Genomic DNA, 57,671 nt, shown 5'->3' on the forward strand with positions numbered 1-57,671 from the left:
TCTATTATAAAAGCTCAATGGAGTAGTGTACGTGGTAGCACAGTACATATCGATTCATACGCGTCTATCTCTGCGGTTATTCAGTGCAATCACTTGGTTTAATTAATTTCAATGATTAGATGCTGCGTCATACACAGTGTGTAGAATTAACTTAGAGTTAAGCCGCTACCGACATTTTATATTCATAAATGAAAAAATCAGTGGTGGCTTAGCCTCAGAAATATAATTTTTATCAATTCATAAAACAGTGATCAATTTTATTTTATATGATAGAATTTCAATTTTGTATATGTTTAAATGTGTCAATATATAATATAAATTTATATTAAAAATGACTATCTTTCCAGTAACCTATTAATTTATCCATATACTGGTTATTAAAATTTAGATTTTTCGAAATCCCCATTCAACGTATTAAATAAATTTTCAAAATAGTAGATCTCACTTGGAGGGAATTCAGTCCAATTTTTTCGATCTAATCAATTGCAAGAAATATAATTAAAATCAATACATTATTAAATATAAAATTATCAATCATCACCTTATATCGTCAGTTGATCCAAATGTATTAGGTAGTGATATCAATATAAAATGCCGTGGAGCATGTGGGATTAATAACACCGGTAAACACTGTTTCCAATTACCCCAAAGTATTCGATTTGGCCTGACCGCCTATGTAAATAGTGATGTTCATCAACAAACAATCAATGTCTATATCGACGACCGATTGGTCGATACCTTAACCGGTAAGGGAATAAGTCACATAACAGATGTTAAGACCTACACATCAGGTACAGGCAAAGTCTGCATCGAGATTATAGGAGAGGGTAAACCCTGCAAACTCCGTTATGCCTATAACACGCTCGAAACAAAACCAGGATCAGCCATTATCGGCGCTAACAATGGTTCCAATGACAATTATGATGATAGTGTGGTAGTGTTGAATTGGCCATTATCATGAGAAAAAATATATCGCTGTGATATCTGAAAATAGAAAATCGAGTAAACACATTAAAATGACATTCAAATTAACCATTATTAAGGATGTAAAAAATGAATTCAAAGACCTATCTATTTCTTAACTCAGAAAACATTAGATATAACGACTCAGACGATAAAGCAGACACTGACTATCCCCAATCTATCAGCAACGATTGGCCTGGTCTCCCTATCGAGTTTCAAAAAGATATTGACGATGTGATTAATTTAAATGGCTCATTATATTTTTTTAAAGGCTCTCAATACCTTAAATTCGATATAGCCAAAGCCTTGGTGATTGATGGGCCAAAACCCATCATTGACGAATGGCCGGGATTGAAAGGCACTGGATTTGAAAATGGTATAGATGCAGCCACAGAATGGGTGGATACAAAACAAGATGTTGTCTGTTTCTTTAAAGGCAAAGATTGCATCGATTACACCGTCAGTTCACACACAATCAATAAAAAAACTATTTCAGACCGATGGGGCACTACCGGGAAATATGCAGGATTTAGTGAAGACCTCGATGCTGTTATTTTATGGAAGAATACCGCCGGTTCTATTATTTACTTTTTCAAAGATAGTTATTACATCCAATACAATACAAAATCTCAGGTTATCGATAGTGGACCCTCCTTTATTCAAGCTTACTGGAACGGAGTCACCTTCAAAAAAATTCAAGCCGCCGTATCGGTTGATATCGATTCGTTAGGTAGTGAGTATAGAAGCTGTGGCGGAATATGTGGCAGTAATAACAAAGGTAAACACTGTTTCCAGTTACCTCACAATATAAAGCTTAGCCTGTCAGCCTATGGTAATACGGCTCATCAGCAGACAATAAAAGTGTATATTGACGATCAATTAGTCGATACATTAATCAACCAAAGTGTCAGTAGTGTGTTGGGCTTTAAAAGTTACTCATCAAGCACAGGAAAAGTCTGCATTGAAATTATAGGCGACGGCAAACCCTGCAAACTCCGTTACGCCTATAACACCCTTGACGAAAAGCCGGGAACAGCCATTATCGGCGCCAGCAATGGGGGCAATAATAATTACGATGACAGCATAGTCGTGTTAATTTGGTCACAAGCGTGAATCAAAAGCCAAAATATACCACTCTGGCAACACCTGTAGAGATAACATCTATCAGTAAATTAAAGCGGTAATATGCCGCTTTTTTCTGTATGCCACGGCAGATATATCGTAAAGGCGATACAGGCCTTATTGATATGGCACAAAGCTAAAAACAGATAAAACACGATTTCAATCTGCAAGTAACATAATAAACAGGCCAAACCAGACCATTATCAAAATAATCCCTATCCGATAAAAATTAATTTTTTGATCTTTTCTTTTCCTATCTCCCATTGCTATGAATATTCAACAGTGCAGGAATTCAACCCTATTTTAGGTCCACAAGGGATCAGATAAAAGGCGAGATAACCTGTTCATGACAATAACCTAACCCTGAAATAACGCCAGAAGTTATGCACTAATAGCATATAGCATAATCGGAGGGAAAGTCATTTCAGGGTAAATACCCGTTGTTTGAAAGGCAATATACCCTATGGATTTCAAGATGCATCGCGACGGCAAGGGAGTGAATCCCCGGGAGCATAGATAACTATGTGACCGGGGTGAGCGAGTGCAGCCAACAAAGAGGCAACTTGAAAGATGACGGGTATAACATATTTTCCGAGGAAATGATGGATAATGTACTTAAATATGGCGATACCGTGACAATATTAAACAGCTACAAGAACTGGAGCGGTGGGTATCTCAGTGTATTTGGCAACGGTAATAAACCCGGAACAAAATATGGCGTGGTCACTGTAGATGCTTCTTTAGCTATTTATGGCGGCGCCTGGAGAATTGAATCAGCAACAGGAAAATCTGTCGGAAGTGAAATAATCAATAATGATATTATTTTACTTCACAACCTGTATTACTGTGATGGCGGTTATTTACGATATTATGATGTGGTGGATCAAAATGAACAATTAACCGAAATACATCAAGTCTATACCTCAGATATCCGCAAAAGAGCGACATTAGAATGGGCTATTTATTGTGAAACCACATCACCAAATGAAAATATCAGAGAAGGCGATAGTATCTCCCTCTATAATCGATGGGGAAATAAAGGTTTTCTTGATACCCATAATCATGCCGGCGATACAGGCTCGTTATATCAAGTCTTCATGTCCAATAATACTGCCCGTAAAAGCCATACCGGTTTGTGGAAAATGGCAAAGGTGAATGATCCTTGCCCTCCCCCTGATGTGTTGACCAATATCATGCCATTGTGGCGTAAGATGCGGTAATAACAATTCACTTTATCGCTCAAGACAAATGCTCGCCCAATGCGGCATAAGTATCTACATAATTTTCATCAAAAATAGTATCGATATTCAGTATGCCTTCAACTTTTCTATCGCCGGGCTCGATGCCCGGCTGAGGGATGAAGAATACGATTCTATCGCGCTGCAACAGGCGGGAATACCGCGTTCGATAACTTCTTTAATCCGAAGTTGCGGGCGAAATGTCCAACGTTGTTACCCCATCGAGGCCAGCGTAAGACTTGTCATGCACGAGCTACTGCCTTTGAAGTGGGAAGCCTCTCCCGATAGGATGAGGAGCAGTCACCAAGATTAAACTTATTACCAACAAATAAGTGACCCACTGTCGCCAGGAAATAGCGACCACAACGACGCCCAAGGTGATAATCCCGACTAAGTGCTGGCAAACGGCTGCCTAATGCACTGGCAGTTAATGGTGCAGGCGGATAAATTTCAAAAATCTGCACATCATCAGGGGGATTTTCAATAAATTTCTGAGTGCGGTGGTAGCTTTTCGCATGTTGTTGTAGCATCCGTACCATCTTTTGCAGACCGCTATCTCCCAACCAACGTTCCATTCGTTGCATCCAATCAGGCGTGTAATAGAGCTGTGAAGGGACCGTACGAATCACCACGATGGTATCTGCACCACGCCGATACGCCTCCTCTACTGGAATAGCATCACTGATACCACCATCATAATAAACAACATCATTGATAGTCACACCATTGCGATAAAACCCAGGAATGGCGCTTGATGCCTTAATCACTTCCAGCCAGTTATTCTCATCAGGCTGGAAATAGGTAGGTTCAAAATTATCTGAACGACATGCGCACATATAAAACTCACATCCAGCCTCAAATTTGCGTAAAGCTGTCGGGATATCCAATGGCAGTTCCTGCGAAGCGGTCTGCACAAACCAATCTAAATCAACTAAATGACCGCCACGTACAAAACGCAAAGGGTTAAAGAAGGCTGGATTAGTTGTATATCGACTGATAGCTCGCCGGGCATATCCACGCTGTCCACAGATATAAGCTGAAAGGTTCTGAGCACCTGCCGAAGTGCCAAGCAGTAGATCAAATGGGTTGAATTCAACACGCATAAATTCATCCAGCACACCCGCAGTAAAAATGCCGCGTTGCCCCCCACCTTCACAAACAAGTGCAACCTTTCCAGATTTAATAGACGACTTATATTTATAGGATAATAGATCAATATTTCCCAACGTTATCGGTATACGTTTCCCCACACAGCCCCCAAGAAAATAAATGACGGATAGAGAGCATAACTTGGAAAGTTATTATCCGTCATTATATTATGGTGCTACGTAGTCAATATTTTGATAAAAGTACCCCTGGTGAGGGCGCATATCCGGTTAGTACAACGTAAAATTATCTGAATGGAAAAAAACCACTCATAACAAAATATATTATTTTTTTATGGTCAGACCGTTTTGGATCGACTTGACCCCTTTCACTTTAGAGATAATCTCTATAATTTCTCTGGATTGTTCCTCGCTTTTCACAAAACCAGAAATATAAACGACTCTCCTCTCTGTTTTTACCGAGATATCACTACTGTTGATCCCTTTTGCTGCCAACAACTCACTTTTAATCTTCGCTGTGGTAGCACTATCACCCATATAACCATCGATGTTTTTCATTGAATCATCGATTTTCTGACCAGCACTGTCGAGTGCTTGTGTCGCTTTATTTTTAAAAGACTCCTCCGCCAGTACACTATTGCTAACTACAGCAGTACCCAAGGCAACAGCCACCAACAAGTGAGCCAATTTAACATTCTTCATCCTATACCTTCCTTAATTGCCGGTTAGATTTCTGAATCTATAAAGCCATTCAAACCGTTTTTACACAAGGTGCTTTTACACAAGGCATTTTTACACAAGTGTTTTTACACAATGTACTGTACCTAAGTAGAATCGTAATCTAAGCAGAATCACAATCTACATTAGAATTAAAAACAGGTTATCACTCCCAATAGCTGAGAGGCTAAATCGGGAAATAAGCACATCAATACAGCAAAGACCAAGGAAATAGTAACAGGAAAATAAAGCAAAGCGCTATAAAATAAGATGGATCTTACCCGACTAAATTATAAATTATTCTTGTGTTACATATATTTTTGTAAAGAAAAAGGCTAACTTGTTGTTAGCCTTAAAAATATTAATGTTCCCGTGTTTTACGGAATTTGATGTCAGGATAACGTTCACTGGTCAAATTTAGGTTAACCATCGTTGGGGCAATATAGGTCAGATTATCACCACCATCGAGCGCTAGATTTTGCTCACTCTTACGCTTAAACTCTTCCAGCTTCTTAGCATCATGACACTCAACCCAACGCGCTGTTGAGACGTTCACCGGCTCATATAAAGCTTCAACGTTGTATTCACTTTTTAAACGGGCAACAACCACATCAAACTGGAGAATACCAACGGCTCCCACAATCAAATCGTTATTTGCCAGTGGACGAAATACCTGTACAGCACCTTCCTCAGATAATTGAACCAACCCTTTCAGGAGCTGTTTCTGTTTCAGAGGATCACGCAAGCGAATACGACGGAATAATTCCGGAGCAAAGTTAGGAATACCGGTAAATTTCAGATCTTCCCCCTGAGTAAAGGTATCACCAATCTGAATTGTCCCGTGGTTATGCAAACCGATAATATCTCCCGGATAGGCATGATCCACATGAGAGCGATCACCCGCCATAAATGTCAGCGCATCAGCAATCACCACATCTTTCTTAATTCTTACCTGATGCAGCTTCATGCCTTTTTCATATTTACCTGACACAACACGCAAGAAAGCCACACGGTCACGGTGTTTAGGGTCCATATTGGCCTGAATCTTAAAGATAAACCCGGTAAATTTATCTTCCTGAGCGGAGACTTCGCGAACATCTGTCTGACGCGGCATCGGCGCAGGCGCCCATTTAACCAAACCATCCAACATGTGATTAACGCCGAAGTTACCCAGTGCAGTACCGAAAAATACAGGTGTTAGTTCACCTTGCAGAAATGCCTGATGATCAAACTCATGAGAAGCCCCCTGCACCAGTTCCAGCTCCTGACGCAACTGTTCAACCAGATCTTCACCAATCGCGGCATCCAATTCAGGATTATTCAGCCCCTTAATTGCGCGGACTTCCTGAATAGTGTGCCCCTTTCCGGTCTGATACAGGTAAGTTTCATCAAGATAGAGGTGATAAACCCCTTTAAAAGACTTACCACACCCAATCGGCCAGGTGATCGGGCAACAAGCGATATTCAACTCATTTTCCACTTCATCCATCAGTTCCATCGGATCACGGATATCGCGGTCAAGCTTGTTCATGAATGTTAGAATCGGGGTATCGCGCAGACGGGTCACTTCCATCAATTTACGTGTCCGCTCCTCAACCCCTTTAGCGGCATCAATGACCATCAAGCAACAGTCAACCGCCGTCAATGTACGATAAGTATCTTCGGAGAAATCTTCATGCCCTGGTGTATCCAACAGATTAACCAGGCAATCTTGATAAGGAAACTGCATCACAGAAGTGGTAATGGAAATACCACGCTGTTTCTCCATTTCCATCCAGTCAGATTTCGCGTGCTGGTTTGAACCACGACCTTTCACCGTACCGGCTTTCTGAATCGCCTGCCCAAACAGCAATACTTTTTCAGTAATCGTCGTTTTCCCTGCATCAGGGTGAGAAATAATAGCAAAAGTTCGCCGTTTAGCGACTTCCTGCTGAAAAGGGGAATTTGACATCAATAACAATCTTCTGCTTTATATACGGGCTTGTACTCAACATCAGACGCGTCCCCGCAAGGAGAACCGTTGCCAAACCCGTAGGTGAATGAAAAATTGGCGCTCATTTTCGCTGAAATTGGTGTTATAAACAATCAATCAATTTTATAGCACTTATTTAGCAAAACAGTGGCAACGCCATGATGATGGCATCTTCTTTACCTGTCGCAGTAGGATAGTAATGCCGACGAACAGAGACTTGGTTAAACCCTGATTGTTCATACAACCTAATAGCAGAATGATTCGATTGTCTGACTTCAAGCCATAAGGTATGCACGCCTTTACCCGGCAAAATTGATATTAAATACGCTAATAATGCCTTACCATAACCTTTACCTTGGTAGTCAGGATGAATAGCAATATTAAATAGGGTTGCTTCATCTAATATCAATTGGGTTATTGCAAAACCAATAAATTGTTCATTAATCACTATCTTATAATTCAAATACCGCTCCCCCTGATTACCGAAAAATGTTTTTTCACTCCACGGGAACGCATGACTGGCTTTCTCAACCAGAAAAGCGGACGGGAGATCAGCGGGAGTTAATAGAGAAATGTTGTTCATGTTGAAAAATCTGTTGCCAGAGAGCACGTTTTGCCTGTCCATCACAATATAAATCATTTAATGCCGGGCTTCTCAAAGAAATTCCCGGCCATGATAGTGTAATATCCACACCTAACAACCAATATGGGCACTTAACCTGTTCCGGTAACATCGCAACATTATTTGTTGTAATGCAGTAAACAGAGGATTTATCCAACCCCATAGCGGTGAAAATATCCATTAATAATGAATTAGTTAAATCAATGTGGTCATTGGTAATAATCAGCAGACGGGTGGTATCAGGTAAGTGAACAGCTAATTCACCTTGCAAAACCGCTGGGTTACGTAAGGTCCATTGGGTAATCCCCAATTGAGCTAATAACCTGTCGCGCCGGGTTACCATATCTATTTACCTGCTGTAAAAAATAATCGGTAACATGTTATCAGAGGCCACGATCTGCGCCAATATTGGGTTGAGATTTATCACTATCTGATACTTGAGCACAGAACCATTGAAGGAGCTTATAGACAAATGTCTGCGTTAACCCCCGCCAGTGAAGTTATTTTACGTCACCGTGAGCAATTTAGCTCTCATCACCTGCTCTTCGCCGGCGATATTCAGGATACACTGGCAACCCAAATTGATGCGGCCAGTGTGCGAGTGCACACTAACCAATATCATCACTGGCAATCACTGATCCGCACTCTGGGTGATCATGCTTGGTTTGGCTTAGTAGCCGAGAAAGCATTTACCCAAGGCTGTGACACCTTGATCTACTACTGGCCTAAAAGTAAGCAGGAAGCTCGCTTTCAATTACGCAGCCTGTTCTCTGTTTTGCCAAAAGGCATCAATATTTTCATTGTCGGTGAAAACCGTAGCGGAGTACGTAGTGTAGACAAACTGATGGACGGCATGGCAACGTTTCGAAAAATCGATAGCGCCCGTCGTTGCAGCCTGTTCTACGGCCAGTTAGAACATGAAGTGCAGTTCGAACAAGATAACTGGTGGAACAGTTATCAGGTGGAAAACGTCATAGTGAATACGTTACCGGGGGTATTTAGCCAGGATGAACTAGATGTTGGTAGCCGTTTATTGCTTTCTACCTTTGACAAACCTCTCTCCGGCAATTTACTGGATATCGCATGCGGTGCGGGTGTTCTGGCAGCGGTACTGGGTAAGAAAAACCCTGAGTTAGCACTGACTCTCAGTGATGTTAATGCAGCAGCGATTGCCTCCAGTAAAGCAACCTTAAAAGCCAATAAACTGGAAGGTCATGTTGTTGTCAGTAACGTTTATTCCAATCTTGAAGATAAATTTGACTGGATTATCTCTAATCCTCCTTTCCATGAAGGATTAAAAACCAGTTTACTGGCAACCGATGATCTGATCCGCCAAGCGCCCAAGCACCTCAAACCTGGCGGAAAATTGCGGATTGTTGCCAATGCATTCCTACCTTATCCCGATTTACTGGATAAAACTTTTGGTACTCATGAAGTCATTGCTCAGACGGGGAAATTCAAGGTTTATCAGGCAACAAAAAAATTCTAATTGACTCAGCCTGTCCTTGATTCAAGGGCAGGCCATTTTTGATAACAAAATAATAGGATAACAAAATAATAGAATGATGATGATTTTTACGTCAATCATGCAACGCTCTACCCTATGGATTTCAAGATGCATCGCAACGGCAAGGGAAGTGAATCCCCGGGAGCATAGGTAACTATGTGACCGGGGTGAGCGAGTGCAGCCAACAAAGAGGCAACTTGAAAAATAACGGGTATATAATAAATAATGATTGACGTCTTCTACAAAATCTCTAGAATTCGCCTCCGTGCTATCAATCAACAGATTGATAGCGTCTGAATTTGCGAGGGTGGCGGAATTGGTAGACGCGCTAGCTTCAGGTGTTAGTGTTCTTACGGACGTGGGGGTTCAAGTCCCCCCCTTCGCACCAAATCAGACAGCCGCTGATTGAATTCGGCCAATATTAAATTAGGCAATAAAAAGTAAAATGACAGTACCTGCGAGGGTGGCGGAATTGGTAGACGCGCTAGCTTCAGGTGTTAGTGTCCTTACGGACGTGAGGGTTCAAGTCCCTCCTTTCGCACCAATCTGTCTATTCTCCTTATCGAACTTCTCTCCATTTATTCTGCTATAAAACGTCAAAAACAGCCAAACCGATGTAGCCCAGCCAATAAGGCACATAACACAGCAAACCCAGATGGTATTAATAGAAAATGGCGTGACTTCTGGTTTAGCAGCATAAATAGCGTCAGCAACATCGCGAATACTACCCCAATTCTGAATTGCTCAATTCCAGGATTGACGAGGACGAATAGCATGCCTGCTAAGCTAGATAAACCTATTCCCCACAAACTGGTGATACCCTGCCAGAAAAGCGATCTCTCTCTGTCTTTAATCCTGATCATAAGTTGCACCCAGTCAAATGATAATGATTACCAATATCATATACAAAAAAGTGTGAAGTACAAGTCAGTTGCAATTGCTAAGGCAAATTAAGGCCAGAGAATATCCGGCCTTAATTCTTTATTCCTCAACTATTCAAAACACCACCTGACTGAATTATTTTAACCTCATCGCATCACGTATCGTGAAGAATAGATCTGTCTGGTCAGTCAGACCTACAACATTGGCTGCCTGAGGGCCATAAGCAGCCACTCGTAGCTGAGTACCTGTATGCTCCTGTTCTTTGCCCTCAGAAGTACCATAGTTAACCGCCATCACCCCACCATCTTTCGTGATTAATGCCTGAGTCAGCCCCGGAGATTTTATATGAGCTTCAATAATCTGGCTGGAGTGAGCATGATCAGCGGTGACGATGACTAATGTATCACCGTGTTTACGTGCATATTTCAAGCCAACTTGCACCGCCTCATCTAATACAACGGTTTCTCCAATCTGCCCACAAGGATTAGCTTTGTGATCCTGCTTATCAATTGAAGCGCTCTCCACTTGTAAGAAGAAACCATTTTTATTCTCTTTTAACAGATCAATGGCTTTCTCCGTCATCTGTGCCAACGTCGGCGCATCAGGATTCCGTTTCGAATTGACTTTACAAGTCACCGGAGGATTATCAATATTACCGTGATAAACTGCTTTAGGTCCTTCCCAAGCAATGTCCATATTGTCTTCATGGAACAGGCCCAATAGCGGTTTTTTCTGATTCGCTCTAGTAACGGATGCCAGTGATTTAGCATCCCTGACCAACTGATAACCCTGTTCCTGTGCCTGCTGTTCCAGAGTTTTATCCTTACCAGCTCCGGCAACCGATTTCTGGGAGAAAATTTTGGCGCCTCCACCTAATGTGATATCAGCACGAGCCACCAATAATTGCTCGGTGATCGAACCACGCCCGCCATTTTCTAGCGCATCCGTTGGACATCCTTTTACCGTCTCTTGCGGGCCATAACACTTACGGTCAGTGATATGCGCATACTGTGCCGCTGGCGTGGCATCCTGCACTCTAGCCGTCGTTACGTTGCCTGTCGCTTTACCATTCGCTTTTGCCAGCTCAAGCAGAGTTTGGTGATCTTTACCAAATACATCAACACCCAACGCGCCATTATAGGTTTTTACACCAGAAGCCCAAGCGGTGGCAGAAGCCGCTGAGTCAGTCGCATAGTTGGGTTTACGACTCTTTTTATCCAGAGAATAGTGAGTGTATTGACCAGTAAATGGCAAAGCATCAATTCCTTTGAAAAACCCACCCGCGCCTTCCGCATAGTTACGAGCAATAGTAATCTCAGAATCCCCCATACCATCACCAATAAACAAAATAACGTTCTTAGCTTTATGGTTATTTATCGCTGCTTTTAATGCCTCAGTCTGGTTTTGAGTCATACGGCGAGCCCCACCAAATTCCGTAATATTACCTTTCACCGCCCGACCTTCCGCCATAATTTGATTAGCATTTTGATCATCAGTCGCCAATACCGGTAAGCTGACACCTGAAATTAAGGCTGAGACCATGACTACAACCAAACTTTTCGTATACTTGTTCGACATTAAGGTTTCCTTATTAAAACGCAATCGGAATAAAAATCATCGTTATCTGATAAAGGGATACTAAATAAACTATGTGACAATTATGTGAAGAAAATAGAATTAACTCACCATTTCGCCACCAATGATCGGGTTCCATGGTACAAGGTTTCACACCACGAAATATAATTGTGGCCACTAGAAACCTCACTGGATTCAACTGGATAACCTTTCTGTAATAATGTCTCTTTCATGCGGCGATTATTATATAAAATGCCCTCCAATTCCCCCACATGGGTTTCGAACAATCCCGCCTGTAAGTAAAAACGCAAGGGTTTTTTCTCTGCTTTGGCAAATTCACGGATTAACCATTCAGGCTTTTCTCCCTGAGGAGCCCACCAATATGAACCAGACATACTGAGAACATTGCCAAACAACTCAGGATGATTAAATGCCACCCATGCAGATGCTAATCCACCATAACTGGAACCTGAAATAATGGTGCGTTCTGCCGGCGCTTTAATACCCTGAGCCGCCAGCCACGGCATCAACTCACTCGCCATGAATTCAGCAAAATTAGGATTAGGTGGTAATTCCTGACCTCGACGTACACTATCCAAGCTATCAATAAACACCACATACATAGGCGGGATCTTGCCCTGTTCAATCAGGGAATCGAAAAATCTATCAATATAATACTGTTTGCGGTAAATCCGCCCATCAAATAGCACCAACATAGCAGGCTGTTTCATCGGAGTAACCGGTTGATAAATCGCAATTTCCCGACTATTACCTAAAATCCTGCTCTCAAGCTGATGAAGTTTAGTCGCTCCCTGAAAAGGTAATTGCTTGAATTGTGCGATATCACACAGAGTCGGCCTTAATGCCAGCAATGAATCATGATTAAACACATCTTCGGATACAACCGGTACTACATTTTTATTCAATGGATCGGCCTGTGCAGTAATCAAAATCGACCTACGCTGTTCGTCAGCCGAGCCTTCAATCCGCGGCAAATCCGGGGCCAATTTATATTGCATCAAGGTGTCTGACGGAACGATATAGCTACGAAACCAAACATCAGTACCTGCTAAATGTGACATCGGATCATGATCGCCACTCGGTGCACCCAGAATAAAGACATTCGCTTTTGCGCCGCGCCACAGGAAAGTGACGCGCTTATTTTTATCATCATAATCTTCAATCAACGGCGCACCCTTGCGAGTTATTTCCCGCCAGAAGGCATCGGGGCCTTTTCCTTGTGCAATTTCAGTTTGAAGTTGTTTCAGACGCAGGCTTTCTGGCTGCTGCCTATAATCATTATCCTTGGGAGTATAAGATGGAAATGACAATGTAAGCTGCCACGGTTCTCCTGCGTTGCCCCTAGCTGCCAACCGGTATTTTCCCGCCAGAGGAACAGTAAAGCCAATTGACTGACGAGCATCCACCGGGTTATCAGTGAAAAGCGTACGAATATGTTGTTGATTACCCTTCTGCGCGACTAACTTCCGCATACCCAATGCCGATCCACGTACATAATGTTCAGGCTGAATATTAAACTCAATACACGCTCCCCCTTGAGAATTAAAATTCCCGGTTATTATTTGCTGATCTTCCTGAAAGTTTATTTTGTGGCACTGAGAGGCAAAGACATTAAAGGAAGCCATAAGAGCACATATCATTATGTTTACTTTCATTTTATTCTCTTTTTTGACTGTTGATTGTTGGTATTCGATTTTTTGACGCGGCAAATCATGCACTAAATTTTTATTTAAGCATAAGAACAATTACTATTATTAATAGAATAATTTGTGTATTAACTTTCAAAAACAAGATATAAATATGTCAAAATATTTCAGCAAAATAACTCTCTAACAAGATGAAATAATTTATAGATGGACACATAAAAAATTTAATATTTCAATATGCTATCAATCAAGTCACCTCATCTTTTAAACGATTAAATAACAAAAAACGGGATATAATCTATCCCGCTTCTTCACATTCGATAAAAATAAAACTGATTAACTGAATTCGAATTAAATACAGAATTCAACTCACATCAATAGAGTCTAAAATCCCTCTGCTCATACTTTTAGCAAAATCCCAATCATATTTTTCATAAACACGAGACAAAGCAATAAAAGGCGCACCTGAATAAAACATTTCATATTGAGTATGACGTGATGCAAACTCAGAACCAATAGCATCCCACACTAATTTCAGTAATTTTACTCGTTCAATGGGTGCCAACAAAGTTGAATATTGCGTTTTTTCTATCAAGTCACGAATTTCTGGATTTGCTAAGTCAATATAGCTTGACGGTAACATAATCACACCACCCCCTGAGAGTTTTCTGATGTTTTCTATCACCTTTGGATAAGTTGATTGTAATAAGACCTGGCAAGCATATAGTTGTAATCGATTGGGAATATAGTACTCATCACGAACAATTATTCCTTGCGGTTTTTCTTCCAATACACCAAGAGTATAAAATACGTTTTTTACATGCTCACTGGGTGTTTTGGATCGATCACCTTGCGGATTGATTAATGTGAAAGCCAAATAAATATCGTTATCGCGGACATATGAATAGTAATTTTTTAACGCCTCAGCCCTGTCCTTGGAATATTCCTCAAATACTTCCAGATGAGTCATCATTCCAGTAATACCAGAAGAAACATGGTCAGAGCTTCTACCTAACATTTTTATTTTCCGCATAGTCAATATAGATTGAATAACAAAGATCCAATAAAAGATTTCAGTAAATTTGCCTGAGTATCTGTGATCTCTCTCTTAACCATCAACTCATTAAGGACCGGTCGCCGGCTCCGGTATTATAATCCCACGTTGCACGGCGGGCCTTAAGGCAATACGTTCATGCCATGCACTTAGATATTCATGGTGACTAAAATCAAAATCAATAATTCTGGCAATATGGGTCCAGCCAAAATTGGCAATATCAGCAATGGAATATTCATCTCCGGCCAAAAAGGGACGATCACTAAGCCGTTTATTCAGCGTAGAGAAAGCCTCTTCCGTTAAGCGACGATAGCGCTGTATAGCCGTATGATTTTTTTCAGTCGCGAATATTTCAAAATGAACCCGTTGTCCCAATATCGGCCCGACGCTGGAAGAATGAAACGTTAACCACATAATCGCCTCCCAACGGCTTTTAAATTCTTCCGGCAATAATTGGTTAGTTTTAGAAGCCAGATAAAGCAGAATCGCCGACGATTCAAAAAGCGTTACATCCGTACTTTCATCAACAAGTACAGGTATACGCCCGTGGGGATTTAACTGTAAAAACTCAGACTGTCTATTTTCACCCTGATCAATTCGCACATGCTTTAATACATATGGCAATCCCAATTCTTCCAAAGCAATTGTAATCTTATATCCATTTGGAGAACTATCAGTGTACAAGTAGATCATCTCGCTATATCTCCCCTCAAGACAAATGCTTAATAATTTAATTGCTAAAATATCACTCGCATTTAAAATATTGCCCTGTTATAGAGAATCAAAATTTAATTTCTCTCTATACTGATAAATAAATGAAAATATCATCAATTTTCAGAAATTTAAAATAAATATCACGGTGTCCCTTTCTACACGCATAAATAAATTTTATTGATTTATTGCGTTGTCGGTAAAGGAAGTGAACATCAAAGTACGCAAGAAAGCCATTGATCTTCTTGCGGTCAATTAATAGTAGAAAACCACAGTGACATATCACAACAATTCAAATTAGTTACAAGCCAATGAACATGGTTCCACGCAGTCATCAGACAGAGCAGACTGCTCGACAAGCCAATCAATAATATTAACAATTTCAGGTCGAAACAGGGTTTCTGGTAATGTCACCGCATAATAAGCAAATCGGGAAGGCCATTTCTTTTCTAGTGCTATTTTAAGCCGGCCGGAATGCAATTCCTCTTCAACGCAAAATTCGGGCACCAATGCTAAACCCTGACCGGTTAAAGCGGCGCGAGCCAGTAAAAAATCATCTTCGAAACTGGAGCCCTGTCTTGCTTTCGTCTCTTCGTTAATTCCGTGCACTTTTAACCACAAATGCCAATCAGATCGATCTGAATCCTGTAATAAAGGATAACTCAGACAATCTTCAACATTTTTTATCGGCGGCCCCGATTCTAAAAGTTCCGGCGTACCCACTGGAATTAATACCGGCGCAATTAATCTGGTAGAGATTAAACCTGGGTAATTACCAAGCCCATGCCGCACAGCAATATCAGTAGAACTTCTTTTCAGATCGACCAATTCATTAGAAGCTTCTATATTTACTTCAATATTAGGATATTTCTTATTGAAATCTCTTAATCTGGGAATAAGCCAGGATGCAGCGAATGACGAAGTCGTATTTATAGAAACTTTATGTTCGAACTGCATGGCCTTAAGAGACTTAATCGATTTATCGATATTGTCAAACGAAAGTAATAATGTCTCATAAACTCGACCGGCTTTAGCGGTAAGCTTTATCCCTTTAGCCGTTCTTAAAAACAGCGCAAAACCAATTCTATCTTCCAAAATACGAATCTGTTGGCTGACCGCCCCAGGTGATACACCCATTGCAGCCGCCGCAGCTTTAACGCTTCCCCGCCGACCAACTTCAGTAAAAGCCCTCAGAGCTAACAGAGGCAAAATAGAGCTCATATTTATTCTCCAGTGTGCACTGTATATCCTCTATATGACAAAGATACTACCATGCTAACTACAGATATCAATATATAAAACTGAACTTCAATCCCTTTGTGAAAAAATAGTAAATGTAAACAGAATAAGACACGCAAATTTAGAAAAACTACGGTAACCGTTTAAATAATATAGCTTTAATTCACTTACTTTTAATGCTAGTTTCTTGATAATTATTCATAACTGAAATAATTATTCAAGTTAGCTAAAAGTTAAAATAACATTGAGGATTTGTCATGTTCAATTATTCAAAGCATAAGACGTATACCAATTTGTTCAAAGAGAATAAAATCAGTATCGGCATGTTTTTACCTCTCAGAGCATTAAACCAAGAATCTGATATTACACCTGAAATCGATCTTATTCGTGAAATCGAACAACAAAATTTTTCCGCCATTTGGCTGAGAGATATTCCGCTGTTCGATCCCAATTTTGGCGACATCGGCCAAGGCTTCGATCCATTTATCTATGCCGCCTGGCTAGCCGCATTAACCAGTAAAATCGCCATCGGTTTCGGCAGCGCCATATTTACATTGCGACACCCCATTGATTTAGCTAAGAAAGCAACGTCTATTGATCAATTATCAAATGGCCGATTAATACTGGGTGTCGCCGCAGGAGACAGAATGTCAGAATTTCCTGCCTACAACATACCTTATAATGAAAAAGGGATGCGGTTTGTCGAATCAATCAATATGTTCAGAGCGCTGTTAGATAACAACCATCGCACCATTAACAGCCCATTAGGTTATATTGATGGGAATCTACGCCTAATACCCAAAGCGGTCAATGATTTTATCCCTCTGATAGTCACCGGGCGTGGGCAACAAGATATCAAATGGATCGCGGAAAATTCGGATGGATGGTTTACCTATCCTATTCAAACCCATAATAAAGAGGGCGTCGCCAGACTCGGTAAGAATATTAGCGAATTTAGACAAAATATCCCGGGAAATATGTTCAAACCGCACTTAACTAATGAATGGATTGATTTAGTTGAGGATAAACATTATCCCAGAACACCCACGAATGGCGGGTTTATCCTGAAAACCGGTCGACTGGGACTGATTGAATTGTTGGAAGAGTGGCAAGAAGTCGGGGTTAATCACGCGGCTCTTGGAATTCAATATGGCAAAAGGCCCTCTAAAGAGGTTATTCAAGAAATCGGCGAAGAAGTATTACCAGCTTTTGTTTAAAAAAATAAAAAAATTATTACTAATAAAAATTTAAATATTTAAGGAAGTTTACATGAACCAGGTGGAATACGATATTATAGGCGTAGGATTTGGGCCATCCAATATCTCATTAGCCATAACATTGGAGGAAGAATCACCCAACAAAAAAGTGTTGTTCTTTGAAAAAGAGCCATCATGCGAATGGCAAGCCGGGTTGTTATTAGCAAATTCTGATATTCAAAACCACCCCTTACGGGATCTTGCGACGCCAAGAAACCCGAAAAGTCACTATTCATTCATCAATTACCTGTTTGAAAATAACAGGTTATTTGAACATTTAAACTTAGGGTTATATTTTCCATATCGTTATGAATACCGTGATTATATCAAATGGGCGGCCAAACATTTTGATAAAGTCGTTCGCTATTCAACATCAATAACATCCGTTAAAATTATTGATAATTATCATGGAGAAAATAAAATCATTGAAGTCCAAACAAACGGAGGAGAAACCTATCAATGTAAAAATCTGGTCGTCGGAACAGGAAGAACACCTTATATTCCTTTATCTCTTCGACAACTTGGCCATGACCATTTAATTCATGGTGCAGAATTCAACAAAATTATCGGTAATATTTCCAGCGGAAAAATAAAAAGTATTGCTGTCGTCGGAGGCAGTCAATCTGCCATCGAAATAATGATATTTTTAGCAGAAAAATTTCCTCACCTTGAAATTCACGGTGTATCAAGGAAATTTGGTTACCGGCTTAAAGATACCTCTCCATTTACAGGCGAAGTTTATTTTCCTGAATTTGTAGATACATTTTTCAACAGTAAAGAGGAACATAAAGCGAGATTAAAAAGAGATCTAAATCTGACAAACTACTCTGCTTCCGATGGTGATGTTCTCGACGAACTTTATCGGACTATCTATAGAGATAAATATTTTGGTCAGCATAAGATAAAAATTCATAATTCAGCAGATATTGTTGAATCTAGCGTGAAAGATTCCATTGTTTCATTACAGATAGTAAAAAATCATGGGTTAGAAGAAACATATCAAATAGATGTCGATATGGTTGTCTCCGCCACAGGTTTTAAAGACATTGGCATAGAAGAATATCAGGAAATCTGTCCTCCTCTTCTTGCAGAACTCTATCCATTAATGAGTAAAAATAACCATAACGGAATCATAATAAATAGGGATTACAAGATAAATCTGATTCATTCTACCAATATAGGCATTTATCTAAACGGATTATGTGAATCTTCACACGGTTTAGGTGATGCTGGATCATTGAGCTTAGTTTCTATTAGATCTAAGCACATTATTGACTCTATTGAAAAAAATATAAAAACTCAAAAATCTATTCATAATAAAAATAAAATCGAGGCTTAAAATGAATAAAGTTAATATTCACACCACAATACCAGGCCCATTTTCAAAAGTCGCGTTGGAAAAACAATTAGAGCAAGAATCAAGCGCTGTGTCATACCCTAAAAGGATTCAGGTTTCATTAGAGAAAGGCGACGGCTGTTATGTTCAGGATATCGATGGCAATGTATTTATCGATTTTTTATCCGGCGCAGGCTCTTTACCATTGGGGCACTCTCATCCTGAATTAATTGCCGAAGTTAATGCGCAAGTATCAAAACTCTGCCTGGGCTTGGATTTCCCCACGCCCGCCAAAGAATTTTTTACCGAAGCGCATTTATGTATGTTACCTGAAAACCTGCGCAACAAATATAAAATACATTTTTGTGGACCAACAGGTGCGGATGCCATTGAAGCCGCCATTAAGCTGGCAAAAATATCCACCGGAGCTGAAGAAATTATTAGTTTCAGAGGCGGCTATCATGGATGTACTAATGGCGCCATTGCCGTTACTGGCAATAGAAGTATGAAGAAAAATATATTAGGAAGAATGCCTGGCGTCCATTTCTTTCCCTATGGTTCAGAATCTCAATCCTCAGAAAGTTGGGTACTCAATTCAGATCACATTGATGCCGGGTTATATCTTGAATCCGCCTTAAATGATGCAAATTCTGGATTAGGGAATATTGCCGCAATCATTCTGGAACTTATTCAAGGTGAAGGTGGCGTTTATCCCGCACAAAAATCATTCGTAGACAGTATTATCCGTGTCTCAAAAGCCCATTCTATTCCGGTTATTATTGACGAAATTCAAACTGGCTGCGGCAGGACCGGAACCTGGTATGCTTTTGAACAGTATAGTATTGAGCCTGATATATTTGTTACCTCAAAAGGCACCAGTGGAATCGGATTACCCTCTTCCCTGATGTTCTATAAGAAAGATTTCAATAACTGGACGCCGGGTATTCACATTGGCACCTTTAGAGGAAATCAACTGGCATTCGCCTCCGGTGCAAAAGCCATTGAAATAATAAAGCGTGATAATTTACTGGAGAACGTTAAGCAGAGATCAATACAAATCAAAAACCATCTTTCCGAATTGAAAAATGACTTTAATATCATTGGTGAAATTCGTGGCAAAGGCTTAATGCTCGGTGTTGAAATTCTTAACGCCAGAACAGGTAAAGCATGTGAAATAACAGCCAAACATATTCAAAAAATCGCTTTAAATAAAGGGCTAATAACAGAGTTAGGTGGAAGAAACGATACGGTATTACGCATTCTTCCGCCACTCAATGTTAGTAGTGATACCATTGAAGAAGCCACAGAGATTCTTCGAAATACATTTTTAGCCTATATGAATGAATTTCAACTGTTAGAGGAAGGTGTGCAATGACTATTATTCGAAAAATGGATTGGAATTCAATGGTTCATGAATATGATCTAGACGGTTCAAGGCTGTTGCCGTGGGAGGGGCTAAATGCGCCATTTGGTGGTGCATGGTGTATTGTACGACCAGAAACTAAAAGTTTCCACCATTCCCACAATGAATATGAATTATTTATTGTTATCCAAGGTAATGCCATTATAAGAATAAATGATGAAGACTTCCCGGTCGCCAAAGGGGATTTAATTCTTATTCCGTTAGACTCTGAACATCATGTAATAAATAACACTCAGGAAGATTTCCACTTTTATACCATATGGTGGGACAAGGAAAGTGCATTGAATTTTCTTACCAGGTTAAAGCAGGTTTAATAATGAATAAATATATTGTCACCATCACACCACCAACGCCAAATGGCGATCTGCATGTTGGGCATATAGCCGGACCATTTCTAAGTGCAGATATATTTACTCGCGCTCAACGTTTAAAAGGTGAAAAGTGTTACCTGATATCCTATTCAGATGATTATCAATCTTATTTACAACGCAAAGCGGAAGAAACAGGTACAAGCGCACCGGCTCTGGCGAAAGAGAATTCAGAAAAAATACAGGAATCATTAAGCTTAATTGATATAAAACTGGATCATTGGCTGGAGTCATACGGTAACCGCTATTTTGAAGATGCCGTCAAGATGCTTTATCACTCTTGTTTAGACCAAGGCATTATTGCACCAAAGGTGAGTTTAGAACCTTATTGTGAAAAGTGCGCAAAATGGGGCTATGAAGCCTTCGCCAGAGGTGGATGTAACCATTGTGGCGAAAGCTCAGATCCAAGTCAGTGTGAATCCTGTGCAATGGCGCCGGACGCATCTGAAATGACAAATTTGCGCTGCGTTTGGTGCAATGAAAAAGTCGTTTATAAGCATGTTGAGCGTCAATTTCTATTATTGCCGGCGATTGCCGAAAAACTGAAAGAGAAAATTCTTAGTTCTCCTATGAGGCCACAATTAACAGAATGGGTCGAGGAAGTTTTTGCGCATGGTATAAAAGAGTGGGGCGTGACTCGCCCCTATGAATCAGGGCTGAAGCTCCATTCTGATGAAAATCATCGTATTCATACCTGGTTTATGGGGTTAGCCGGATATTTAGCAACATTGAAAGAACTTTCCGGAAAAAATGCCGATGCGGATAATCCTTATAACCTTATTTATGATGATAATACTTGTATGGTCAATTTTTTAGGCATGGATTGTTCTTATAGCCACATTCTTGCGTACCCGGCCCAAATATTATTGAACGAGGAATTACGCTTTAAACATGCTTTCTATACCAACTTCTTCTTAAAACTGGATGGAAAAGATTTTTCAACCAGCCGCAATCATGCTATTTGGGTAAAAGATATCGTCAAAAATGCCTGTTCTGATAGTGTCAGGTTCTATATCTCTCTTATATCGCCAGAACAATCTTCTGAGAACTTTGTCGTAGAAGAGTTCTGGACATGGCGAAATCATATCTTTAATTATCTGCTGCCTAAAATAATTGATCATCTGGAAAAAATGGATTCGGATAATATCACCAACCCCATCGTATTATCAGAATCAGAAACAAAAATTATCGAAAGATGGCAAACCTATTCCAGATACGATAATTTTTCGATTAAGGAAATTGCGGCTGAATTAATGGAAATGTTAGATTTATTAAACGCAAAATTAAATTACAATATTTTGGACAAAAATCTTGCGGTTTTATTCACAATTTTGTCTGAACCGATAATACCAAAAACATCCCAAAAATTAAAAGAATATATTACTCACCATGATATTGAGGCTTTCTGTTCATTATTAAATTTGTCAAGACCAGGTGTTTGATTATGCAAGCAGATAAAACCACACAAATTATTGTCATAGGAGGGGGAATAGTTGGCGCAACAGTTGCTGCAAACTTGGCATTGAAAGGACTCAATGTCTCCCTCATTGAGCAAGAAACTATTGGCGGTAATGGGGCAACTAAATTCTCCGGTGCATTATTCCGCGTACATGATCCTGATCATGAAATTGCTAAGCTCACACGGAGAAGTGTCGAGCTAATGCAAGAGAGTCAGGTCGGAAAAATATTTAAAAAAACGTTCAAACAGACAGGAATTATTTATGCCGCCGAACTCAATCAGAAGAATATTGAATTAATCAAAACAAGTATCAGGGATTATAGCGATAGCCTCTATCCTTTAGAGCTGATATCCTCCGAGAAAGCTTTCGAATTAACCAATGGCTGTTATTCCAAACATAACAACCGAATTATCCTTTTTGAGCCAAAAGGCGGATTTGGCTATATTAGAAATACCGCCTCAAATTTAGCACAAATCGTTAGAGATACGAGGAATCTAGTATTAGAAAACACCAAAGTACACGCAATAACAACCGAAAATGGCAAAGCCATCGTTCAGCTTTCTCACTCAACCATTGAAGCGGACTATATTGTTTTAGCTATCGGCGCATGGACAAAAACACTGGCATATAAACTGCCAGTTAATGCTAAAAGTATTCCTCTGGCAAATATTCGTACCCCCTACAGTACCAATATGCCAATTATAGATACCGAAACCGGCACACACATCGTGCCACTTAATGAATATTACTATCAAGCAGGTTCTAAGATTAGAAATGCCGCCGAGATACCAGAAAACATAGAATACAATGATAATATTATTGAAAACGATATCAGCGAAAGGCTTATAAAATCTAATTTTAAACATCAACCTGAAAACATTCTCTCTATAATTAAAGGATATGATTCATATACTCCCGATGAACGACCTATTCTCGACTTTATAGATGAAGAAAAAAAATGTTTTGTGGCAACGGGCTTTTGTGGCATAGGATATAAAATTGCTTTAGCTGTATCTGAGATTATTACATCAAATTTATTGCCAACTGAGCTTTCGGCTAATTTTCTCAAACAGAAAAATCAGACTTTTTCCTATTCACGATTCACCAATTAAGATAAATAAAATGAATAGTAAGCTTATTTGTGGCATTTCCGCCATTTTAGATCCTAAGAGATCAATACATGCGTTAACTGTCATACGTGCTATTGAGATATTTAAAGATCTACATAACAATAGCACACTTGAATTTATCTTCAGCGAAGATTATGGCTCAATTGAAGGAGGCGCTAAAGCGGCACACTATAATATCGAGAACAATGTCGATATGGTCATCGGTCATTTCTCAAGTAACGCGGCAATAGGTGCGGCGGAAGTCTATTCACACCATAATATTCCAGTTATGTTACCTACTGCAACCGAAACTACTTTAACCATAAAAAATAGCAATATATTCAGACTTTGCTTTAATAATAAAAATATTGCCCATGCACTCGCTGCACTAATCAAAGAAGATGAAAATCGCTATTATGAGATAAAAACCGATGGCTCAAAATATAGTAATAATCTGGCAGAAAATATTCTCAGAATGTTGGGCAGAAATGACACCGAGATAAAATCCAATGACAATATCGATCAAGTTATTTTCATTGGCACCATCGATAAAAGTGAAAAATTTCTTCATAGCTATTTCTCTGAAAAGAGAGATGGAAAAATCATCCTTACTGATGATGCTGCATGCAAACAACTTCATTTGCCAGAAAATGTGGAAAATGGACAAATTACCGGTATCGGGTTTGCTCCCGTCGAATTCATTAACCCACTGGAATCCTGTATCCAACGCTATATCCAACAATACGATCAATTCCCTAATATCTTCTTTCTTGAAACTTTTGCCGCATTGGAGATTGCTCATCAATTAGCGACGTCCGATAACTTATTGCATCGTTTGCAAAGAGAAACATTTCAGACAACCCTCGGCCACATTAAGTTCATTAAAGGGGAGTGTTCAGCCGCTAAATTATGTTTATGGACGAATGAGAATTCCACGATGAAGCCACGCTATATTTTACCTATTAATTCGAGAGCTTAACAATGAATTCAAATAATAAAAAATTTATAGATGTACTCAGTATTGGCTTTGGCCCCGCCGGCCTCGCACTGGCTTGCGTATTTGATGAACATAAGACTGAACATCATTCTCAATGGCAACATAATTTCTTAGCGCTTGAAAAAGCAGATTCTTGCGCCTGGCATCCTAATTTATTATTACCAGGAACAGACATTAATCATCATGTTTATCGAGATTTAGTGACTCCCAGAAACCCACAAAGCCCTTATAGTTTTGCCATGTATTTGAAAGACAAAAATCGCTTGTTCAAATTTGGCTTATTAGGTCGTCCCGCAAGTCGCTTTGAATGGTCAGATTATATGATCTGGGTTGCACATAAAATGGAAAGTTATGTGCAATATAGAAAAAACGTGACTCATATATCCCCAGTTATCAATAATGGGTTACTGGATGGTTTTAGTGTCTCCGGGGAAAACTTTGAATATATTACCAATAAACTGATATTATCCAGTGGCTCAACGCCATTTACACCCAAAATGTTTGATAAATTCCTGAGTGATCATGTTTTTCATACCTCAGCATATTTAGAAAAAATAAATAATTTCCAGAGTAATATACCTAAAAGATGGATAGTTATTGGTTCTGGTCAAAGCGCCGGCGAAGTGATTGCTGATTTAATCAATAAAAAAGAGGATATTGAAATTCTCTCTCTGCATCGTTCAATCGGCTTTAAAATCGCACAACTAGGCCAATTTCCCAATCTGGTATTTTTACCGGAAAAAATTGAGTACTTTAAATCCTTAAGCCCAGAGAATAAAAAAGTATTCTTCGAACATATTAAAAGCACCAACTATTCAGGCATTGATGTTGATGAAAGCCAATCGCTATTTTCAATTATGTATGAAGATGAAGTGATTGGCAAAGAGCGTCTCCGCATGATGGTCAATTCAGAAATGATGACTATTAACTACTCTCACGGAGAATACCAGGTTGTTATTAAAGACATTTTTACTGGCGAAGAGACTACCCATATTTGTGATGCTATCGTACTAGGTACAGGATATTATCAGAATCCTCTGCCTGATCTACTGGCAAAATTCGATCAATTTTTAGTAAAAGATTTTGCAGATGGGCTTACCATCGATAATGACTATAAAGTGAAATTAAAAAATTGTGGTGACGCTCATCTTTATGTCAATGGCCTTTCAGAACGAACTCATGGCATTAGCGATGCTCAATCTTTTTCTGCGGTCGCGATAAGAGCAGAAAGAATATATGAGTCTATTAAAGCAAATACCAAAACAACTGATGATTACGCTATTTAATCTTTACAGGGGAGAATTAAATGATAGGTACAAATGACAAATGGGATATCAGCCAGGAAATCATCTCTACACTATTTCCTGATATGCATCAACGTAATGATATTATTGAATTTTTAAAGAATTCAATTAACAATCATATTACTGAATTACCAACAATGGCAGTTAATCCTTCACTTTCCAAAGTCGATATTTACCATGCTTTATCAAAATACACCTTTGATGGCAATTTTTCACCAACAGAGGTTTTAAATGATGTATTACACCTTATGGGAAAAGGTATTGTCCATGTCACCAGCCCACATTATTTTGGGCTATTTAATCCATCATCAACTTTCTGGGGCGTGATTTCAGATTTCATCACTGCGCTATATAATCCACAATTAGCGGTCTGGAGTCACGCCCCGGCCTGCGTTGAAATAGAGGAAAAGTTAATTAAATATTTTGGCGTGCTCGCCGGGTTTAATCCTGATAATAGTGGAGGGGCATTCACTACTGGCGGTGCAGAAGCAAATTGTACGGCACTTATTTGTGCCCTGACAAAACATTTTCCCGATTATGCCCAACAGGGTTTGCAGTCAATAAAGGGACAACCTGTTTTTTATATCTCTTCCGATAGCCATCTTGCCTGGTTAAAAATAGCATTACAATCTGGTTTAGGGCACAACGCGGTAAGATTAATCGCAGTCGATGATACAGGAAGAATAGATATTTCAGGTTTAACCGAAGCTATTGATAATGATATAGCGAATGGCAATAAACCTTTCATGATTGTTGGAACCGCCGGAACGACAAACGCTGGTATTATTGATCCGCTACCAGAACTTGCTGCTGTAGCAAATAAATATCAGCTATTCTTCCATATTGATGCAGCATGGGCTGGCGCAATCCTGTTAAGTGAGCAATATTCCCATCATCTCAAGGGTATTGAACACGCTGATTCTATTACCATTGATGCTCATAAATGGCTTTCCGCGCCAATGGGTACCGGCATGTTTATATGTGCAGATAAACAGATTCTGACAATACCTTTTGCTGTCTCCACCAATTATATGCCGATCAGTGATGATATTAATTCCGATCCTTACATCCATTCTATTCAGTGGTCACGACGTTTTAACGGCTTAAAATTATTTATGCCGCTGGCTATCCTGGGCCGAACTGGATTTAGCAATATGATCGATTACCAGATCAATCTTGCTGATTATTTAAGATCGCAACTGGCGAAAAACGATTGGCAGATATTAAATCCCTCTGCGTTACCTGTTATTTGCATCCGCGATAATGGGGATTTTGATGTTAATAAAATCTTAGAAAAAGTATTAGAGATGAACAAATGTTGGATCTCAATAACCACCTTTGCCAATACAAAAGCCCTGCGCCTTTGTATATCCAGCTTTAGATCCAGTAAGTCAGATATTGATCAGCTTATCGATACTTTAAATATGGCGAGAAATGCTGTGCCAATGTAAATGTCTATTACGCTCACATCACCACCGACTCTTGAATAAAGATCGGTGGTTTTTTTAAGTCTAATTTGCGATCCATAATAGCAATCTCTTTCCACTATAGAAACAGCACCGATACCTAGCACATCAGCAACATCTGCGAATAAACCTGATAAATCATCCATTTAATCGGCTGTTCCCCACCGATAGCACTCGTTTGAAACGGAGTGTGGTTTTGATTTGGATATAAGCGGGAATCTGTGTTGATTTACCGCCAGTATAAGCAGCAGAAGCTCCATCCAAACGGTATTTCACCTTTAAACGCTCTAGTGCTTCAAGAATAACCGCATCAGAACCTCCCGGAGAAGCAGGCATTATTTTCCCAGTAATACTGTTTTTCCGAGCCTTGGTGTAAACACCGTATCCTACTTTCAGCAATTGACCTTCTTTGACTAAATTACGCAGTATCCTTCCTACCTGATCGTAACCGGCAATATCTTTAAAGTCGTCACGGATGAACACATAACGTTTTGATCGCTTCAAACGCGCCTGAATACGTTCTTTAATAATCATGAGGGACTCTCCAGAAATCATGATCGATAAGCGTAGCAAACATACGACATTTTTACTAGCAAACAAACGACATCTCGCGCTGTAAAATATTAAATCTTTTCCATGAGTTGCTTAAACATCAGCAACGTACTGAGCAACAAATGGCGCTGCTCAGAAGTCAAACGTAAATAACGACGACTGGCCGGCAATCGACTAACAACCTCAGAAGCGGCAAAATGTTCCACCTCAAATTGCCATTGCCCCTGATGAATATTCAAAACGAGATCCCGAAAATCCAGTTCCGCTAACGTTTCGCCAATTAATGGATACTGATTAAGTAAATCAATAATCTGTTGCCCAAACTCTGCACCATGACAACAGTAATAAGTCACGGTTTTTCGCCGAAATATCCCCTTTACCTTGGCTTTAATAACGATTTTTTCCTTGAGTGACGTGATTCCCTGCAAACGAAAACAACAACTGACAATATAAGCCAGAAACAGCGTCTTCGGCTTTTCACAAACTTCAATCTGCAATCCATCAGGTAATGTCACTTGCAAACTTTCTGCTGATAAACGCTCACAACAATAAGGCGATAAATTCTGTTTCAACCGGCTTAGCGTTATACCTGCCTGATAGCCAGTAGGATAGCGGGGTTTATTTAACCGCCGCCAAATACCATCAATTAAGGGAACGAAGTGGCTCAAGTTGTACCTCCGGCAATTCACCCTTAGTGAAAGTATGTGAAAGTACCTGTTCAACGGGTACGGGTTTAAACGGATTCACCCGTTGCACACAGAGCGTCCAAAACAGGGCATAGCTGGCGGTCAAGCCCAACATGATGGCGAATGGAATATACACATCACCGGGATTCATTCCCGGAGGTGTAATGTGAATGATCGCCAAAATAATTCCTACACTAGAGACAATTTGAGGTAATGGGAAAAAAGGGGATTTATAAGCACGATGTAAATCAGGTCTGCGGATACGCAGCAATATCACAGAACATGTCACCAGCAAATAAGCGACACACCAGGCACATACCGCTGCTAATACCAAAGGCATAATCCGGTTCAAGTCACCCTGAATAATAAAGGTATGTAAACAGGGGAGCATTACCGCAACCAAAATCCCAAATATTGGCGTTTTAAAACGTGGATGTAAATAAGCAAAAATACGCGGTAATGCGCCATCCAATGCCATACCATAGAGAATACGCGGTACCGCCGCCATCAGGGTATTAATTGTTGCCGCTCCCGCCAGTAATAACCCGATACCAATCCAATATTTACCAAAATCCCCCATCACCTGGCCGGCAAAAGCAGGAATGGCCATTGGTGTTTCCAGTAAGCGAACGTTATTTTCTACATCCACCAGCACATTTTCTACCTGATGGCTGATTGACGCTCCATATAGACCCATACAGAACGCCACCCCACACAGGCCCGTCACCATTGCTCGCGGCAAAACTTTGGCAGAATTTTTAATTTCCGGCGCCATTGGCGTCACTAGTTCACAGCCGACAAACATAAACATTGCCATTCCTACTAAACTCAGCACCGCCAAGGGATCGCCGAGATTAAGCCCTTCACCAAACCAACTCTCCAGCGGCACAGCAAATGGCATTAATAATCCGCAAATACTGAAAATAACCAAAGTACTCCACATGCAGAATGTCAGCACAATTTCGACTTTACCGAACGCTTCAATACCCAACGCATTAAGTAATCCGAACGTAATAACAAGCCCAACACCAACCATCCATGAAGCGTTATGACTTTCCACCATCGTATTAAGGCTGTCAAAATTCACCAATGCCATAATACCGGAGAGGATCGTTTCTGCTGTACCCGCAAAAATATGAACAATCAAATAAGCCGAAAGTGCGCCGGTAATTGCCCAGAACCGTCCCATGCCACAAGAGATATAATCATAGACAGAGCCGGAGGTAGGCAAAATAGCTGCCGCCTCAGCAAACGTCGTCACTTGGGCCTGCATCATGATAAAACTGATCAGCATTGCCAGTACGAAAGTGTCACCGCCAATCCCAAAGCCACTGGTCACGGTCAGAATAACCGGGCTTGCCATGATCACCCCGACAGAACTTGCCAGTGTGGTAGGAAACCCCACCACTCCCTTTTCAATATGCGAAGTCAGTCGTGTTGACATCTTCATTTATCTTCCCTTTTACTTCCGGTCATAGAAATAACGCTCACAGCGATTTATTTGTGAATTTTTTGTAAACTTTATTGAGGATAAATACACTATAGAAAGTGAAACGGAATACCGGCTATCGTCCTAAAGAACGATACCTAAAGGGGGATTCATAGCCGAAAAGGTGTGACGAAAAATACCAGAAAAAAACAAAAATCAAAAATAATCACTTAAATATCAATCAATAAAAAATAGATTACTTAATCAATGCATTAAGAAATTATTTCAGATATATACCAAAACCTCTATTCTTAACAGGTGATCATCACGGTGAGAAATTTCAATTATTGCAATCTATATCACGTTATTAATATGTTTATTTTGTGTTGACTCTGGATTTTAATTAGCATTTGATTAATCGTCAGAATTGATTTATCCAGTTAGACATTATTCTAAAGGGAGAACTTTCTTGTCTACTGTACTACCGAATAGCCGTGAAAATGCTCTAATCCACAGCTGCTTAAACACCATTGCGCATCTGATTCCTATCTCAGCCGCAGCATTCTATTTGGTGAATAATGAATTACGCCCTGAGAATTACATTCTATATGGTATTTCCGACGAAACTCACCAGAATTATCTGACTCATTTTCAGCACTTAGATCCATTAAAACCGGCTAATTATCAACAAAATGATATCAATATGGTTGGCATGGATCAGAAAACACTAACTAAACATAACAAATATTATCATGAATTTATGCAGCCAAATAATATACAGGACATCGCCGAAATATTTATCCGTCAACACAATCGAATTATTGCCGGCGTCTCTTTATTACGAGATACCCCATTTACACCAAAAGACTTTAACCGCCTCAGTGCTATTCTGCCATTAATTGAATTAGCTGTCAGAGACTTGCTTCCTGAAACCCCCACTATTTTGACAGCTAAAGAGCAAGAAATTATTAATTTAATAAGAGAAGGATCAAGTAACAAACGTATTGCACAGATACTTAATATTTCCCTATCTACCGTCAAAACCCACCTGCGCAATATCTTTGCCAAAACAAAAGTGACTAATCGCACTGAATTGGTTTCCAACGGGTTTATTACTCGACATTTGTGATTGGTAAAAACTTACCCAATGTCGGCCAAGATACAAGGCAAAAAGCCCAGAAAGAGTCAAATAACATTACTATTCGCCTCATTTGGTGAGTAGAATAGAAGCCTTATTTGACTCACGGGTGAAGCAAATGTGGATATGGGAACAACCGAAATGGCCAGAATTCCATTGGAATGTCAATACTATTGCACCATTACTGCGAGATGTGCATTTCAATCAGGGACTGTTATTAGGCAAATCTGATTATGAAGACACCAAGCAGGCAACACTTGATAGCCTTCTATCTAGCATACTCTATTCAAGTGAAATTGAAGGAGAAAGACTGAATGCAGCTTCGATACGTTCATCATTGGCAAACAGATTAGGTATTACGGAAGAAAAACCTTATCCAATCGTAGAAAAGAGTGACGGCATTACAAAGGTTGCTCTTGATGTGATAGAAAATAACCACTCCGATTTAACCCTTGAACGCATACTCAAGTGGCATCAGTTGATATTTCCCGAAAGCTATACCCTGTTCAATCCGATACAAGGAGGCAAATTACGCGAAGGGATGATAGAAGTGGTATCCGGTCGTTTGGATAAGCCAACCGTTCACCTTGAGGCACCACCACCAGAAAAAATGGTCGATGAAGTACCCCAATTTATAACGTGGTTCAATCAATCCAGAACAGATACTAGTCTCGATCCCATCATCAGAGCAGCAATTGTCCATTTATGGTTTGTAACAATCCATCCTTTAGACGACGGAAACGGGCGCATTACCCGGTTTTTAACAGACCTTGCACTTGCTCAAGCCGAAAACCGTTCAATTCGTTTCTATGCAATGTCGGTAAGTATTTGTCATCATCGTAAAGCGTATTACGAAATCCTTGAAAGTACTCAACGTGGCGGTTTGGATATTACTGATTGGTTGGTTTGGTTTTTGAAAATACTGAATGAGACCTTAACAAATAAATTGAAAGAAATTAATCAGGTTGTGCAAAAAGCTAAATTTTGGCGCCGGATAGACCAGACTCAACTTACAGCAGAGCAAACGAAGGTGCTAAACCGTATGCTGGATGGCAATTTTGAGCAAGGCATTAGTAGCAGCCAATATCAAAAGGTAGCGAAGGTCAGTCGCGCCACTGCAACCAGACACCTGACACATTTGGTTGAGCTAGGTTGTTTAGAAAGTACTGGTGCTGGTGGTCGTAGCACTCGTTACCTTATTAATCACGAGTATTGAATTATAGTGGTGAGTAGTACACAATCAACCTGCTGCCCTGAGAAGCCCTCTCCTGGATAAAATGCCAGTGATGACCTTAGGTTTGACAATGGCCCCTTTAATCAAGGGGCCTTGCTTATTTTGATCCGAATATCAAATCAGTAACGAACCATCACGGATTTCAATTCAGTATAGTGCTCAATAAAGGCGCTACCGAATTCACGACCGATACCTGAGGATTTGGTACCACCGAATGGTAATGCCGGATCGAGGAATGTATGCATATTGACCCAAACGGTCCCCGCTTCGATACGCGGGATCATACGCATGGCTTTGCTGAGATCATTGGTCCACAAACTCGCCGCTAAACCAAATGGCGTGCTGTTCATCAATCCAATCAGCTCTTCCTCATCGTTATAGCTGAGGAAAGTCCCGATAGGACCAAATGTCTCTTCCTTCATCAATGAATCTTCAGGGCTGTTAGCACGAATCACTGTTGGCGCCACAAAGAAACCCGGCACGGCCAGAGCATGACCTCCGTAAACAATCTCACTGCCTTCTTGACGAGCTTGCTCAAACAGGGACAGGATCTTGTTATAGTGCGCTTTGTTTGCCAACGGCCCCATTTCTGTCGATTCATCCAGAGGCGAGCCAATTTTCATTGCCGCGAGTCTTTCAGACAACAGTTTCAACACGTCATCCATATGGCTTGCAGGAATATAGAAACGTTCCGCCGCCGCACAAATCTGCCCTTGATTGAGATAACCGGCTTCCAGAATACCATCGACAATTTTTTCAACGGACATATCCGCTAAAAACGCCGCGCCGTTCTTGCCACCCAATTCCAGCGTGGCACGAGTCAATCCCTGTTCCATTGCTGATTTACCAACAGCAATACCCGTTGGCACTGAACCGGTGAAAGTCACCTTGGCACACAATGGATGACCTATCAGCGCAGGACCAAGCACCGAACCTGAACCATTAATCACATTAATGACACCATCAGGAATACCCGCTTCCTTGGCTAATTCAGCCACTCTGAGCATGGTCAACGGGGTGTATTCACTGGGTTTCAATACAATGGTACAGCCGCAAGTCAGTGCAGCCGCTATTTTCCAGATAGCAACCATGATGGAGAAATTCCACGGAATTATCCCCACCACAACACCTATCGGCTCGCGACGGGTAAACGCCGTGTATTGTTCACCCTTAAAAGAGGGCAAAGAGACATTCAGGGTTTCTCCGCTGATCTTACTTGACCATCCGGCAAAATAACGCAGGAACTGAGCGGAGGAATCAATTTCCAGCATGCGGGACAACTGGATAGTTTTACCGGAGCAGAGGGTTTCTAACTGCGCCAACTCTTCCCGATGTGCCAGCAATAGATCTGCCAGACGATTCAGGCAATGACCGCGCTCCATCGGTGAAGTTTGGGCCCATACCCCATGAAATGCCGCATGTGCCGCTTGCATAGCGGCATTTACTTCCGCTTCACCGCCTTGATTAACCGTTGCAATAACTTCATCAATCGCGGGATTTACCACAGAAAGCGTTTCACTCCCCTGACCAATGACCGGCTGACCATTAATATAATGTCCATGATTATGCTGCAAAAAGGCCGTAACTGACTGTAATAAGTTAATATCACTCATTATTTACCTCTATCAAATAAGTGTTTTTTTAACCTTTACAAGCCAGATAATGCTTCACAAAACGGTCAACGGTGATTTCCCACAACACTTCGGTTCCTTTCGGCGCAAACCAGGAATCTCCAGGATGATATTCAATGGTTTCACCGCTCTTCACATCGGTCAATTTTACTGAACCTTCTGTAACGGTTGCATGCTCATCAAACGGATACACCATACTGAACTTGCCACGAGTACAGGCGAAAATCCCACAACTCAGGTCATCCGTTGGTTCACCAAATATCATTGCCATACTGGCCTGCGGATCGCCTTCCAACACAGTCGATCCCAGATTGCTTACGCTACCAATGTCCAATAATTCAGGCAGGGGTTTGTTCAGTAAAAGTGATTTAATCATAATGTTCTCGTTCCAAATAAAATAATTTATAAATTGCCCAATGAATATTATTGATATCAATAAGTTAACGGCGACCTTTCCAAAATCCCGACGTTTGATGCCAAATCTTGCCCGCTGACACCATCAGATGTCGCAATTTATCTTTGCCAATAATATTTACGTGAGGAATTGAACTCATCAGATCATAACGCTCAGATCCTTCGCTCATCCCTTCGGCCAATACCTTACAAACGATATGGCTTGGCGTGACTCCGAAACCGGAATAGCCCTGCACATAGAACACATTATTGTGCTGCGGCAGAGAACCAATCTGTGGGAACAAGTTCGCACTGCAACACAACGGTCCTCCCCATGCCAGTTCAACCTTCACATCTTTCAGATAAGGGAAAACTTTCAACATCAAGTGGCGGTTCCAGGCTTTCAAATCAGATGGGATATGTTCAATGAAGGGGGTTGCGCTACCGAACAAGAGACGGTTTTCTTTCGTCACACGGAAGTAATCAATAACCGGACGAATATCACTGTATGCACCGCGAATCGGGCTGATTTTCTCAATCAAGTCATCCGGCAACACTTCCGTCATTAATTGGAAGGCATAAGTGTTGACCACCTTTTTATAAATATATGGCTCAAGACCACTATTAAGAAAGGCGTTACAGGCCCACAACATTTTATTAGCACGAACCGATCCCATCGCGGTACGAACCGTTACTCTGGGACCATATTCAATATTCAGTACCTGGCTGTTCTCAAAGAGTTTTACGCCAAGGTCTGTCGCCGCTTTTGCCTCACCTAGCAACAGGTTTAGAGAATGGACATGCCCACCCCCCATATGCTTCAACGCACAAGTATAAACATCAGAACCAATCACCTTTTTCACATCAGAGCCGGTGTAAAGCTCAATCTCTTCATCAGGAGAAACCGCCTTAAAATCTTGCAACCAGCTACGTAACGTCTTTTCCTGCCTCTTATTCATGCCAAGATAGCCATAACCCCGGCAGAGATCAGCATCAATATTATATTTAGCGATACGATCACGAATGATGCCGGCACCCAGATTACTGATCTGAAAGATCGTTTCCAACCCTCGCTCACCAATATAGCGTTTGATCACCTCCAGATCATGACCGATACCCGCCATAACCTGACCACCATTACGACCTGTACTGCCATAGCCAAGATGACGGCTTTCCAAGATCGCAATATTAGTGATACCTTTTTCCGCCAGTTCAAGCGCAGTATTGATACCGGAAAATCCACCGCCGATAATCACGACGTCTACATCCAGATCTTCTTGTAATGCCGGAAAACGAAGATCATATTTCTTGGTCGCAGCGTAATAAGTTAATGAATCAAGATGATTGTTCATGTGATAGCCCGATTAGCATCCAACATAATCACCGGATTATCTGTAGCGCAGAGTCACATCACCATGTCCCTTTAGGGATATTTGCAACACAGTTTTAACATTTGTGACTCAGGCAAAATAACGAGTAGGTGGCACCATAAACAGGCTAAAAAGCTCTGCTTGTGATCTGATTTGTAATTTTTGATAAATATTTTTCCGATGGTTTTTCACCGTCCCCGTACTGATAAAAAGTTTCTCAGCAATCTGTGGTGAGCCTTTACCTTGCAATATCAACTCCACAATCTCACATTCTCTCGGAGTCAAGGCATAACGAGTCTGAGTATCCAGATAAACCATTTCAGCAGAAGGGGCTTGCTGCGTCATATCATCATGTAATCGCGCTACACTGCGGATAATTTCCAGTGTAGTTTTCAAGTTTTTCCGATGCTGTTTCTGGATGAAAAATGGCTGATTTTCCTTACCAAAAAACAGGCCAAGTTGCCTTTGGGGAGAGAGCTTCAGTAAAACCCCCGTTTCATCCTGCCAACCAGTTTTACGATAAAAATTCAGATAATAATCAGTATGATAAAACCCTGAAGGGACTAGTTCCCGTAAGGTAAATAGATCAGTGTCAGCCCCATCTATCAAGGCTTGATAGAACGGATCTTGCAGATAAGCGCCCTGTTGATAAATCTGATTTATTGCATCACTGTTTTTCTTCTCGGTTTTACTCAAACAACGCGGAGAAGAACCTTGTTCAAAGGCATAAACAATGGCGTTATCAAAAGTAATAAATTGTTCCAGCCAAGTCAGTAAATTAGGATAAAATTCACTGGTTGCCACCGATTCAATCACTGTTGATAATCTATCTACATGAATATCCATTCAAGCCCTCGCAATTATTCATAAATTAATAATAAATCCGAAGCAGATATTGCTCGCCAATTCCATAGCGAAACTATATAAAAATCACACTTAAACTGGCTCCACAACTCAATTATCGTTTATGTGTTAATCAAATCACAATTATGAAACATTTTACTAATTATTTATGAGAGCACCCACCCAGATCTAAGATTTTGTCACGGAATAGACGTTTTAACTGGATTATGCTCATTTTTTATATCACTTTCTCTGGCAAGGAGTAAAAATGACCACCAAAAAAATTATTCTTGATTGCGATCCGGGACATGATGACGCTATCGCGATGTTATTGGCGCATGGCAACCCTAATATTGAGCTATTAGCCGTCACGACAGTTGTCGGGAATCAGACACTGGATAAAGTCACTCACAATGCGCTGGCGATAGCGCATATTGCTGGTATTACCGGTGTGCCCTTTGCCGCAGGCTGTCATCGGCCATTAGTTCGCGAGCTCGAAACGGCATCGGATATTCACGGCGAATCTGGTCTGGGTGGCGTGAAGTTGCCTAAACACTCTCGAACTCTGGATCCTCGCCACGCCACTGATCTGATTATTGATACTATTATGTCTCATCCGCCCAAAACGGTGACTTTGGTTCCCGTTGGCAGCTTAACCAATATTGCTCTCGCCGTCCGTAAAGCACCGAAGATCGTTGAACGGGTAAAAGAAGTGGTATTAATGGGCGGTGGATATCACACGGCTAACAGAAGCGCAGTAGCAGAATTCAACATCAAAACCGATCCAGAAGCGGCACATATTGTTTTCAATGAAAAATGGCCATTGACGATGGTCGGCCTGGATCTAACGCACCAAGCACGGGCCACGCCAGAAATCACCAAAGCAATTTCACGTATTAATACCAAAGCGTCTCAATTTGTCGTAGAGCTACTGGAGTACTATGGTGAAAGTTATCAGAAGAGACATGGTTTCAACTGCCCTCCAATACATGATCCTTGTGCTGTCGCCTATATTATTGATCCTACAGTGATGACAACGCAAAAAGTCCCCGTCAATATTGAACTGAATGGTACCTTAACTGTGGGAATGACCGTAGCGGATTTCCGTTATCCACCATCAGAAGATTGCCATACCCAAGTTGCAGTCAAACTCGATCAACAGCGATTCTGGCAATTGATTATTGATGCGTTGAAAAACATCGGCGATACCTGCGATTAAGATGGAAAATAATCACAGGTAGGGAACGATAATAAAGCCGTTATTTTCACTATTAAACGGCTTTTAACACCGCTCTAAGTCGCGGATATCGACGAGCCAAACGCCAACGCAATCTAAATCCACGGGCATTTTTCCAGATCATTGACCAAATACCGCGCTCAAACAATTCATGCACCATTTGTTGCTTCATCGTAGAAGATTCTATCTCATTAATGGTATGCAAAATCCCTAGCCCTTCTTTCGCAATCTGCCAATGACACGCCGGAGCCTGCTTGACTTGCTGTGGATAACGCTGATTAATCTTATTCAGCATCTCCAAGATTTTCATATAGTGATGTGCTGTTCTTACCTTAATACCATCATCCGCAGGAACATGGGACACCGAAGCGGCGTGAATCAGATAATCATAAAAAGATTCATCAATATATTGCACCCGATTTGCCGTCAACAAGAGTTCTGTTGTCCACGGAATATCCTGATGATGCAACCCCGGTTCAAACTGATAATGATGTTTTGTCAGAAAAGCCCGTTTGTAGATATTCAGCCAAGTTACATGCAGGAATTTGCGTGAACTCAGTGCTTGTTGCAACCATTCTGGCCCGCTCAAAACCGCGGTAGAAGAGAGGCGCTCGGAAGGAAAAATCTTTCGAGCAGGCCGACCATCATCATAAACATAATGACCGTTGCAAGTAGCAATATCCAAATCATTATTCTGAGCAATCTCTAACAACCGGTTATACATACCCGGATAAATGACATCATCAATATCAGGGAAAGCCACATAATCACCTCTGGCTTTCGCTAACCCCGTGTTACGGGCAACAGAAACTCCTTGATTCTTCTGCGTGATAATTTCTGTCTTTGGGAATTTTTCGGCATATTGCTCAATAATCTGGCGACTATTATCCGTTGAACCATCATCAACCAAAATTAATTCAAAATCAGTTAGCTTTTGCCGAGATAAATTGACAAAAAACTGCGGTAAAAACCGCTTTCCATTATAAATGGATACGACAATGCTGAGTTTTAGTGATATAGACATAAAATCAATATATTCCTTTAGCCCAAAGGTGTTATTTTATTATATTGAGATCATCTGGATATTTATCAGAAAAATAATTTCCACATATAAATATAAATCCAATAAATATTCATTACCTTTACATTATACCTAAAATGATTTATAGTGATTTTTATTTCAAATTGTTATCATTGATATACACTATATAATCAAACACATCCAGATAATTTATCTTTTAATGCTACCTCTATTGCCAATTAATTATTCTATAAATATCGCCATTAATAACTTTTACCGTTCACATTTATCAATAGCCGATATTTTCACCAATATTACCGTTGAAACCAATAATAGTTCAACCGCAGTTAAACAATTATTCACTACATTTCACATCAACTAATATAATGATGTTATTGTTTATCTTTGGCTTTAGTACAAAGCAGATAATAATATTTGCAATGAAGCTAAGCTGATAACGCGTACTACCTTAGGTCATACGCAACATTTTATTGCTTCCCGTGCATTATGTTGGGTTTTACCGGACCCTAGATTTTCATCTTCCACTCCCTAGAAAAGGAATCTAATATTATGAAAAAACAGGAAAAGATAGCCTCTCGGTCAATTATTACCGCCAGTTTGCTGACACTAATAACGGGCTGTAGCCATATGGAAAAAATCCATATGCCAGAAGAAAACAAACCCGTCCTTTCTACTAAGCTGGACATCCATCAACCAACATCGATCATTGTTCCTGTCACTATCTCCGGTAAAAAATATCAATTCTTGCTGGATACTGGCGCCAGTTATACCTTCATCGATAATAAGCTGGCAAAAACGCTGACACAAACCACACCAGAATCAAAAATACCGGTTACATTCCACCGTATGCTATCCGATGGACTGGTTACAACCAGTGAAAAACGCTTACACAAAGCTGATCTAACATTATGGCAACCCCTGGCAATTATCCTAGGTAATCATACGGTGCTGGGTTCTGATCCCTGGATTGGCATTGACATGAGTCTCTTTAATCAGTCCCTTGGTCAAGAACTGGATGGTATTCTCGGAATTGACACTTTTCGTCAGTTAAACTGGGAAATAAATAACCTGAACCATACATTGACAGTATGGCGCCATGCGCCTTCAATCCTAAATTATCAACAATGTGAACCTTACAGTGATAGCTACGGCAAATCCCCCGCAATCCAGATCTCTAATGTCGTTTTTAATATAGATACCGGGGCTGATTACAGCTATGTTTCTAAGGAATTTATTGAATATCTGAAAAAAGAGCACAAAGATAAAATTTCTGAAGGAACCAGTGTCAAATACGCGTCCGCCGGTGGGCTTGATAGTAGCAAAGAATACCTGATTGATGGTTTGTATTTACAGCAACTGCCGGTAGGTCGTCTGAGAATTGGCGAAAATAAAAATGATCTCTACAATCTTGGTATGAGTTTCTTCTCGCGTTTTGATGATTATCTGTTTATCCCAAATAAAATGCTGCTCTGCTTTAACGCCAAAAATTTCACCCGTTATGACAACCCACTACTTCGCACAATTGCAATCCGCTATTTTAATAACAAAGTAGAAATATTTTACAACGATCCAAAAGATATTGAAAAATTTGGATTAAAGAACGGTGATATTGTACTGGAAGTTAATGGTCAACCAGCCCTTCCTAAGGATATCACCTACCTTCGCAATCAGTTGTCAGAGACCCCATCGGGTAAATTGACCATAAAAATTGAACGAGATAACACCCAGAAAATTATCACCATTTAATAAAGCTATTTATTGAGGGAGATATAGGTTCTTCCTCAATAAACTTATTCAAATGGGCAGAAGGGATTTATGGAAGCCTCCATGTCTGCTTTTTCTGGGCGGCCAAATACTCAACCAAATCACCATAGGTAATTTCCTCCAATAAAAAGATTAAGGTAAGAAAATTTCTAAGAAATGAAGGGGAAAGCAACTGTTAGCCTTTTGATTTAGTGCTGAAATCAAACAGATCTGTTAGCTCAATCTGTAAACCATTCGCAATAATATTGATGATTTCCAGCGTAGGATTTCTAACCCCACGCTCAATACCGCTGATATACGTCCGGTCGATTCCACATTTATCGGCAAAAGCTTCCTGAGACATGCCAGACGATTGCCTGAAATACCTAACTCTTTGTCCAAAAAGAAATTTTACAGCATTTGGCTTTTTCATCCGATAAGTATCGAATTATGTTACTTATCAGACCACGGACTATGAGTCACTTTTTGCGACAAGTTATGTTATCATATGTGACTTATAGTCTACTATGTAACGACTTACCTTTTCATATCAAAGTTATCCGTAACGCAGAGGATTAATAATGAAAAATCAGGACTGGCACCCAGCAGACATTATCGCCGAGCTGAAAAAACGGGGAACATCATTAGCCGCCGTTTCAAGAGAGGCAGGGCTAGCATCATCTACCCTTGCTAATACCCTGCAACGCCGCTGGCCTAAAGGTCAACGGCTTATTGCCGAAGCTTTAGATTGCGATCCCGCTGAAATATGGCCTTCGAGGTACACAAAGTAAGTGGCTGTAGAGCAAAACGAGGCAGTTTATCAACAAGATAAGCTGCCTCAATCTACTTTATACCACTCGGTAAGAATAATGATTACTTGTAACTGCTTGCATTTATCTTTTCCTGCTCGCAATCCATTTCCTCATGCGAACGTAAAAAATAAGGTTGCCTTTTGTTTTCACGAAATACATACTTTTAATGTGTACTTAAAGTGTGTTTTTGAGGTGTGCTATGAAGCATAGAGTTAACGTAACGGTTGATAAAGAAAATTATCTGATCCTGAGTTCAGCCGGTGTAAACATTTCAGGTTTTGTTAATGAAATCATGACCAGAGAAGCTCAACGAATCAAAGCTGAAAGTTGGAAAGCAGATAATCGCAAAGGAATGGAAGAAGTTGCTCAATTTATTGAACAATATGGCTCATTTGCTGATGAAAACAGGAACTGGTAAATGCAATTTATTGTTTATCAATACAAACGGAGCGAAAGCAAATACAGTATGTTTGTTGATGTACAAAGCGACATCATTGAAACACCAGGAAGGCGTATGGTTATTCCTTTGGTTGAAACGCATCATTTTTCAAGCAAGGTGAGTCGTCATCTATTTCCTATAGTGCAAATCAGAGATGAAAATTACCGACTTTTAACAACAGAACTTTCGAGTGTCTCAGAAAGCGTAATCGGAGAGAAAATCACTGATGTGAGCCAATGGTCATCTGATATCAAAGATGCGCTTAATCTCTTGTTTTGGGGAATTTAACAGAAACGATTCAGATCCGTGACTGTAACAACAGAATAAAATCTTCTAACGGAGGAGAGACGATAAAACAATAAAACAACAAAACAACAAAACAACAAAACAACAAAACAACAAGAATGAGTAAAAACTCAATACTCAAATAAAATCGACTAACTCTTTTTCTCTGCGTCAAAGTCAAACAGATCTTTTAATTCGATCTGTAAACCACTTGCGATGACATTAATAACTTCAAGCGTGGGATTCCTGACGCCGCGTTCGATGCCGCTGATATAAGTGCGATCAAGCCCACATTTATCGGCAAAAGCTTCCTGAGACATACCAGATGCCGTTCTGATATATCTAACTCTTTGCCCAAAAATGGATTTTATAGTGTCAGGTTTTTTCATTCGATAAGTATCGAACGGCGTTACTTATCAAACCACGGACTATAAGTCACGTTTTCCTGTAATTCATGTTACTAATATGAATTACCGCAAAAATACGATGAATGATGTTTTTAATAACCACATGATCGATTAAAAAGTTCGACATCATGGCACAAAAGGCATATATAACTTCTCTTAGCATTGACTTCCTTGATCTCTATAAACACTATCGCCTTTGTCTGGAAAGGCACCAAACAAACATAACGTTACAAAGGAAAAATATGAAAAAATTTTAAATAAATTTGCCAATCTAGCCGCAGGTATTATCTTAATCTTTATTTATTAAGCACGATTTTTGCGCGTATAAGCCGCTAATACAGTACGTTCTGACTGTTCCAGATAGCTTTTTAACTCAGAGGCCGCACTTTCTGGTTCACCTTTCTCAAGTAACGCAAAAATATGGGCATTCTGATCAATATAAGGAGCATAAAAAAGTTCAGGATCGTTCAGATAACCAAAAGCCAGACGCAATTCCGCAGAAATATGCCCATAGAATGTTATCAACCGTTCACTGTCAGTAAGTTGAACAATAGCGGAATGAAACGCCATATTTGCGGTTCCAACACCGATCCAGTCCTGAATATCACGACACTGTTTCGCCATTTCAATTGCCCTACGCATGTGTCCAACCGCAGGATGCATAGGGTAAGACTGCTCTAATGCCTGACATTCAATAAGCCGTCGGACTCGATAAATATCAATAATAGAAGCGATACTCGGTGTGGCGACGAAAACACCACGGTTAGGTTCATATCGCAGTAACCCTTCCTGAGTCAGTATCCGAAAAACCTCACGTAATGTATTACGCGATATCTCAAGCTGTTCGCTCAAAACCGTTTCTGACAGTCGTTGACCGGGTGATAGCTCTCCAATAATCAGCTTTTGCCGGATAATATCTGTTACTTTTTCACTTAATATCTTAGGAGCGGAATTATCTTTTTTCATAATGGTTAGTCGAAAGGGCGTATGATGACCCAATCCAGCCACGAATTACCAGTCTTAAAGCAATAAAAGGATGGCAGGAATCTTCACACATTCACCTACTGTCAGCAAGCATAGGGATCTAACCCGCTTACTGTTTTCTACGCCAGAATGATTATTGCCTCATGATAGTGCATTAAACGCACCATAATAGAGCATCATTATTGTAAACAGTGATCTGCATTTCATTTCCATAATAAAAAAATAATTTATTTTGCCTATTCTTTCGCCTCACTCTATTTATTGTTCAACAATATAAAAATAATACTTTAACAATAAATGAAAATTATCCAACGATGGTACGCATATTGCTTAGATATAAATTTATCTACCACACAGGAATTCAGCCTATGACGACACAGCAAGCAACCGCAATTTTTATCTACCGAGGTGAGACAACATGCAACAGATCGTGAATCTATGGCCGTTGATTGGTATCGCAGTTATTGTCGTGGGTTTTTTACTTAGGTTTAATCCAGTATTGGTGGTAATTGTCGCAGGGATCATCACCGGGCTGGCAGCACATATGTCGATCACAGAGATTCTGGAAAAGCTAGGTTCCGGCTTCCTCAATACCCGAAATTTGCCACTAATTTTGCTGTTGCCGCTGGCAACTATCGGCCTTTTGGAACGGCACGGTTTAAAAGAGCGGGCTCAGACCTGGATTAGCAATATTAAAACAGCAACCGCAGGACGTTTGCTAATCATCTATCTGTTTATTCGTGAAACAACCGCTGCACTAGGGCTGACCAGTTTAGGAGGACACCCACAAATGGTGCGTCCCTTGCTGGCACCGATGGTCGAGGGAGCGACGGAAAACCGTCATCATGACCTGCCTGACGATGTACGTTATCGCCTGCGGGCCATGTCGGCAGCAACCGACAATGTTGGCCTGTTCTTCGGTGAGGATATTTTCGTCGCCTTTGGCGCAATCATCTTTATGCATAACTTTATGCTAGAGTCTGGCGGCATCCAAACAGAGCCGCTACATATCGCCATGTGGGGAATTCCTACCGCCATCTGTGCTTTTCTGATCCACGCTTTCCGCTTGTCTCGTCTTGATCACCAGATCGCTGCCAAACTGGCAGCACTGAATGATATGGACAAAAATCGAAGGAAGGTGGAGTAATGTTTCAGCAACAGTATCTTTATTGGCTGGCAGGCGTGATTCTGTTAGCTGTGGCAGTAATGTCCTGGCGTGACCACACCAATCCTCGCCGCCTGACCACCAGCTTGTTCTGGGCGCTATATGGCATCGTGTTTCTGGTAGGCGACTGGACTTACCGCTTAATAGCACTATGGGCAGACAGCGAAGCCGAAGCCCAAAAGATGTTGCATATCAGTGTGGGGCTGATCGTCGTATTGATGGCACTGACGGCAGGTTTTGGCGGTGTACGATTGGGTAGCTACCCTCAACGCACACCTCAGCAACGGCAGGAAAGCGCCTCCCGTTTGGGTAATCGTCTATTTCTTCCCGCACTGGCAATCCCTATCGTCACGGTGACAGGCGTATTACTGTTTAACCACGTTCCTGGATTACAACAAGCTCTGTTCGGTACCGGCAACCATGCCACGCTGGTGACGCTATTTTCCATGACAATCGGCTGCCTAGTCGGATATGGCATTACACTAAAAATGACGCGTGAAGGCGTAGCTCAATCAACCCAAGAAGCGCGTCGCCTGCTGGACGCTATCGGCTGGGCGTTTATCCTGCCACAGATATTAGCGACGTTAGGACTATTATTTACCGTAGCAGGTGTCGGTACCGCCATTTCTCACCTGACAGAGCACTATTTGGCAGTAGATAACCGATTTATCGCGGTGGCGACATACATACTCGGCATGGCGCTATTGACGATGATCATGGGCAACGCCTTCGCCGCGTTCCCGATTGTCACCGCCGGGATCGGCATTCCCATTCTGGTACTGCAACATGGCGGCAATCCGGCGGTTATGGCCGCCATCGGCATGTTCTCTGGCTATTGTGGCACATTGATGACCCCAATGGCCGCAAATTTCAATATCGTTCCGGCCGCGCTGCTGGAATTACCCAATCGCAATGCGGTCATTAAAGCACAAACTCCTACTGGAATAACGCTGCTGATTACTAATGTTTTTTTGCTCTATTTTTTGATGTTTTTGTAAGGAGATCCCATGAAAACCGTTCTAATTACCGCTTTTGAACCTTTTGACAATGAAACCATCAATCCATCGTGGGAGTCAGTCAAACAACTGCAAAACCAACAACTATCTGGAGCACATATTGAGACACGACAGCTCCCATGTGTATTTAACACTTCTCTAACTTGCCTATGCACTGCCATTGATGAGATACAACCTGAACTGGTCATTGCGGTGGGACAAGCAGGTGGCAGACCAGATATCACGGTGGAACGCATAGCGATTAACATCAACGATGCACGTATTCCCGATAATCAGGGCAATCAACCCATTGATACCCCTATCGTGGCAGCAGGACCCGCTGCCTATTTCGCCACCCTGCCGATTAAAGCGATCGTCAGTGGCCTGCAAACCGCAGGGCTCCCCGCTTCGATTTCACAGAGTGCTGGCACATATGTCTGCAACCATGTCATGTATGGCCTACTACATCATCTGGCACTGACTTATCCCAAAGTACGTGGTGGATTTATCCATATTCCCTACCTGCCTGAACAGGCGGTAAAACACCCCGGTACACCAAGTATGACGCTGGAAACAATAACAACAGCCCTGAAAATCGCTATCAAGCAAGCATTAGAAAACAGTGAGGACATAGTTACTGGCGGAGGAACGATTCATTAATTCAGCGTCTATCGGCGTAGCGGATGCTATCTGTAGAACTGATAAGCATCCTGAATTTTTTACTCCTTTTTTGAATATCATTTTATTGGAGTCACGACTATGAACATTATTGATTTAAACAGTGATCTTGGCGAAAGCTTTGGTCAATGGAAAATGGGCGATGATAACGCCATGCTGAGCATTGTCACCAGCGCCAATGTAGCGTGCGGATTTCATGCGGGTGATCCTGCCGGGATCCTTCAAACTTTAAAAGCTGCCCGTGAAAATCAGGTGATTATTGGTGCTCATGTGTCTTATCCAGATCTTGTCGGATTTGGTCGCCGTAATATGGATGTTTCCAGCAATGAGCTGATCGCGGATGTTATTTACCAGATTGGCGCGTTAAAAGGTTTGGCAGCGGCGGCAGGAACCACCGTAAGTTATGTTAAACCGCACGGTGCACTGTATAACACGATTGCCCATGATGAATACCAAGCCCTTGCCGTTATTACGGCGATTCGCGAAGTGGATGACAATTTAGCGCTGGTTGGATTAGCCGGCTCAAAAATATTGGATTTAGCGAGGGAAAAAGGCTTGCGTACCGTTGCGGAAGCCTTTGCTGACAGAGCTTACACTCCACAAGGCACGCTAGTTTCCCGCCGGGAAAAAGGGTCTGTGCTTCATGACGCTAATCTCGTTGCCCGACGCATGTTGCAATTGGTGACCGAAGGGGGAGTTGAAGCCATTGATGGCAGTTTTACCCGTATTCAGGCAGATTCCATCTGTGTTCATGGTGACAGCCCAGATGCAGTAGAAATGGCACGTCAGGTGAAACTAACCCTGCAACAAGCCGGGATCACCGTACGCTCCTTTATTTAAATGCCCAGGAGTATCTAGTGCGTTTTTTACCTGTTAATTTAGATGCCATTATTGTCGAGCTTCATGATCTGAATGAAACGCTGGCGTTATTTGATTCACTTAACACCTGCTCTATTGCTGGCGTAGAAGAAATTATTCCGGCGGCCAGAACACTGTTGATTCGATTTCGTCCCAATGTTGTTTCCACCGTCAAACTTGCCAAAGAAATCAATGGCCGCAACCTGAATACACTGGATAGGACAACAGGGAAACTCGTTGAAATCCCGGTGTATTACAATGGTGAAGATCTGGCGGAAGTGGCAGAAATTCTCGGCATCACTACCCAAGAAGTTATCAAGCGACATACAGAAAGTGAGTACACCGTTGCTTTTACCGGATTCGCCCCCGGGTTTGCCTATTTAGTCGCAGATTCAAACCATTTACATGTCCCTCGCCGAATGACGCCAAGAGCCCGCATTCCTGCGGGATCAGTTGGTCTGGCTGGAGAATTCAGTGGGATATACCCTCAAGCCAGTCCGGGAGGATGGCAAATCATCGGTATCACGCCAGAGCGCATGTGGGATCTCTCACGTTCTCCCTCTTCCCTGTTACAACCCGGTTTCCGGGTACGTTTCAGAGATCAAGGCAAAGGCGCCGCAATCTCTATCACTAAACCCAAAACCCCTGTTGCCCCCATAAAGGACGTTCTATCTTCACAGGTTGATAAACACTCCTCGCTGGAAATCCTAACCACTGGAATACAAACACTTTTTCAGGATTTAGGGCGTTCAGGGCAAGCTAGTTTAGGTATTTCCGCTGCCGGCGCGCTAGATAAAACCGCGCTGAGAAGTGCCAACCGGATCGTCGGTAATCCTTCGGATAACGCATGTCTGGAAATTGTGCAAGGAGGATTAAGCTTTATTTCTCATGGCAATGTCATTATCGCTGTCACAGGTGCTGACTGCCCAATCACTGTTCAAACAGCATCTGGCCGCAAGTTTCAGGTTGCTGGCTATCAGCCTATTGATCTGAGTGAAGGTGATACAGTGACACTAGGAACGCCCAAAGCGGGAGTGCGTTCTTATTTAGCTGTGCGTGGCGGCTTTGCCAAGCAACCTATTCTCTCCAGCCTCTCTTACGATACGCTGGCACACATTGGCCCCAAGCCAATCGCTATAGGCGATATTTTGGATATTCTTACTGTGACGCAGGGTTGCGCGGTATCAATGGATGAAAGGCCGGCTTTTAATATGCCTACTTCTGACGATATCGTTACACTGGATATCATTCTGGGGCCGCGTACTGATTGGTTCACAACAGAAGCGCTATCCCTGCTAAAAAGCCAACTTTGGCAGGTTACACCACAATCTAATCGAGTCGGTATTCGCCTGTATAGCGACACACCACTGTCGCGTCTTAACCATAAAGAGTTACCGAGTGAGGGAACGACCACCGGAGCAATTCAGGTTCCCGCCAGTGGTCAACCAGTTTTGTTTTTAGCAGATCACCCTTTGACCGGTGGCTATCCAGTCATTGGTTCCGTTGCCAGCTACCATCTCGATCTTGCGGGACAAATTTCTGTCAATGCCCGTATCCGCTTCAACCCAATCACTGAATTTCACGAAATAAAAGAGAGCGATTGCTGCTCATGAGTACCGTAATCACCATGAATATTAAAAACCATCCCATGAAAAAAGTTTTGATTGCTAACCGCGGTGAAATTGCCGTCCGTATCATCCGTGCCTGCCGGGATTATGGTTTACAATCTATCGCCGTCTACGCTGATTCGGACATCAATGCACAACATGTACAATTGGCTGATGAGGCTTACAGTTTAGGCGGAAACAGCCCCGCAGATACTTATCTTAATATTCACCAATTATTGGATATTGCGAAACGTTCAGGTGCCGACATAGTACATCCCGGATACGGATTTCTGGCTGAACGGGCAGAATTTGCCCGTGCAGTTATTAATGCGGGGTTGGTCTGGGTTGGTCCTGAACCAGAGACAATTGATATTCTGGGTGACAAAGTTAAAGCACGCAAAATTGCCCAACAGGTAGGCGCACCACAGGTTTCAGGTACAGAAGAACCAGTGAAAAACGCAGAGGAAGCTCTGGCGTTTGCCGAACAATATGGCCTGCCAATTGCAATTAAAGCAGCATATGGCGGTGGCGGACGTGGCATGAAAGTGGCGTGGCGGCTCGATGAAGTCACCGAACTCTACAATTCGGCTGTTCGTGAAGCAACAGCGGCCTTTGGTCGTGGAGAATGTTTCATTGAACAGTTCCTAGATAAACCTCGTCATATTGAAGCGCAAATTCTGGCTGATAAACATGGCAATGTGGTAGTACTTGGTACACGAGATTGTTCACTACAACGGCGTAACCAAAAATTGGTGGAAGAGGCACCAGCCCCATTTTTGACCGAACATCAGCGCCAGCGTATCCATCAAGCGGCACAGGATATTTGCACCGCCGCCCGTTATATCGGAGCCGGTACTGTGGAGTTTCTCCTCAATGTAGACGGTACAATTTCTTTTCTGGAAGTGAATACTCGCTTGCAGGTCGAACATCCTGTCACCGAAGAAACCACAAGGATCGACATTGTGGTAGAACAATTTCGGATTGCAGAAGGTAAACCTTTATCATTGACCTCAACACCGATCTCTTTAGGCCATTCTTTTGAGTTCCGTATTAACGCCGAAGATGCAGGTAAAGGATTTTTACCGACGCCCGGAACCGTGACGGTATTTTCTCCCCCTTCCGGCCCAGGAATAAGATTAGATTCTGGTGTTGCAGCAGGTTCCACCATCCCTAGCACTTTTGATTCGCTGATGGCTAAATTGATTGTCACCGGACCAACCCGACAACAAGCTATTGCCCGTGCGCGACGTGCATTACAGGAATTCAACATTGAAGGCGTTGCATCAGTATTGCCTTTTCATCGAGCGGTAATGGAACATCCTGATTTTATTTCCGATGACACATTTAACGTTCATACACGTTGGATCGAAACTGATTTTATCAATGATATAAAAATATCTCCGCGTCAGGAAAATCATTATCAAGAAAAGGTAACACGTACTTTTATTGAAATTAATGGCCGTCGGCATGAACTGGGACTACCCGCCGGATTATTAAAAGGGCTTTCATTGCCTGATTCTAAGCAAAATTTCATCACTGAGAGCAAAGGTAGTGAAGCTGAGGAGACAATAGCAGTATCGAATCCCGTCTCAGCACCAATATCCGGCGTTTTACAATCCTGGTATGTGCAGGAAGGTGATGAAGTTAAACAAGGTGATGTCATTGCTGTCATGGAAGCAATGAAAATGGAAACGCAACTTACCGCACATCGTTCTGGGAAAATCGTTATCTATGCAGAAGAAGGCGGTTATCAACAGGCAGGAAATGTGCTGGCAAGTATTAACGATGATTAATAATGATGATATACCTGTTATCTTTCAAGTTGCCTCTTTGTTGGCTGCATTCGCTCCCTTGCCGTCGCGATGCATCTTGAAATCCATAGGGTATAATCGCCAAATTAGTCAAAATTAATTGGCTAATTTGACACATAAATTCACATTGCTCAATACAACATCAAATTGTGCGGATAATTTCCGCATAATTTTAATGAAGAGATTAAAATTAAAATGCAAGCAATACCGTGAAAAAGAAGCTAATTAAATCATTTATAAGTAGGAAAAAATAACTATTAATGGCAATATCTCTAACCATTTCATTAATATTGTAAATAAGATAGATAAATCATTACACAATTTAACATTTGTTTATTTGTTATATCTAATGAATTATGAATAAAATTATTTTGTTTTTATCCAGAAGAATATTTATAAAATATTTTCAATATCATACATTTCAATTAAAAATTTAAAAGTCATTCAAGTTATTAATAAACATGAAAATATTTCAATAAAATTAAAAACAACGATAACATAATTTACTAATGATTATTAAGTGATAACAGCCATATATATTTATCTAGCGAATGACAAACAGTGTGATAATTTGTGACTATTTTTACATATATTTAAACAATAAGAAATCATTAACTCATTATAAATTATCAGTTATAAATAGTGTATGAGTTTATTTTTCACATTTGACAATATAAATTCACTCACCAAACAAAAATAAAACTCATAATTAAAAATATATAATTATATCAACAAGATAATATTACTTATTTAACACCCACTCATATCCACATAATAATTACGCATATATCATATACATCTATTTGAATAGTATATAAACTCACTATTACAACAACATCATAATATTAAATAATTAAATTGTTTTACATTCCCTTTACAATTATCAACATAATGTAAAACTATAATAAATTCATATACGATTTTACAAACACATTTTTATATAGATTAGCATCACAAATTCAACATTACGCAACAAAATAATAACTCAAATAATTGCAATTACCATTAAACAGAATACTATATTAATAGTGAAATAAAATTTTCATTTACAATATTTTCCTAATAGTTCAAAAGAAAACCAAGATAAAAAATAAATTCAGAAGCATTGATTAAAAAGGAAAAATATTCGTTACTTTAAATTATAATAATAGTGGCGAATGAATAACCAGGAGAACAATGTGAGAGCAAACGATTACGAGTTGATGACCGCGCCAAACAGCGCACCCGTAAAAATGTGGACTCATGGCGTACCCGTAGAAGCAGAGGCTCGTGAACAACTATTAAATACAGCAAAAATGCCGTTCATCTTCAGTCATTTAGCCGTTATGCCTGATGTACATCTTGGTAAAGGTTCAACCATCGGCAGTGTCATCCCGACTCGTGGGGCGATTATTCCATCCGCAGTAGGCGTAGATATCGGCTGTAGCATGATGGCAGTACGTACCTCATTGAATGCCAAAGATTTACCGGACAATCTATATGCTATCCGCCATGCTATTGAAATCGCCGTACCACATGGACGCACGGTAAACCATAGCAGTAAATTGTCACCACAATTATGTGCAACAGGAGCAACACTTCGGCCAAAACGTGTTAGTCACACGTAAAGGTGCGGTCGCAGCACACCAAGGCGTCATGGGCATCATTCCTGGCTCAATGGGTGCGAAAAGCTTTATCGTACGTGGTCTGGGAAATGAACAGAGTTTTTGCTCATGCAGTCACGGCGCTGGCCGAGTATTAAGCCGCACAGCAGCGAAAAAACGCTTCACAATAGAGGATCAGAAGCGTGCCACGGCACACGTGGAATGCCGCAAGGACAGCGACGTCATCGATGAAATTCCGATGGCTTACAAAGACATTGAGGCCGTAATGGCCGCTCAGTCTTCACTAGTAGAAATCGTTCACACCCTGCGTCAAGTGGTTTGCGTAAAAGGATAATCAAGATGAAAGAAAAATTTGGTATCAGTGACATCATGAAGCAACACATATGCCAAAAACTGGCGCAACTTGAGACAGAGCTGCAAATACGAATACTCTACGCCTGTGAATCAGGTAGCCGCGGTTGGGGATTTGCCTCGACAAACAGTGATTACGATGTACGTTTTATTTATGTACATGCGCCATCATGGTACTTACGTGTCGATCCCTCTCGGGATGTCATTGAACTACCGATCAGTAACGAGCTGGATATCTGTGGTTGGGAACTGCGTAAAACTTTAGGGCTGCTGAAACGAGCCAACCCGACACTGATGGAGTGGGCAGACTCACCGGTAATCTACTACGAAGACGTGGAGTTCATGGCGGTACTACGTGCCCTATTACCAGACTATTTCTCCAACAACAGAGCGCGATATCACTATCTGTCAATGGCAAAGAAAAACTTTCGTAGTTACCTGAAAGGCGAGAAAATTCGGCTGAAAAAATACCTTTATGTACTACGCCCATTGCTGGCGGTACGTTGGATCGAAGCTGGTAAAGGTGTCCCCCCGATGCGCTTCGACACCCTACTGGCCGGAACTGTTACAGACGCAGCGCTGATGCAGGAAATACAGACTCTGCTTGCCATCAAACGTAACGCTGACGAAACGGAGTATAGCCCACGTTTTAAACACATTCATAACTTTATCTGCCGCGAATTAGATGATTCAGTTACCCGCTGCGAGCTCAAAGACAAAAAACACCTCCCAGATACCGAATTGGATTTACTTCTGATGCGCACAGTACTTCACCATAATAATAAAGAAGAAGGAGAATACATGTAAAAAAACGGATGAAAATCATACAAATATGACATTTCAGCAATAAAGTTAGATGTTTACTAAGAGCCAGAAAGCAGGGTATTCCACCCTGCTCCAGAAATAAATATATCAATTCTCTATTTTAGACAGGAAAATTTATGAAGAAGAAACAGATAGTTAAAATCATTAACCTAAAATAATGTGAGGCACAAATCGTGATGTATCCTTCGTGATCCTGCCAATATCCTCCCTGATCGATAGACCCGCAGGCGTATCATTAATAAGCCAACTACCGATGAGGACATGGATATTACCGATCTTTGGCAATGGGGTGTACTGCTGGACAATATAGCCCTCCTCACCGTAAGGACCATCTACTTCTTCAACCACTCTGCCATCTTGATGAATACTGATATTCGCCCCCTCACGGCTGAATATCGGCTTCATGACGTAATGAGTCAGATGCTTGGCTTTTGGATCATCGGCAAAATAAGCTTCAAGCAGATTTGGGTGTCCCGGAAACATCTCCCAAAGCAATGGCAAAATTGCCTTATTCGAGGTGATACATTTCCATATTGGCTCGAACCAGTTAACCCCCGCCGTAACCAAGTGTTGAGCGTATTCTTCACGAAACATGAACTCCCACGGGTACAACTTGAATATAGAATCAATGATCTTGCTATTACTATCCGCAAACTTACCACACTCGCTGAGTCCAATATCCTCAATGTAGACAAACTCAGTATGAATACCTGCATCTCTGGCACAATCAGCCATGTAATCGACCGTACCCTTGTCTTCCTCTGTGCCCTTACAGCAAGCAAAATGAAGCGTGTTGAATGGCAAAAAGGGTTTCAGTTCACAGAAGCGATCAACAAGCAACTCTTGTAGTAAGTTGAACTGATCAGCAGCATGAGGCAATTCACCACGGTTAACCTTATCTTCCAACCACAGCCAGCTAAAAAAACCATGTTCATAAATAGAAGTCGGTGTATCTGAGTTAATTTCCAATAATTTAGCCGGGTTTTTACCATCATAGGCAAAGTCAAGGCGACTATAGAGACTTGGATCTCTGCGCTTCCAAGATCCACGAACCAATGACCACATTGCTTCTGGAATTTGGAACTTAGCCATCAACTCATCACTGTTAACCACTTGCTCTACTGCTTGAAGGCTCAACTGGTGGATTTCCGCTGTCGGAGCTTCAATATGTTCTTCAATCTGCTTGAGAGTAAACTGGTAGTAACGGTCTTCCGTCCAGTACGGCTCATTATCGATTGTATGGAAACCAAACCCAAATTCTTTTGCTCGCACTTTCCAATCATGACGAGGTGTTGTTGGGATCTGAAGCATGACATTAACCCTTTGATAATGCTTATTTGAATCTTGGAAAAAATCATCGCACAAACACTTAATTCAGCAATAATGCCTCGATGCAAAACACTGATAACAAAAAGCCTGCTAATAAAATGTCAGCGCCGGTTAACCACCCCAACTGTATTTAGCGGAAGATATTGAACCAAAACCACCAGAAGACTTGGTAGTGACGATTGGCTTGCTATCATAGCCGCCAGAATAACGGGAATCGCTGCTTTTAAACCTCTGCTCCTTTTCACGTATCAAGCGCTCGCGATACATTCTCTCTTTATGCTTACGCGCTGAATAATCACCGATTTCATCAACGATCTCAGATGCGATATAAGCAGTTGATCGGGAGTTTAGTACAGGGTTTATACCTGCAACAACATTTGCATTCGTTCCAACTTGAGAAACTTCTCGTTTCTCCATTGGCAGGCGAACCGTCTCCAGCGGCTGCAAATAACGTCGGTTCATCTCGTACTGGATATTGCCAATATCGGAATAGACGCCAATAACCTTACCATCAGCGAAAAAAAGCTTACCGTACAAGTCGCCATAGCCTGATGTTGAAGTAAATAGTGGCTGGTAGAACACATTGCGATACTTTTCCGCAATGTCGTACTTGTTAAACTGTTCTGGTTTCACCTCCGCCATCATAAAGGCGGCCATCTTCGGGCGATAACCTACGGCCCCCGGCATTGCTTCACACTCACCGTACTCCAGCTCACACATAGCTTTCCGGCGAAATTTCTGCGAAGTACGCTCCGCTTCGCGTAATGCTGCTTGGTATGTAGTTTCACATTGAGCAGCGATCGTATTCTTCGGATTATTCTGACAAGACGCCAAATCCTTATAAACATGAATTGACAGCTCATCCGCCGATTGGCCACAACCAACGAGTGAACCGACACTGAGCGCCAATGACGTGAAGGAGAAACCACGCCAATATTTACGCTTACTCTCAATGTTAATGGCTGTGCTGCGCATTCTGCGCTTTTTATTCCCGTTCGTCATACAATCCCTAAATCAGTAAGTCATGCAGGCTGCGTTTAAAAGACCAACAGAAATTGACACCGCCGCCAGCACAACCGCGGCAGGGACCTCATTATTCTCAATGCGGGATACAATCTTTGGCATCATGAATATGCGAACCATGAAGAAGCCAGCAATCTGAGCCAACAGCGCAACAACACTCCACATCACGAAATCAATAACCCCCACAGAGTTGCTTGCTGCACTTGCAATGGCGATGCTGTAACCAACCAGCGCGCCACCAAGCGATATCGCAGCGGCACTATTCTTCTCTTCCTTAATAAGTTTCCATTCATCATGCGGAGTAATTATTGTGTAGATGAACTTGAAAACAATGAAAAAAACCAGCGCCAAACCAAAACACAAACCAAAATTGCCTACACCATGCATAAATTGAGTGAAAGCCTGTTCTTCATTTTCCAATGTGATCATTTATGCCACCACTTTAAAATCAGTTTGGTTAAGTTGAATACCGGTGCTCAGTACCATCAATCTATCCAGATGACTCCCTACAACTTTTTCTTCTCCCACAACCTGAAGTTCTTCTGTTCTGTTATGAGCAACCTGACGCGTATACACCATCACAAACTGATCAGTTTCGGTTATGTGACCCTCTTTACTGTAAGTTTTTTCGGTAACAGCCACAGGCTTAATGTTGTCCCATAACTGAGAGAACTGGGTACCATCGAGATCATATCGTCTGCTTGGTGTAACGATACCGTTTTCAATCAGCGCATCCCATTGAGCTTGTGAATCGATCGGTTTAGTTTCGTAAAAATACCACAGGCTCACTTCCTTCACGCCGTCATCCCCCTCCCCTTCTTGAAGCACTTGAAGGTAACCTTCGTCATCCGTGTAATAACGAACCAAACGCACGTTATCACCTAAGTCGACAACACCAACGGAACATATAAGCTGAGTTGAAGCTGCATTTTCGATCGTTAGGTCAAATTCAATCAGTTTTAGCATTAGCGGGTCTATCTCAAGTGCACCACCAATACGCAAACCTAATACTTCCGGCACCTTTGGAACAACAGGCGCAACCGCCTTACCCCCGAATGCGCTCTTAAACGCATCTACGATTTTGGAAAGCATAGAAATATCTCTTGATAGGAAGATCCCACTTTAAAAAGCAGGATCTTGATTTAACAACTGGGTATTTACTTGCCAAGAATACGAGCAAGTTCATCTTCTGCGGACATAGAACTTGAAGTTATGCCAGCCTCTTTAAGCTTTTTATCCAGATCGCTAGAAGTCATACTATCGTGGAGTTCCTGCTGAGCCTCGAACTGAGCCGCTTTCTCAGCCTGACGTGACTTGATACGCTCAAGGGAATCAAGGGCGGTAGATGTTTTTAAAGAAGCGCCAACGACAGAACTGTGAGTCGCTGCCTGGGCTTTCTGCACCTGTTCAGTTGCCTTAACCAAATCAACTTGGTTCTCAAGCTGAGACACCTTCTTTTTCGCTTCTTGCACAATGTGTCGGTGCGTCGTTTCAGCCTTCTGGAACGATTCAAACAACCCTTGTTCTCTTTCCAGTTCGTCACGCAAGGTCGCAACTTTCTGAGCACACTCCAGAGCAAGCCCATTATCACCTTTACCCGCAGCAGAGCGAGCATAACCCTCATACTCTGTGATACTGTTTTTGATATCTGAGACCTTTTTCTCTGCCATTTTTCGCTTAGCAATAATGCTAACCAGGCTTTCATCCGCACGGCGGATTTCTGCTTTTGCTTCTCGGATTTCCTGATCAAGAATCGTCAGTGCGTTGCCATCAGCAACAGCTTCTGCCGCGTTATTTACCGTTCCTTTGATTGCCTTAAAAAGCTTTTTCCACACGTTCATTAATATTTGCCTCTATATTGTTATTTTAGGAACTCAGAATACGCATCAAGAAGTTCAGTGATGTTGGCAAACAACGTAGAGACTTCGATGACAACGCTTTCTTGTTTTGATTCTGATGACAATGAACCAAAAGCGGTATAGTAAGATTGACCATCTACTTTAGTTATTCCAACTGAAGTCAGAGGAATCATCTTGTGCGTTTCTAAAATAAACTGATTTAAAGAAGCGGGATCTAAAACATTCTCTTCTGAAAACAGTAATGCTT

54 protein-coding genes, 2 tRNA genes and 3 pseudogenes (1 of these 59 running past the window's edge) are annotated in these 57,671 nt (G+C 41.3%); 31 read left to right on the forward strand and 28 right to left on the reverse strand.

What is annotated here, in order from left to right; genetic code table 11:
- Positions 1 to 6: 6 nt before the first annotated feature.
- The 4 genes and pseudogenes from LG003_RS23520 (at position 7) to LG003_RS15320 (ending at position 3,305) form a co-directional block, all read left to right on the forward strand.
- Positions 7 to 102, forward strand: a complete 96-nt coding sequence (locus tag LG003_RS23520) for a hypothetical protein (RefSeq protein WP_390894144.1) — start codon at positions 7 to 9, stop codon at positions 100 to 102.
- A 448-nt stretch (positions 103 to 550) separates the two neighbouring features.
- Positions 551 to 961: pseudogene (locus LG003_RS15310) on the forward strand (fucose-binding lectin II); the annotation flags it as partial.
- Positions 962 to 1,053: 92 nt separating this feature from the next.
- The gene (gene ppxB / locus LG003_RS15315) at positions 1,054 to 2,076 is read left to right on the forward strand and encodes a photopexin PpxB (protein ID WP_262981107.1); all 1,023 of its coding nucleotides are present in this window, start codon (positions 1,054 to 1,056) and stop codon (positions 2,074 to 2,076) included.
- Between the two features lie 542 nt (positions 2,077 to 2,618).
- Complete coding sequence (locus tag LG003_RS15320) at positions 2,619 to 3,305, forward strand: hypothetical protein (RefSeq protein WP_262981108.1); 687 nt, start codon at positions 2,619 to 2,621, stop codon at positions 3,303 to 3,305.
- A gap of 350 nt (positions 3,306 to 3,655) precedes the next feature.
- Here LG003_RS15320 and LG003_RS15325 read toward each other — a convergent pair.
- The 5 genes and pseudogenes from LG003_RS15325 to LG003_RS15345 all read right to left on the reverse strand — a co-directional run.
- A pseudogene (locus LG003_RS15325) lies at positions 3,656 to 4,573 on the reverse strand (patatin-like phospholipase family protein); the annotation flags it as partial.
- Positions 4,574 to 4,753: 180 nt separating this feature from the next.
- Complete coding sequence (locus LG003_RS15330; RefSeq protein WP_112878844.1) at positions 4,754 to 5,131, reverse strand: BON domain-containing protein; 378 nt, start codon at positions 5,129 to 5,131, stop codon at positions 4,754 to 4,756.
- A 376-nt stretch (positions 5,132 to 5,507) separates the two neighbouring features.
- Positions 5,508 to 7,097, reverse strand: a complete 1,590-nt coding sequence (prfC, locus tag LG003_RS15335) for a peptide chain release factor 3 (protein WP_112878843.1) — start codon at positions 7,095 to 7,097, stop codon at positions 5,508 to 5,510.
- Between the two features lie 157 nt (positions 7,098 to 7,254).
- Positions 7,255 to 7,701: a ribosomal protein S18-alanine N-acetyltransferase gene (rimI, locus tag LG003_RS15340; RefSeq protein WP_262981109.1), complete on the reverse strand. Its 447-nt coding sequence runs from the start codon at positions 7,699 to 7,701 to the stop codon at positions 7,255 to 7,257.
- Positions 7,670 to 8,083 (reverse strand): DNA polymerase III subunit psi, encoded by a 414-nt coding sequence (locus LG003_RS15345; RefSeq protein ID WP_112896686.1) that lies wholly within the window; start codon positions 8,081 to 8,083, stop codon positions 7,670 to 7,672. Before LG003_RS15345 ends, rimI begins: the two co-directional genes overlap by 32 nt.
- 129 nt (positions 8,084 to 8,212) lie before the next feature.
- Here LG003_RS15345 and rsmC point away from each other — a divergent pair, with 129 nt between their 5' ends.
- From rsmC to LG003_RS15360, 3 genes are all read left to right on the forward strand, one after another.
- Positions 8,213 to 9,229 carry a 16S rRNA (guanine(1207)-N(2))-methyltransferase RsmC gene (gene rsmC, locus LG003_RS15350; protein ID WP_262981110.1) on the forward strand — a complete coding sequence of 339 codons (1,017 nt, stop codon included), beginning with the start codon at positions 8,213 to 8,215 and terminating at the stop codon, positions 9,227 to 9,229.
- A 319-nt stretch (positions 9,230 to 9,548) separates the two neighbouring features.
- Positions 9,549 to 9,635: transfer RNA gene (locus tag LG003_RS15355), tRNA-Leu, on the forward strand.
- A gap of 69 nt (positions 9,636 to 9,704) precedes the next feature.
- Positions 9,705 to 9,791: transfer RNA gene (locus LG003_RS15360), tRNA-Leu, on the forward strand.
- 52 nt (positions 9,792 to 9,843) lie between these two features.
- Here the strand turns inward: LG003_RS15360 and LG003_RS15365 are convergent.
- The 6 genes from LG003_RS15365 to LG003_RS15395 all read right to left on the reverse strand — a co-directional run bounded on the left by LG003_RS15365 (position 9,844) and on the right by LG003_RS15395 (position 16,357).
- Positions 9,844 to 10,110 carry a DUF1435 family protein gene (locus LG003_RS15365; protein ID WP_112878839.1) on the reverse strand — a complete coding sequence of 89 codons (267 nt, stop codon included), beginning with the start codon at positions 10,108 to 10,110 and terminating at the stop codon, positions 9,844 to 9,846.
- 154 nt (positions 10,111 to 10,264) lie between these two features.
- A complete protein-coding gene (phoA, locus tag LG003_RS15370; protein WP_112878838.1) occupies positions 10,265 to 11,707 on the reverse strand; it encodes an alkaline phosphatase in 1,443 nt (480 codons plus the stop codon).
- A gap of 104 nt (positions 11,708 to 11,811) precedes the next feature.
- The gene (locus LG003_RS15375; RefSeq protein WP_240000836.1) at positions 11,812 to 13,380 is read right to left on the reverse strand and encodes an alpha/beta hydrolase-fold protein; all 1,569 of its coding nucleotides are present in this window, start codon (positions 13,378 to 13,380) and stop codon (positions 11,812 to 11,814) included.
- Between the two features lie 355 nt (positions 13,381 to 13,735).
- Positions 13,736 to 14,404: a 4-hydroxyphenylacetate 3-hydroxylase C-terminal domain-containing protein gene (locus LG003_RS23260; protein ID WP_275658146.1), complete on the reverse strand. Its 669-nt coding sequence runs from the start codon at positions 14,402 to 14,404 to the stop codon at positions 13,736 to 13,738.
- A gap of 90 nt (positions 14,405 to 14,494) precedes the next feature.
- Complete coding sequence (locus tag LG003_RS15390; protein WP_112878837.1) at positions 14,495 to 15,118, reverse strand: glutathione S-transferase family protein; 624 nt, start codon at positions 15,116 to 15,118, stop codon at positions 14,495 to 14,497.
- A gap of 315 nt (positions 15,119 to 15,433) precedes the next feature.
- Positions 15,434 to 16,357, reverse strand: coding sequence for a LysR substrate-binding domain-containing protein (locus LG003_RS15395; RefSeq protein WP_112878836.1), 924 nt, complete (start codon positions 16,355 to 16,357; stop codon positions 15,434 to 15,436).
- 275 nt (positions 16,358 to 16,632) lie between these two features.
- On the opposite strand from LG003_RS15395, the gene LG003_RS15400 reads away from it, so the two are divergent.
- From LG003_RS15400 to LG003_RS15440, 9 genes are read left to right on the forward strand one after another with little or no spacing between them, the layout of a single operon-like run.
- On the forward strand, positions 16,633 to 17,592 hold the full coding sequence (locus tag LG003_RS15400; RefSeq protein WP_112878835.1) for an LLM class oxidoreductase: 960 nt from the start codon (positions 16,633 to 16,635) through the stop codon (positions 17,590 to 17,592).
- 52 nt (positions 17,593 to 17,644) lie between these two features.
- On the forward strand, positions 17,645 to 18,970 hold the full coding sequence (locus LG003_RS15405; protein WP_112878834.1) for a lysine N(6)-hydroxylase/L-ornithine N(5)-oxygenase family protein: 1,326 nt from the start codon (positions 17,645 to 17,647) through the stop codon (positions 18,968 to 18,970).
- 1 nt (position 18,971) lies between these two features.
- Positions 18,972 to 20,342, forward strand: coding sequence for an aspartate aminotransferase family protein (locus LG003_RS15410; protein ID WP_262981111.1), 1,371 nt, complete (start codon positions 18,972 to 18,974; stop codon positions 20,340 to 20,342).
- The gene (locus LG003_RS15415; protein ID WP_112878832.1) at positions 20,339 to 20,704 is read left to right on the forward strand and encodes a cupin domain-containing protein; all 366 of its coding nucleotides are present in this window, start codon (positions 20,339 to 20,341) and stop codon (positions 20,702 to 20,704) included. Before LG003_RS15410 ends, LG003_RS15415 begins: the two co-directional genes overlap by 4 nt.
- Positions 20,705 to 20,706: 2 nt before the next feature.
- Positions 20,707 to 22,200, forward strand: coding sequence for a methionine--tRNA ligase (locus tag LG003_RS15420; RefSeq protein WP_158537792.1), 1,494 nt, complete (start codon positions 20,707 to 20,709; stop codon positions 22,198 to 22,200).
- A 2-nt stretch (positions 22,201 to 22,202) separates the two neighbouring features.
- Complete coding sequence (locus LG003_RS15425) at positions 22,203 to 23,330, forward strand: NAD(P)/FAD-dependent oxidoreductase (protein WP_262981112.1); 1,128 nt, start codon at positions 22,203 to 22,205, stop codon at positions 23,328 to 23,330.
- Between the two features lie 10 nt (positions 23,331 to 23,340).
- Complete coding sequence (locus tag LG003_RS15430) at positions 23,341 to 24,306, forward strand: ABC transporter substrate-binding protein (protein WP_112878829.1); 966 nt, start codon at positions 23,341 to 23,343, stop codon at positions 24,304 to 24,306.
- Between the two features lie 2 nt (positions 24,307 to 24,308).
- A complete protein-coding gene (locus LG003_RS15435; RefSeq protein WP_112878828.1) occupies positions 24,309 to 25,610 on the forward strand; it encodes a SidA/IucD/PvdA family monooxygenase in 1,302 nt (433 codons plus the stop codon).
- A gap of 20 nt (positions 25,611 to 25,630) precedes the next feature.
- Positions 25,631 to 27,079, forward strand: a complete 1,449-nt coding sequence (locus LG003_RS15440) for a pyridoxal phosphate-dependent decarboxylase family protein (protein WP_112878827.1) — start codon at positions 25,631 to 25,633, stop codon at positions 27,077 to 27,079.
- A 153-nt stretch (positions 27,080 to 27,232) separates the two neighbouring features.
- Here LG003_RS15440 and LG003_RS15445 read toward each other — a convergent pair whose 3' ends face one another.
- The 3 genes from LG003_RS15445 to LG003_RS15455 form a co-directional block, all read right to left on the reverse strand.
- Complete coding sequence (locus LG003_RS15445) at positions 27,233 to 27,628, reverse strand: DUF6088 family protein (RefSeq protein ID WP_112878825.1); 396 nt, start codon at positions 27,626 to 27,628, stop codon at positions 27,233 to 27,235.
- A gap of 89 nt (positions 27,629 to 27,717) precedes the next feature.
- Positions 27,718 to 28,314: a DUF3156 family protein gene (locus LG003_RS15450; protein WP_192881041.1), complete on the reverse strand. Its 597-nt coding sequence runs from the start codon at positions 28,312 to 28,314 to the stop codon at positions 27,718 to 27,720.
- Positions 28,289 to 29,782: an APC family permease gene (locus LG003_RS15455; protein ID WP_112878824.1), complete on the reverse strand. Its 1,494-nt coding sequence runs from the start codon at positions 29,780 to 29,782 to the stop codon at positions 28,289 to 28,291. Before LG003_RS15455 ends, LG003_RS15450 begins: the two co-directional genes overlap by 26 nt.
- Before the next feature lie 448 nt (positions 29,783 to 30,230).
- On the opposite strand from LG003_RS15455, the gene LG003_RS15460 reads away from it, so the two are divergent.
- Both LG003_RS15460 and LG003_RS15465 read left to right on the forward strand, forming a co-directional pair.
- The gene (locus LG003_RS15460; RefSeq protein ID WP_112878823.1) at positions 30,231 to 30,890 is read left to right on the forward strand and encodes a response regulator transcription factor; all 660 of its coding nucleotides are present in this window, start codon (positions 30,231 to 30,233) and stop codon (positions 30,888 to 30,890) included.
- 127 nt (positions 30,891 to 31,017) lie between these two features.
- Positions 31,018 to 32,115: a Fic family protein gene (locus LG003_RS15465; RefSeq protein WP_262981113.1), complete on the forward strand. Its 1,098-nt coding sequence runs from the start codon at positions 31,018 to 31,020 to the stop codon at positions 32,113 to 32,115.
- A 137-nt stretch (positions 32,116 to 32,252) separates the two neighbouring features.
- Here LG003_RS15465 and LG003_RS15470 read toward each other — a convergent pair whose 3' ends face one another.
- From LG003_RS15470 to LG003_RS15485, 4 genes are all read right to left on the reverse strand, one after another.
- Complete coding sequence (locus LG003_RS15470) at positions 32,253 to 33,746, reverse strand: aldehyde dehydrogenase family protein (protein WP_112879293.1); 1,494 nt, start codon at positions 33,744 to 33,746, stop codon at positions 32,253 to 32,255.
- 28 nt (positions 33,747 to 33,774) lie between these two features.
- Positions 33,775 to 34,140, reverse strand: a complete 366-nt coding sequence (locus tag LG003_RS15475; protein WP_112879294.1) for a cupin domain-containing protein — start codon at positions 34,138 to 34,140, stop codon at positions 33,775 to 33,777.
- A 64-nt stretch (positions 34,141 to 34,204) separates the two neighbouring features.
- Complete coding sequence (locus LG003_RS15480; protein WP_112879295.1) at positions 34,205 to 35,509, reverse strand: NAD(P)/FAD-dependent oxidoreductase; 1,305 nt, start codon at positions 35,507 to 35,509, stop codon at positions 34,205 to 34,207.
- Positions 35,510 to 35,617: 108 nt separating this feature from the next.
- The gene (locus LG003_RS15485; protein WP_112879296.1) at positions 35,618 to 36,373 is read right to left on the reverse strand and encodes a response regulator transcription factor; all 756 of its coding nucleotides are present in this window, start codon (positions 36,371 to 36,373) and stop codon (positions 35,618 to 35,620) included.
- A 265-nt stretch (positions 36,374 to 36,638) separates the two neighbouring features.
- Here LG003_RS15485 and uriH point away from each other — a divergent pair, with 265 nt between their 5' ends.
- Entirely contained in the window at positions 36,639 to 37,589 is a 951-nt protein-coding gene (gene uriH, locus LG003_RS15490) for a uridine-preferring nucleoside hydrolase UriH (protein WP_112879297.1), read from the forward strand.
- A gap of 52 nt (positions 37,590 to 37,641) precedes the next feature.
- Here the strand turns inward: uriH and LG003_RS15495 are convergent, their stop codons facing one another.
- On the reverse strand, positions 37,642 to 38,631 hold the full coding sequence (locus LG003_RS15495; RefSeq protein WP_262981114.1) for a glycosyltransferase: 990 nt from the start codon (positions 38,629 to 38,631) through the stop codon (positions 37,642 to 37,644).
- Between the two features lie 567 nt (positions 38,632 to 39,198).
- On the opposite strand from LG003_RS15495, the gene LG003_RS15500 reads away from it, so the two are divergent.
- Positions 39,199 to 40,395 carry an aspartyl protease family protein gene (locus tag LG003_RS15500; RefSeq protein ID WP_112879299.1) on the forward strand — a complete coding sequence of 399 codons (1,197 nt, stop codon included), beginning with the start codon at positions 39,199 to 39,201 and terminating at the stop codon, positions 40,393 to 40,395.
- A 193-nt stretch (positions 40,396 to 40,588) separates the two neighbouring features.
- On the opposite strand, the gene LG003_RS15505 is transcribed toward LG003_RS15500, so the two are convergent.
- On the reverse strand, positions 40,589 to 40,756 hold the full coding sequence (locus LG003_RS15505; protein ID WP_049582902.1) for a helix-turn-helix domain-containing protein: 168 nt from the start codon (positions 40,754 to 40,756) through the stop codon (positions 40,589 to 40,591).
- 217 nt (positions 40,757 to 40,973) lie between these two features.
- Between LG003_RS15505 and xreR2 the strand changes: the two genes are divergently transcribed.
- From xreR2 to ccdB, 3 genes are all read left to right on the forward strand, one after another.
- A complete protein-coding gene (xreR2, locus tag LG003_RS15510) occupies positions 40,974 to 41,183 on the forward strand; it encodes a cell morphology transcriptional regulator XreR2 (protein ID WP_036811682.1) in 210 nt (69 codons plus the stop codon).
- 220 nt (positions 41,184 to 41,403) lie between these two features.
- The gene (gene ccdA, locus LG003_RS15515) at positions 41,404 to 41,622 is read left to right on the forward strand and encodes a type II toxin-antitoxin system antitoxin CcdA (protein ID WP_112879300.1); all 219 of its coding nucleotides are present in this window, start codon (positions 41,404 to 41,406) and stop codon (positions 41,620 to 41,622) included.
- The gene (gene ccdB / locus LG003_RS15520; protein WP_112879301.1) at positions 41,623 to 41,931 is read left to right on the forward strand and encodes a type II toxin-antitoxin system toxin CcdB; all 309 of its coding nucleotides are present in this window, start codon (positions 41,623 to 41,625) and stop codon (positions 41,929 to 41,931) included.
- Between the two features lie 149 nt (positions 41,932 to 42,080).
- Here ccdB and xreR1 read toward each other — a convergent pair whose 3' ends face one another.
- Both xreR1 and LG003_RS15530 read right to left on the reverse strand, forming a co-directional pair.
- Positions 42,081 to 42,317: a cell morphology transcriptional regulator XreR1 gene (gene xreR1, locus LG003_RS15525; protein WP_112879302.1), complete on the reverse strand. Its 237-nt coding sequence runs from the start codon at positions 42,315 to 42,317 to the stop codon at positions 42,081 to 42,083.
- A 321-nt stretch (positions 42,318 to 42,638) separates the two neighbouring features.
- A complete protein-coding gene (locus tag LG003_RS15530; protein WP_112879303.1) occupies positions 42,639 to 43,301 on the reverse strand; it encodes a GntR family transcriptional regulator in 663 nt (220 codons plus the stop codon).
- 436 nt (positions 43,302 to 43,737) lie between these two features.
- Between LG003_RS15530 and LG003_RS15535 the strand changes: the two genes are divergently transcribed.
- From LG003_RS15535 to LG003_RS15570, 8 genes and pseudogenes are all read left to right on the forward strand, one after another.
- Complete coding sequence (locus tag LG003_RS15535; protein WP_112879304.1) at positions 43,738 to 44,466, forward strand: DUF969 domain-containing protein; 729 nt, start codon at positions 43,738 to 43,740, stop codon at positions 44,464 to 44,466.
- On the forward strand, positions 44,466 to 45,482 hold the full coding sequence (locus LG003_RS15540; RefSeq protein ID WP_262981115.1) for a DUF979 domain-containing protein: 1,017 nt from the start codon (positions 44,466 to 44,468) through the stop codon (positions 45,480 to 45,482). Before LG003_RS15535 ends, LG003_RS15540 begins: the two co-directional genes overlap by 1 nt.
- A gap of 9 nt (positions 45,483 to 45,491) precedes the next feature.
- Positions 45,492 to 46,139 (forward strand): pyroglutamyl-peptidase I, encoded by a 648-nt coding sequence (gene pcp, locus LG003_RS15545; RefSeq protein WP_112879306.1) that lies wholly within the window; start codon positions 45,492 to 45,494, stop codon positions 46,137 to 46,139.
- Between the two features lie 99 nt (positions 46,140 to 46,238).
- Entirely contained in the window at positions 46,239 to 46,997 is a 759-nt protein-coding gene (locus LG003_RS15550) for a LamB/YcsF family protein (protein WP_112879307.1), read from the forward strand.
- Between the two features lie 17 nt (positions 46,998 to 47,014).
- Positions 47,015 to 48,628, forward strand: a complete 1,614-nt coding sequence (locus tag LG003_RS15555; protein WP_262981116.1) for a 5-oxoprolinase subunit B/C family protein — start codon at positions 47,015 to 47,017, stop codon at positions 48,626 to 48,628.
- Positions 48,625 to 50,415 (forward strand): ATP-binding protein, encoded by a 1,791-nt coding sequence (locus LG003_RS15560; protein ID WP_262981117.1) that lies wholly within the window; start codon positions 48,625 to 48,627, stop codon positions 50,413 to 50,415. The genes LG003_RS15555 and LG003_RS15560 overlap by 4 nt, the downstream gene beginning before the upstream one ends.
- Positions 50,416 to 51,611: 1,196 nt before the next feature.
- A pseudogene (locus tag LG003_RS15565) lies at positions 51,612 to 52,371 on the forward strand (RtcB family protein).
- A gap of 5 nt (positions 52,372 to 52,376) precedes the next feature.
- The gene (locus LG003_RS15570) at positions 52,377 to 53,195 is read left to right on the forward strand and encodes a nucleotidyltransferase domain-containing protein (RefSeq protein WP_112879700.1); all 819 of its coding nucleotides are present in this window, start codon (positions 52,377 to 52,379) and stop codon (positions 53,193 to 53,195) included.
- A gap of 162 nt (positions 53,196 to 53,357) precedes the next feature.
- Here LG003_RS15570 and LG003_RS15575 read toward each other — a convergent pair whose 3' ends face one another.
- The 6 genes from LG003_RS15575 to LG003_RS15600 form a co-directional block, all read right to left on the reverse strand.
- Positions 53,358 to 54,524, reverse strand: a complete 1,167-nt coding sequence (locus LG003_RS15575; RefSeq protein WP_262981118.1) for a glutathionylspermidine synthase family protein — start codon at positions 54,522 to 54,524, stop codon at positions 53,358 to 53,360.
- Between the two features lie 129 nt (positions 54,525 to 54,653).
- Entirely contained in the window at positions 54,654 to 55,544 is an 891-nt protein-coding gene (locus LG003_RS15580; RefSeq protein ID WP_262981119.1) for a DUF1190 domain-containing protein, read from the reverse strand.
- Positions 55,545 to 55,556: 12 nt separating this feature from the next.
- The gene (locus LG003_RS15585; RefSeq protein ID WP_112879697.1) at positions 55,557 to 55,994 is read right to left on the reverse strand and encodes a DUF350 domain-containing protein; all 438 of its coding nucleotides are present in this window, start codon (positions 55,992 to 55,994) and stop codon (positions 55,557 to 55,559) included.
- Positions 55,995 to 56,657 (reverse strand): YjfK family protein, encoded by a 663-nt coding sequence (locus LG003_RS15590; protein WP_112879696.1) that lies wholly within the window; start codon positions 56,655 to 56,657, stop codon positions 55,995 to 55,997.
- A 65-nt stretch (positions 56,658 to 56,722) separates the two neighbouring features.
- Positions 56,723 to 57,406 (reverse strand): PspA/IM30 family protein, encoded by a 684-nt coding sequence (locus LG003_RS15595; RefSeq protein WP_262981120.1) that lies wholly within the window; start codon positions 57,404 to 57,406, stop codon positions 56,723 to 56,725.
- Positions 57,407 to 57,426: 20 nt separating this feature from the next.
- Positions 57,427 to 57,671, reverse strand: partial view of a DUF2170 family protein gene (locus LG003_RS15600; RefSeq protein WP_112879702.1) — the 3' portion only. 142 nt of this gene lie beyond the right edge of the window; only the last 245 of its 387 coding nucleotides appear in the window; its start codon lies off the right edge, out of view; it ends in the stop codon at positions 57,427 to 57,429.

Origin of the sequence: Photorhabdus kleinii (genome assembly GCF_025384885.1) — a bacterium.
Lineage (GTDB): Bacteria > Pseudomonadota > Gammaproteobacteria > Enterobacterales > Enterobacteriaceae > Photorhabdus > Photorhabdus kayaii.

Bases quoted from the DNA above. Each gene is read 5' to 3' on its own strand.
- LG003_RS15330 (WP_112878844.1), bottom strand. From the start codon at position 5,131: ATGAAGAATGTTAAATTGGCTCACTTGTTGGTGGCTGTTGCCTTGGGT.
- LG003_RS15540 (WP_262981115.1), top strand. From the start codon at position 44,466: ATGTTTCAGCAACAGTATCTTTATTGGCTGGCAGGCGTGATTCTGTTA.
- LG003_RS15430 (WP_112878829.1), top strand. From the start codon at position 23,341: ATGAATAGTAAGCTTATTTGTGGCATTTCCGCCATTTTAGATCCTAAG.
- LG003_RS15375 (WP_240000836.1), bottom strand. From the start codon at position 13,380: ATGAAAGTAAACATAATGATATGTGCTCTTATGGCTTCCTTTAATGTC.
- uriH (WP_112879297.1), top strand. From the start codon at position 36,639: ATGACCACCAAAAAAATTATTCTTGATTGCGATCCGGGACATGATGAC.
- LG003_RS15535 (WP_112879304.1), top strand. From the start codon at position 43,738: ATGCAACAGATCGTGAATCTATGGCCGTTGATTGGTATCGCAGTTATT.
- rimI (WP_262981109.1), bottom strand. From the start codon at position 7,701: ATGAACAACATTTCTCTATTAACTCCCGCTGATCTCCCGTCCGCTTTT.
- LG003_RS15440 (WP_112878827.1), top strand. From the start codon at position 25,631: ATGATAGGTACAAATGACAAATGGGATATCAGCCAGGAAATCATCTCT.
- xreR1 (WP_112879302.1), bottom strand. From the start codon at position 42,317: ATGAAAAAACCTGACACTATAAAATCCATTTTTGGGCAAAGAGTTAGA.
- LG003_RS15435 (WP_112878828.1), top strand. From the start codon at position 24,309: ATGAATTCAAATAATAAAAAATTTATAGATGTACTCAGTATTGGCTTT.
- xreR2 (WP_036811682.1), top strand. From the start codon at position 40,974: ATGAAAAATCAGGACTGGCACCCAGCAGACATTATCGCCGAGCTGAAA.
- LG003_RS15445 (WP_112878825.1), bottom strand. From the start codon at position 27,628: ATGATTATTAAAGAACGTATTCAGGCGCGTTTGAAGCGATCAAAACGT.
- LG003_RS15550 (WP_112879307.1), top strand. From the start codon at position 46,239: ATGAACATTATTGATTTAAACAGTGATCTTGGCGAAAGCTTTGGTCAA.
- LG003_RS15570 (WP_112879700.1), top strand. From the start codon at position 52,377: ATGAAAGAAAAATTTGGTATCAGTGACATCATGAAGCAACACATATGC.
- LG003_RS15365 (WP_112878839.1), bottom strand. From the start codon at position 10,110: ATGATCAGGATTAAAGACAGAGAGAGATCGCTTTTCTGGCAGGGTATC.
- LG003_RS15580 (WP_262981119.1), bottom strand. From the start codon at position 55,544: ATGACGAACGGGAATAAAAAGCGCAGAATGCGCAGCACAGCCATTAAC.
- phoA (WP_112878838.1), bottom strand. From the start codon at position 11,707: ATGTCGAACAAGTATACGAAAAGTTTGGTTGTAGTCATGGTCTCAGCC.
- LG003_RS15410 (WP_262981111.1), top strand. From the start codon at position 18,972: ATGAATAAAGTTAATATTCACACCACAATACCAGGCCCATTTTCAAAA.
- LG003_RS15495 (WP_262981114.1), bottom strand. From the start codon at position 38,631: ATGTCTATATCACTAAAACTCAGCATTGTCGTATCCATTTATAATGGA.
- LG003_RS23260 (WP_275658146.1), bottom strand. From the start codon at position 14,404: ATGCGGAAAATAAAAATGTTAGGTAGAAGCTCTGACCATGTTTCTTCT.
- LG003_RS15590 (WP_112879696.1), bottom strand. From the start codon at position 56,657: ATGCTTTCCAAAATCGTAGATGCGTTTAAGAGCGCATTCGGGGGTAAG.
- ccdB (WP_112879301.1), top strand. From the start codon at position 41,623: ATGCAATTTATTGTTTATCAATACAAACGGAGCGAAAGCAAATACAGT.
- LG003_RS15415 (WP_112878832.1), top strand. From the start codon at position 20,339: ATGACTATTATTCGAAAAATGGATTGGAATTCAATGGTTCATGAATAT.
- LG003_RS15485 (WP_112879296.1), bottom strand. From the start codon at position 36,373: ATGGATATTCATGTAGATAGATTATCAACAGTGATTGAATCGGTGGCA.
- LG003_RS15345 (WP_112896686.1), bottom strand. From the start codon at position 8,083: ATGGTAACCCGGCGCGACAGGTTATTAGCTCAATTGGGGATTACCCAA.
- ccdA (WP_112879300.1), top strand. From the start codon at position 41,404: ATGAAGCATAGAGTTAACGTAACGGTTGATAAAGAAAATTATCTGATC.
- LG003_RS15455 (WP_112878824.1), bottom strand. From the start codon at position 29,782: ATGAAGATGTCAACACGACTGACTTCGCATATTGAAAAGGGAGTGGTG.
- LG003_RS15420 (WP_158537792.1), top strand. From the start codon at position 20,707: ATGAATAAATATATTGTCACCATCACACCACCAACGCCAAATGGCGAT.
- rsmC (WP_262981110.1), top strand. From the start codon at position 8,213: ATGTCTGCGTTAACCCCCGCCAGTGAAGTTATTTTACGTCACCGTGAG.
- LG003_RS15480 (WP_112879295.1), bottom strand. From the start codon at position 35,509: ATGAACAATCATCTTGATTCATTAACTTATTACGCTGCGACCAAGAAA.
- LG003_RS15425 (WP_262981112.1), top strand. From the start codon at position 22,203: ATGCAAGCAGATAAAACCACACAAATTATTGTCATAGGAGGGGGAATA.
- LG003_RS15505 (WP_049582902.1), bottom strand. From the start codon at position 40,756: ATGTCTCAGGAAGCTTTTGCCGATAAATGTGGAATCGACCGGACGTAT.
- ppxB (WP_262981107.1), top strand. From the start codon at position 1,054: ATGAATTCAAAGACCTATCTATTTCTTAACTCAGAAAACATTAGATAT.
- LG003_RS15530 (WP_112879303.1), bottom strand. From the start codon at position 43,301: ATGAAAAAAGATAATTCCGCTCCTAAGATATTAAGTGAAAAAGTAACA.
- pcp (WP_112879306.1), top strand. From the start codon at position 45,492: ATGAAAACCGTTCTAATTACCGCTTTTGAACCTTTTGACAATGAAACC.
- LG003_RS15465 (WP_262981113.1), top strand. From the start codon at position 31,018: ATGTGGATATGGGAACAACCGAAATGGCCAGAATTCCATTGGAATGTC.
- LG003_RS15575 (WP_262981118.1), bottom strand. From the start codon at position 54,524: ATGCTTCAGATCCCAACAACACCTCGTCATGATTGGAAAGTGCGAGCA.
- LG003_RS15475 (WP_112879294.1), bottom strand. From the start codon at position 34,140: ATGATTAAATCACTTTTACTGAACAAACCCCTGCCTGAATTATTGGAC.
- LG003_RS15470 (WP_112879293.1), bottom strand. From the start codon at position 33,746: ATGAGTGATATTAACTTATTACAGTCAGTTACGGCCTTTTTGCAGCAT.
- LG003_RS15405 (WP_112878834.1), top strand. From the start codon at position 17,645: ATGAACCAGGTGGAATACGATATTATAGGCGTAGGATTTGGGCCATCC.
- LG003_RS15585 (WP_112879697.1), bottom strand. From the start codon at position 55,994: ATGATCACATTGGAAAATGAAGAACAGGCTTTCACTCAATTTATGCAT.
- LG003_RS15400 (WP_112878835.1), top strand. From the start codon at position 16,633: ATGTTCAATTATTCAAAGCATAAGACGTATACCAATTTGTTCAAAGAG.
- LG003_RS15595 (WP_262981120.1), bottom strand. From the start codon at position 57,406: ATGAACGTGTGGAAAAAGCTTTTTAAGGCAATCAAAGGAACGGTAAAT.
- LG003_RS15500 (WP_112879299.1), top strand. From the start codon at position 39,199: ATGAAAAAACAGGAAAAGATAGCCTCTCGGTCAATTATTACCGCCAGT.
- LG003_RS15560 (WP_262981117.1), top strand. From the start codon at position 48,625: ATGAGTACCGTAATCACCATGAATATTAAAAACCATCCCATGAAAAAA.
- prfC (WP_112878843.1), bottom strand. From the start codon at position 7,097: ATGTCAAATTCCCCTTTTCAGCAGGAAGTCGCTAAACGGCGAACTTTT.
- LG003_RS15390 (WP_112878837.1), bottom strand. From the start codon at position 15,118: ATGATCTACTTGTACACTGATAGTTCTCCAAATGGATATAAGATTACA.
- LG003_RS15395 (WP_112878836.1), bottom strand. From the start codon at position 16,357: ATGAGCTCTATTTTGCCTCTGTTAGCTCTGAGGGCTTTTACTGAAGTT.